Origin of the sequence: Aquimarina sp. AD1 (assembly GCF_003443695.1) — a bacterium.
GTDB classification, from domain to species: Bacteria; Bacteroidota; Bacteroidia; order Flavobacteriales; family Flavobacteriaceae; genus Aquimarina; species Aquimarina latercula.
The window spans coordinates 2,792,915-2,850,585 of record NZ_CP031966.1 but is presented as its reverse complement, the minus strand read 5'-3'; the positions used below and the strand labels follow the sequence as shown (position 1 = coordinate 2,850,585).

General features: G+C 30.3%; 17 protein-coding genes and 1 tRNA gene (2 of these 18 running past the window's edge). 13 read left to right on the top strand and 5 right to left on the bottom strand.

The genetic code is table 11. The features are described from left to right. Window positions 1–122: the final stretch of a folylpolyglutamate synthase/dihydrofolate synthase family protein gene (locus tag D1815_RS12515; RefSeq protein WP_118387327.1), read on the top strand. Its footprint begins 1,096 nt before the window's first position; 122 of the gene's 1,218 nt are visible here — the last part of the coding sequence; its start codon lies off the left edge, out of view; the stop codon is at window positions 120–122. 85 nt (window positions 123–207) lie between these two features. Next, a tRNA-Val gene (locus tag D1815_RS12510) sits at window positions 208–285 on the top strand. A gap of 119 nt (window positions 286–404) precedes the next feature. Here the strand turns inward: D1815_RS12510 and D1815_RS12505 are convergent. From D1815_RS12505 to D1815_RS12490, 5 genes are all read right to left on the bottom strand, one after another. Continuing rightward, a complete protein-coding gene (locus D1815_RS12505) occupies window positions 405–2,552 on the bottom strand; it encodes a prolyl oligopeptidase family serine peptidase (protein WP_118387325.1) in 2,148 nt (715 codons plus the stop codon). A gap of 68 nt (window positions 2,553–2,620) precedes the next feature. After that, on the bottom strand, window positions 2,621–2,770 hold the full coding sequence (locus D1815_RS23645) for a hypothetical protein (protein WP_155839642.1): 150 nt from the start codon (window positions 2,768–2,770) through the stop codon (window positions 2,621–2,623). Window positions 2,771–3,621: 851 nt separating this feature from the next. Next, window positions 3,622–5,385, bottom strand: coding sequence for an AraC family transcriptional regulator (locus D1815_RS12500; protein WP_118387323.1), 1,764 nt, complete (start codon window positions 5,383–5,385; stop codon window positions 3,622–3,624). A gap of 137 nt (window positions 5,386–5,522) precedes the next feature. After that, window positions 5,523–6,404: a thiopeptide-type bacteriocin biosynthesis protein gene (locus D1815_RS12495; RefSeq protein WP_118387321.1), complete on the bottom strand. Its 882-nt coding sequence runs from the start codon at window positions 6,402–6,404 to the stop codon at window positions 5,523–5,525. A 10-nt stretch (window positions 6,405–6,414) separates the two neighbouring features. After that, window positions 6,415–8,628: a lantibiotic dehydratase family protein gene (locus D1815_RS12490; protein WP_162897363.1), complete on the bottom strand. Its 2,214-nt coding sequence runs from the start codon at window positions 8,626–8,628 to the stop codon at window positions 6,415–6,417. A gap of 729 nt (window positions 8,629–9,357) precedes the next feature. On the opposite strand from D1815_RS12490, the gene D1815_RS12485 reads away from it, so the two are divergent. The 11 genes from D1815_RS12485 to D1815_RS12435 form a co-directional block, all read left to right on the top strand. Continuing rightward, on the top strand, window positions 9,358–9,885 hold the full coding sequence (locus D1815_RS12485; RefSeq protein ID WP_118387317.1) for a UpxY family transcription antiterminator: 528 nt from the start codon (window positions 9,358–9,360) through the stop codon (window positions 9,883–9,885). After that, window positions 9,885–22,322 (top strand): non-ribosomal peptide synthetase, encoded by a 12,438-nt coding sequence (locus D1815_RS12480; protein WP_118387315.1) that lies wholly within the window; start codon window positions 9,885–9,887, stop codon window positions 22,320–22,322. Before D1815_RS12485 ends, D1815_RS12480 begins: the two co-directional genes overlap by 1 nt. 182 nt (window positions 22,323–22,504) lie before the next feature. Then, window positions 22,505–27,148, top strand: a complete 4,644-nt coding sequence (locus D1815_RS12475; protein ID WP_118387313.1) for a non-ribosomal peptide synthetase — start codon at window positions 22,505–22,507, stop codon at window positions 27,146–27,148. Window positions 27,149–27,328: 180 nt separating this feature from the next. Next, the gene (locus D1815_RS12470) at window positions 27,329–31,801 is read left to right on the top strand and encodes a non-ribosomal peptide synthetase (protein WP_118387311.1); all 4,473 of its coding nucleotides are present in this window, start codon (window positions 27,329–27,331) and stop codon (window positions 31,799–31,801) included. Window positions 31,802–31,804: 3 nt separating this feature from the next. Then, window positions 31,805–32,551 (top strand): aspartate/glutamate racemase family protein, encoded by a 747-nt coding sequence (locus D1815_RS12465; RefSeq protein ID WP_027392681.1) that lies wholly within the window; start codon window positions 31,805–31,807, stop codon window positions 32,549–32,551. After that, window positions 32,544–37,622: a non-ribosomal peptide synthetase gene (locus D1815_RS12460; protein WP_118387309.1), complete on the top strand. Its 5,079-nt coding sequence runs from the start codon at window positions 32,544–32,546 to the stop codon at window positions 37,620–37,622. The genes D1815_RS12465 and D1815_RS12460 overlap by 8 nt, the downstream gene beginning before the upstream one ends. Continuing rightward, the gene (locus tag D1815_RS12455; protein WP_027392679.1) at window positions 37,619–42,346 is read left to right on the top strand and encodes a non-ribosomal peptide synthetase; all 4,728 of its coding nucleotides are present in this window, start codon (window positions 37,619–37,621) and stop codon (window positions 42,344–42,346) included. The genes D1815_RS12460 and D1815_RS12455 overlap by 4 nt, the downstream gene beginning before the upstream one ends. Before the next feature lie 23 nt (window positions 42,347–42,369). Continuing rightward, complete coding sequence (locus D1815_RS12450) at window positions 42,370–43,362, top strand: TauD/TfdA family dioxygenase (protein ID WP_027392678.1); 993 nt, start codon at window positions 42,370–42,372, stop codon at window positions 43,360–43,362. Between the two features lie 378 nt (window positions 43,363–43,740). Further along, window positions 43,741–49,983, top strand: coding sequence for a non-ribosomal peptide synthetase (locus D1815_RS12445; RefSeq protein WP_118387307.1), 6,243 nt, complete (start codon window positions 43,741–43,743; stop codon window positions 49,981–49,983). 33 nt (window positions 49,984–50,016) lie between these two features. Next, window positions 50,017–51,621: an MBL fold metallo-hydrolase gene (locus D1815_RS12440; RefSeq protein WP_027392676.1), complete on the top strand. Its 1,605-nt coding sequence runs from the start codon at window positions 50,017–50,019 to the stop codon at window positions 51,619–51,621. 34 nt (window positions 51,622–51,655) lie between these two features. Beyond that, on the top strand, window positions 51,656–57,671 hold the 5' portion of the coding sequence (locus D1815_RS12435) for a non-ribosomal peptide synthetase (RefSeq protein WP_118387305.1). Its footprint extends 3,161 nt past the window's final position; only the first 6,016 of its 9,177 coding nucleotides appear in the window; the start codon lies at window positions 51,656–51,658; the stop codon falls past the right edge of the window.

Genomic DNA, 57,671 nt, shown 5'->3' with positions numbered 1-57,671 from the left:
ATTTGAAAGGAAAAGCTTATAGTTCTGTGTTGTTGGCTTATAAGACTGCTTTACAGGAGGCTAGCAATAAGGATTTGATCTATGTTGGAGGTAGTACATTCGTAGTTGGAGAAATAATTTAATTTTTCTTTCAAATTCTTTTGGTAGACTGTAAAACTGTGTTATATTTGCATCCGCAATCACGAATAAGGGTTGTGAAACATAAAAGGGCAATTAGCTCAGTTGGTTCAGAGCACCTCGTTTACACCGAGGGGGTCGGGGGTTCGAATCCCTCATTGCCCACCAAAAAAATCCATTCAATTTTGAATGGATTTTTTTATGCTTATTTGTGATTTAAAAAAGATAGTTTTACCCATAATTATGTCGTATTACAGTTAATAAATAATGTAGGTAGTTATGTTGTTTTATTTTGGTTGATAATTTGGATGTCCAGTTTGCCAAAGAGCGAAAGAAATGATATTGGCAAATCTTTCAAATTCTTTAGTTTTAGTATCGTCTTTTCCATGCCCTGCTTTTTTATCTATAAGCAAAAGGTTATCGGTGTTACCTGCGTTAAAAGCTTGTATACGGGCAGCAAATTTAATAGAAAACCAAGCAGGTACTCTAGGATCATTTAGACCAGCAGTTAATAAAGTGGCAGGGTATTTTTCACCTTGTTTTAAATTGTGATATGCATCCATTTCTAATAAAGCTTTGAATTCTTCCGGATCTTTTATTGTACCATATTCTTTTATGTTTTTTGCCCCGTTTGCTCTATTTTCCGACCTAAGAGTATTTAACATTCCAAATTCTATAATTCCTGCTTTAAATAAATCAGGACGCTCTGTGATCGCTCTTCCAATCATTATTCCTCCTGCGCTACCACTCCATATTGCTAATTTGTTTTTAGTTGTAATATCATTATGAATTAAATATTCTGCGCAAGCTATAAAATCTTTCCAAGTATTAGGTTTTGTTAGTTTTTTACCTCCTTTATGCCAGGCATCTCCTTTTTCTCCTCCTCCTCTTACATGTGCTACAGCATAAACTCCGCCTTCCAGCACCCATAATAATCTTCTAATTTGAAAAGATGGTTTCATTGATCTTCCATAAGCTCCATAACCATCCATCAGGACTCTGTTTTTTCCTTTTTTATTTATATTTTTATTATAAAATAATGAAAGAGGAATCTTTTCTCCATCGTGAGCTGTTACTTCAATTTCTTCGACAATTATGTCTTTGAATCGCTGATCTTCTAATGCTGTATTTATGTCTTTATCTACCAGTCGTTCGTTAAAATATTCAAATCGTTTATTATCTGTGGTCCAACCACTAGCATTAATCCAAAGTTCAGGATAATCTAATCCTCTTGAATTCAGGCTTATATTGCCGTAAATCTTTGGTAAGGTTATCTCTTTTTGAGAATTATTTTCAAGCTTGAATAAACTAGCTTTTATACCATTTTTACTAGTTACGAAATATAGTCCTTCACTAGTAAAACTAAAATCTGTAATAACTAAATCTCTTTTTTCTTTTACTAATGTTTTAGGGTTTTCGAAATCGGGATTAAGTATAGAGGTACTACATATTTTGAAATTAGGAGCATTTTTAGAAGTTATGTAAATTAAAGAGTCTCCTTTAACTATATAGCTTTTAATCTTGTCAGATGTTTTAAAGAGAGTTTTCCAATTTTTGCCATCCAATTCGCTTATTTTTAAAGAATAAGCATCGTAGTAACTTTTATTTCCCCTTACTTTTCCAATAATGTATTTATTACTTTTATCATTGAATGATATAATTGGTGTTTCTTGTTCTTTAAGATTTAATTTTGGATTATGACTCTTGGAAAATAGTTCTTTTAATTGTTTTGGATCAGCTCCAAGTTTATAAATTACAGATTTTGTGTTTAATGAAAATTGTTTGGATTTTGGATCTGAGTTTATGTATTGTAAATACATAAATCCAGAGTTATCTGGCAACCAATGTATTCCTCCAGAGCTTGTAGGCCATACATTACTTATGATCTCAGGGCTGATAGTCTTGGAAAGTATGTCATAAATAATTAGGTCAGAAATTTCCTTACCCATTTTGGTTAGACTAATAACAATTTTAGTTCCATCCCAATTGGGTGCAATATAGTTTATAACAAATTCGGAGTCGACATTTGATTTGTAATCCTTAGGGTTATATAACATTATTTCTTGAGCTTCATACGACTCTCTATAGTATAGTTTGGGAATATTATCTTTTGATGACCTTTTTAAATAAAAATATTTGTTATTTTTTGTAACCTTAAGTTTAGAAATGGTGAATGATTTTTTATTATCGAATTGTATCTGTTTATTAACTAATTCTTGTCTTTTATTTATAGTTTGTAGAAAATTATTTGAGACATCGTTTTGTTGATCAATCCATTGTTTTACTTTGGGATCTTCCAAATTTTCTAAATATCGGTAAGGATCTTCAATAAGTTGTCCATGATATTTATCTACCACAATTTTTTCAGGTAGTATATCTTTTTTAGTTTGACAACTCATAAGTAAAACGCATATAATAAATAACTTAATTTTCATATAAAAAAAATTAGTATAAAGGGAAGTTCTGCTTCCCTTTATACGATAATAAATACTTTGTTTTCTTTTTAGCTTCCCCAAGTATCATCTTCAGAATCATTCTCGTCTAAATTTAATAATGCTCCTCCTTTAATACTAATTAAATTATCAAGCTTAGCGATTTTAAATTTGTCTAAAGTAAGCTTGTTTACGTTCTCTGAGTTCTGCATTTTTTTCATGTTGTAGAGTTTTAAATTTTATTGTTTTATGATTTAATGATGTAGCAAATGTATGAGATACGTTAGGCTATTGCATTATAAAAAAAGGAGTAGCAACTTGATTTCAGGAATTCGGTGTCCGGATTTCAAGAATTCGGAGTCTTCGTTGAAGAAAATTAAAGAGTTAAGTGGTTGTTTTTTAGCTTTTTATGTGTTTAATACCTAAATCGTTATTTTTTACTCTTTATTTTTATTTATTCTAGTTTTTATATGAAAAGTAACAGGAGAGTTTCTTTTTTTGTAAAATTAACTAAGAAAAAAATCGAAATATTGAAGTTTATATAATATTTGTAATCACTTTAATAAGACGTTTTTTGAGTTAAGTATCGAATTTTATTTTTAAAAATGAAAAAATAAAGTATTTATTAAAAATTCTTACTAGATTACGAAAAATGAGTATGGGTTTTATATGTATAGATTCTAGGATATTTAAATCGTTAATTGATGTGCGCTGATAACATAAAAAATAATCTAATATTTATAAATAGAAATGGATGAAAGTAAATGGAAGTAGAACTTTTCTTAAAATGGTGAAGATACGTTTATAATGAATCTATACATAATTATGCGCTTTGAGAGGATTCTCACTTAAAATTACTTCCATTTTAATAATTTTGGTTAGTTCAGAGAAAGTTTGTTTTATATCTTTAAATTTGTTGACCTTTTTAGTGTTGAAATTTTTTAAAATTAATTATTTAATGTTGACATATAAAGTAATCTTATTTATCTAATAAACTGAGATAATAATTTTTAGAATTCCAAGATTTTTTTTTGAGAAAAATCGCTTTTACTAACCTAATTCATTCTTTATATTAAGTAATTATTTTTTCTTCCTCATTTTGTTTTTTCTCTAGTTGTTTTAAGAAAAATGAGGGAAAAATTCCAGTTTTTTTATGAAATGACCTAGAAAAAGCATCAGTTGTATTAAAACCTATGTCATTAGCAATTGCTTTTATCGTATATTTTCTGAATTTAGAATCAGATTTTAACTTTTCAACGACAAAATCTATACGGAGTTCATTGATGTAATTACTAAAACTTTTTCCTTTATATGTATTGATTATTTTAGATAAGTATTTGGAGTTTGTCTTGAACTCTTTTGATAAGGCATTAATGGTAATGTTAGTTTTAATAAAATCTTTATTTTTTTCAAAAGTATTAAGATGTTTTAAAATATCATTAATTATAATTTCTGAAATACCTATATCTATTGTATCATTTTTGTTTAAAATAGCTGGCGTTTCACTTATTTGATTTGTAACTGGATCAGTTTTTTCTTGTTCAGAGTGACTATTTTGTTCATACAAATCAAGAAACCGTTGTTGAAATACTTTTCGTTTTTTAACATTTCTAACTAAAATTAGGATCAGAGATATGATCAACAGTAATAAGATACCTACTGTAATAATTGTGTTTTTATTGTTTTTTTGAAGAGAATTTATGATATGTTCTTTTTCTAGAATAAGATTCGGGGTAGTGTAATCATCATTTATCTTGACATATACTTGTTTGTAGTTAGTGTCTAAAATACTATCTACGTACAGGAGCTTATTAATATAGAGCAATTGTTTATTTATGTCCTCTTTCTCTTCATATGTTTTGATTAGCAGTTCATAGCCTGATCGAATAGTCGGGAAATAATAATTCTTTGCATAGGCTAGAGAATCCATTTTTTGTAAATGAATTAAGGAAGCCTTTTGATTTTTTTGTTTAGCATATATTTTACCAAGAAATAAGTCTGCACGTATCGAGGTACCAATGCTTTGAGGTTTGTTTTTAGAAATTTTTTTAAATTTAAGAATGCTGTCAAGACTGGATGTATATTCATCCTTATAATAATGGGTTCTACCTGAAGACAATAGTAAACGGCCATACAATGTACTGTCTTTAGATTTTAATGAGAGATTAATGGCTTTATTGTTAGTCGTATATGCAGAATCGTATATTTTATTTTTGTTAAAAGAACTTCCTAATGCGAATAAAGATTTAATATAGTCATATTCATAAGTGTGATCATCTTTAAACTGTTTTCCGTAATAATTAACAATGGATTTTAAGGATTCTAAAGATTCTAAAGATTTGCCTAGATCTTCTTTAAGCAAAGCTATAAAATATTTTGTCTTGTATTGTTGATCTATATTTTCATTTTCATTTGCATATTTATTAGATAAAACCAATTCATCCATTGCTTTTTTGAATTGACTTTTTCCTCCATAAATTCTAGCTTTAAGTAAATGTCCTTTTGCTGGATAGTTAAAATCTTTGATGTTTTTGGTTAACATAATAATGCTATCTCCATATGCTAGAGCTTTTGATTGCTCCGTGATTTCTGATAACATGTAATATCCATCAGCTTGTCTTATTATATCTCTTTCTTGTTTGGCTTTTTGCAAATACGTTAATGCGAAAACTTTTGAATGTATAGTATCACTTTTATAATACTCAAAACTCTCTAATAGTTCTTCATATTTTTTTTGTAGTAGTGTATCTTGATCAGCATCATCTTCTTGAGCGTTTGTTATTCCAAAAAAACAAAATGATGAAATCAAAAATGTAACAAGTAGCCTGTTTTTCATATACTGATAATTTTGTTTCTGCTAACCTGATTTTTTTCAGATAGTTTGATGTAGGGTTTGTTATCAAATTTCTCTCCTATTATTAAGGAATTAATATTTGGTTTTTTGGTTAAGATACATTTCATAATTTTTTAAAATTATGAATTTAAAGATAATGAGTTTTTTATATAATCAGATTTATAATATTTGCAAAAAAAATCATAAATAATAAGCTCATAAAACCTTTGTCTAGATCGAAAAGCTCTATTGACTAACATATGGATATGACTTCCTATTAAATAATCAAACGGTACTTTGAGACTACCTTCTTTATTATGATTTATAATCTCTTGTATTAGTTTTATAGTCACTTTTTCTTTTGTATTTATTATTTTATCCAAAACATTAAATTCATTCTGAGAATAAGTTGATTTTAAAAAGTTTGAAAGATCATTTTTAATCTTTCGGTATTTTTGATCTAATTGTTTATTAAGAGTTTTATCGGCATTAAACTCTATTTTAAATGCGTCTCTTTTATTAACTGCAAAATTTAATTTTTCTTGTTTTCCATAATTACAACTGTTAAGGAATTGATCAATTGTCTTCATAATAAATAAGAAATACAAATTTTCATCCTCAATTAGAGTTTTACTTTTTAATAACAAATTACTTTCATGGTAAAACAATTCTTCCGAAATATGAATAGTATTTGTGCCATAACGTTCTAACTCACGATGATAAGTGTCTAATTGAATTTTATAAATAATATCATCAGTAACATACGGTTGCATTGTACTACTAAATGACTGCATAATATCCGCAATTTTTCTAATATCAGTGACATGAAGTCTAAGTTTTATATGAGTGTTAGGATCATGATATCTAATAAAGAACCATAGATCAATCATTCTTTTTTTGATTAATAATTTCATTAATGGATATATTGTATTCATTAGAATATTATCCGAGGTTCTGGCACCACAATATATTTTGTAATACAACCATTCTTCTCCAGGTATAAAGGTTCTTTTGACTTGCACTTTAAGAGGGTTACGCCTTTATTGTTATCTTTGATAATTTACTAGAATCTAATACGATATTTTTTTTAAGTATTTGATTTACTTTTGTTTCATTGTAAAATGAGAATACACATTGATTAGAATATTTATTACTTCCCTGTTTTACAGGACTATCTTCTGTAAATAAAAACTCTTCTAATAAAAATTCTTCTCTGTTTTTTATAGTATTTAACCACATAAGGGTAGATTCTTTATTTTCAAAATTGATCAGTAACGTATTATCTTTATCGATAAGCTGTACATACTTTGGTATTAGTAGTTTTTTTCTCCATTTTGTTACCTTAATGTGGTAATTTTTTTTGATTTTTATATCATCCAAAAACGGAACAATGTCTTTTCTTGATATGCGCCAACGCGCTTTTGAGAAGATAAAATTTTTGTATTCTACTCTAGGTAAAAATTTGCTTTTTTCAAATATTTCGCCCCAATCAAAAGCAATGCCTCCTCGCATATTCTGTTTTTGCATGTCACATAAAAAATGGTAAATAGGTAAAGAATTTTGTCTACTATAATTGTGGGCATTGGTCAGTCTTGGAAGAACAGTTTTATTATGTTTCTTGGAACGTAAAACCAAAGTGTTATTTTTAATTGAGAGCATAAGATCTTGTATAGGAAGTTGTTGCTCAATAGGAAGGCTAGATTTTCCTAAATAAGGAATTTCATATTTTCGTATTACAGCCCTACGAATTACGTTTCCAGTACGAGATTCTGGTAAGTGAATTATTTCGGCAATAAGTTTGTCAGGATGCATTTGCTCCTCAATAGTTGAGATATGTTGAACATGTTCGAAAATTGTTTGATTTCCGATTGAGAAACGACCAAGAAGAGTCGCTGCAGATGCTCCCCCTATGCTAGATAATGCTATTTTTTCTTGATTGTCTAATGTGAAAACTTCTGTCATTGTAGACATGGAATCAGGAAGATCTTCCCAGTTGATATCTAAGTTTTTAAAATCCTTATCGAATAATTGTATTGTATATAGGTTCTCAGAACTAGCTTGTTGTAATTTGTTATTTAGAATATCTTTTACTGGATTCCACTGTAAATTTTGTTTTAAGTTGCGTTTATGAGGAACCTGTAAGTCATTTAAAAAAGGAGTAGAATCTACTGCTTGTGTATCTTGGCGATATCCAATACCAATTTCTGTATCCAATACTGTAGATAATGGAATTTCACGTGTCTCATATCTTTTCTTAAATGCATCTTTAAATTGTTGTAAAGTGCTGTTTTGGGCAGGTAAACTCATCTTGTTTAAAATTACCATTGCCCTTTTTATTTGATAGCCAAAACGAATATCTAGTTGATTTTTAATTGCTTCAGTGTATAAATCTGCTTGGAATAGGTACTTTAAATCGAAAGGTGTATTTGTTTTTTTTACATATTCACTTAGATTCAAATAAACTTGAGTTTTATTTCCTATTTTTTGATCTATTTGATTTAAATATTTTTGGTAATGATTAATTTGATCGATTATCGATTCGGTATTCTTAATTTTCTTTAATTTTTTTGATAACTGAATCAAAAAATCTTGTCCTGTTACGGAGGGTTCTATTTCACTTACTATAATTTGATTTTGAATTAAGAGTTCAATAAATTCTTCAGCATCTTGAATTGATATGTGATCATTTATTAATAAAGAAGTAAGTTCTTCGATTTTTTTTCCTGACTTAGCATGTTCAAGAATATTTTCCAAATATGGTGTGTGTGTTACTGCTTCTAAAGAATGTTCTCTTCTATTTTTATTATTATAAATGTATTCTACATATCTATATTGTTCTCCTATTCTATATATACTATTATTTGGAAACCAAAGAAGTTGTTTTTGGATATAATCAATCCTAGATAGCTTTTGCGAAAAAGCAACTAGAAAATTCATGTCAAAACGGGTTTGTCTATGATGTTTATGGTTAGGTTTCAGTTCAATAGCAGTTGATTGACTGAACTCCCCTATACTACATCCAGCAAATAATCCAAAAGGAGTGCACCTAGATGACATCCGAGATAGATATTTAAGTAAAGAAAATTTTAATCTGTCTACTTTTTTTGGATCGATTATCTCTCCTTCATACCATTTGTTAATAGTAATAAAAAGCTCAGGAGATCCTAAAAATATAGCCTCTTTAACAATGTCATTTGTCCAAACTTTTTTAAAGATTTCTATTGAAATCTCTTCGTTTTTTGTCAAATCAAAATAAAAATCTAAAGGTAAGAGGGGTACTCTTAAACAAAATTTATCGAAGAAAGTATACGGGTTTTTTGGTTTCAAGCTAAATATTGTATGATAAAATTATATTGTGTAATATAGTAACAAATATAATTTTTTCTTTTCATCCTCCTCTGGTATTACTGCTTTTCAGTTGTAAGATGGATAATCTTTAACATATGATTAAGAAAAGAAGTTTAAATTTCTATGTATCCCCAGTTTTTATAACTCAATTCTTGTAGCTTATTTCTATAAATATTGCGATTTACTAATGAATAATATTGGAATAATCGAGTAATTAAAGGAACAAATTCACTGTATTCTTAGAGAACAAGTATGTAAAGTGATTTTTAAGTGTGAAATTCACTTTGATTTACTGTAAATAATTGATAGTTAATGTTTTTTAAAAATAAAAATTATTCGTGATTCCGCGAATTAGGGCCAGTTATTCCTGAAAACGGACTCTAATGACTTGTTTTGAGGTTGTGTTTTACTTTATGTTTGTATCAAATATTAGCGAAAGCTTTTCATAATAATCTTAGGGATATTTAGGAAAGCAGAAACTAAACCTTCAATACATAAATTTTTACAGAATATACTGGATGTGAGTCAAGGAAGCGAAGCTATGGGCTTTTTTTAAAACCTTCTTTTTATTCTTATAAATAATAGATTACACACAAACATTTTTTCATCCTTATTAAAACATTAATCATGGGTAAGCTTCTTAAAACAGGTTGGTACGTACTTTATGTAAGATCACGTTACGAAAGAAAAGTTGATGAATTACTAAAAGAAAATGGATTAGAATCCTTTCTTCCTATAGTAACAACTATAAGAAAATGGAGTGATCGCCAAAAGAAATTGGAAATCCCATTATTTTCTTCATATGTATTTGTGAACATAAAAACATCTATGGATTTCCATAAAACATTATCTGTTGAAGGTGCTTGTTCTTTTATTCGTTTTGGATCCGAGTATGGAATAGTCAAAGATGAGGAGATAAACAAAATAAAGTTCTTAGTGGATGCTGATAGTGTTAAAGATATAAAAGTCGATAATGAGTCATATGAAGAAGGTGAAGTGATGCTTATTCAATATGGTTCTTTAGCGGGTATTGAATGCGAAGTAATTAACATCAATAATGAAAATAAGATTATAGTACGGTTAGATTCCATAAATCAGGGAATTACAGCTACGGTGCCTTCAAACTATTTATCAAAAATATCAAAAGCAGTCTGATGAAAAATACACTTTCTAATATACAGAAAAACGTTTGGTTAGACCAAATGATGACTCCTGAATCTCCTAAGTATAATATAGGAGGGTATGTAGTAATTCAAGGGGAGATTGATTTCGAGCTATTCAATAAAGCATTTAGCATATTAGTTAAAGAAAATGATGTGTTTTCTTTTATTTTTAAGGAAGATCAAGGAATACCGATGTACGATGTTCAGGCACATGATCATTCCGAGTTTTTAAAATGCTTTAAGGAGTCAAGTAAGGAGAAAGCAATAAAAAAGATAGAAAGGGATTTTTCTGAAGCATTTCTATTTGAAGAAGAAAAACCGCTTTATAAAATGTGGTTAATAAATGTTTCGTCAGATTGTACAATTTGGTATTCAAAATTGCACCATATCATCTCAGATGGATTTTCTTTTCAATTGTTATTTAATGAGGTCAATAGAATTTATGAGCAATTGTTACTCGAAGATGGTTATACATATGCAGATATAGAAAGTCATACCACGCTGTATGAGAATTATATTCTTTCTGAAAATGCATATAGAATGTCTGATAATTTTATTGAAGATAAGAAATTCTGGATGAATAGATATCGGGAACTTCCTTCATTGATTTATAAAGAAGGTAGCAGAGGAGAGGGTCATTATCACCTGGAAACTGAATTATCGGATATAGAAAATCAAAAATTATGGGAAATAACAAAACAAGAAAAGTTAAGTATTTTTCATGTACTTCTAGCAGTTTGTTCTTTAGTACTATCAAAATATTATCGAAAGAGTGAGGTTAGCTTAGGAATGCCGATTCTAAATAGAAAGAATGCTACACAAAAGAAAACTTTTGGTCCTTTTATAAGTGTTTTGCCATTGCAGTTAGCTTTAAATACGGAGAAGGATCTTTTAAGTTTTATTCAGAGTATCAAAAAGGAATTATTTTCATGTTACAGGCATCAAGGATTTCAACAGGCAGATATTATAAAAGAATTACCAAATGATATTAATCATTTATACGATGTAAGATTGTCATACGAAAGACTTCAGTATAATAGTGATTTTGCAGGAAATATATCTACAATTCATCCTATTGCTAATGATAGTGAAGATGACCCAATTTCGATACACATTTTCGAGCATGCAGGAGGAATATTGAAATTTAGATTTGATATTAACGAAAAATACGTACCTAGATCGGAAGCAAACGAATTGATACGTTCATTTAAGAATGTATTGGTGCATTTAGGAGAATATATAAATGAACCTGTTTCAGAAATTAAAATAGCGGATCCAATACAACTATCTGAGGTAAATGAGATCTCTAGAGGAAGTATAGTTGAACGTGCTGATGAGACATTCTTAGATCTTTGGGCTACTATTTTTAGGGAACAAGGAGAAGATATCGCGGTAACGTTTGGAGCAAAAAACCTAAACTATGCCACGCTAAATACTCAAGCAACTATAATAGCAGGATACCTCCAAAATAAGGGGTTGAAGAAAGGGGATAGGATAGGAGTTATGTTATCTAGGTCCGAGAAAAGTATTGCTTGCATTTTAGCAATATTAAAAATGGGAGCGGTATACGTTCCAATAGATAATAGCTATCCAGATGAACGGAAAGAATATATCATGAATGATAGTGAAATAGCATTCGTTTTAGTGGATTCCTTTTCTAATGGAACTTTTCATGAAAAAGAATACAATATCGATGAGGTTTTAGAAGAAAAACAACCATCTAACGATTTTAAATCGGTCAAAATATCAAAAGAAGACCTTGCATATATTATATATACTTCAGGATCTACTGGTGTTCCGAAAGGAGTAATGATAAGTCATGAATCTTTGTATGATTATATAGCAACATTTGTAGCGTATTTTGAACTTGATTGTGAAGATAATGTGTTACAGCAAGCGTCACTTTCTTTTGATACTTCTATAGAGGAAATATTTCCTATACTTTCGGTTGGAGGTAATTTAATAATTGCAAATGACACCAAGGATTTTAATAAACTGATTAAAGAGTGCGAAGAATTTAATATTACTTTATTAAGCACAAATCCTTTTGTATTGCAGTTTTTAAATGAAAATGATGCGAATTATGAATTAAGTATAAAAACGTTGATTAGTGGTGGAGATGTTCTAAAACCGCATCACGTTAATAATTTGATAGAAAAGTACAATGTATATAATACATATGGACCTACAGAAAGCACGGTTTGTGCTACCTATCATAAAATTGAGAATGCTAATTCTTTAATGTCTATAGGAAAGCCAATTACCAATAGAAATGTATACATTTTAGATAATAAAAACCTGTTACCTAAAGGAGCAGTGGGAGAAATAGGACTTTCAGGTTTAGGGTTAGCTATAGCTTATTTAAATCAAGAAGATTTAACGGAAAAAGCATTTGTTAATATTCAGGGAGAGCGAATTTATAAAACTGGGGATTTAGGAAAATGGGATGAGAACGATAATTTGATTTTTTATGGCAGAAAAGATAATCAATTAAGTTATCGAGGATATCGCATTGAAACCGAAGAAATTGAACAAGCCATTCAGGCGGTTAATGTTTACGTTTTGGATAGTTACGTTTGTATAGATGAGATTAAAGGAATGCCGATTATGATAGCATATCTTGTAGCAAACCAATCTTTTGTAAACATTTCATCACTGGCAGTTGGGTTAAGAGAATTTTTACCTGAATATATGATTCCAACTCACTTTGTGGTTATAGATGCTATTCCATTATTAACGAATGGTAAAATAGATGTCAAGAAATTACCGAGTCCAAAGATCTCTGATATTACAGAAACAGTTCAGTTGCCTAGTACGGATGAAGAGAAGGAAATCGCTGCAATTTGGAAAGAATTACTAAAACTGGACGAGGTAGATGTGAATGTTAGCTTTTTTGAGTTAGGAGGTCATTCATTATTGGCCAATCAATTCATTAGTAGTTTAAGAGATAAAAAGGGTATTGAATTATCATTAAAGGACTTTTATAAATCTCCTACGATTAAGGAAATAGGAAGTCTAGTACCTTCTTTAGATAAAAAAGAAATCGAAAAAATAATAACTCCGTATCAAGAGTTATACCCATTATCATATGCTCAAGACAGATTGTGGTTTCTAAATCAATTAGATAACGAAGATAATTCATATCATGTATCCAGAGCAATAAAGCTAAATGGAGTAATAGATATTCCGATATTGGAAAAAACATTCACGAAGCTTATTGAAAAACATGAAATATTAAGAACAGTTTTTATTGATGTAGATGGAGAACCATATCAGAAAATTTTATCTCCATATATTTTCAGTATTCCGGTAGTGAATTATAAAACAACTGGACAAAAAAAGAAAGAAGAAATAATTCTTGATAGTCTAGAAAGAATAGAAAGCACTTCTTTTGAAATAGAAAAAGGGCCACTTTTTAGAGTAGAATTAGTGAGATTTTCCGAAGAAGAAAGTGTTCTTATATTTTGTGAACATCACTTGATTCTAGATGGATGGACTCAAGGTATCTTATTTAGAGATTTTGTAGATATCTACAATGAATTAAAAAAGAATCCTGATTTTGATATTAAGCAACCTGAAATAGCATTTAAAGACTATGCTTATTGGGAAAAAGAAAGCCTTAATGAAGAGGTTATCAATGAGCAATTAGATTTTTGGGAACATAAATTTGATGGTTTTTCTAATGATCTGGTACTTCCTTTGGATAAGAATAGGTCGCTATCTTCAACAAATAAAGGGAGTACAATAGAGCATATATGTTCTTTAGAGTTTTCTGAACAATTAAGGCAATTTTCTGAAGAACAAAAAGTGTCTTTGTTTATAACAATGATCACAGCTTTTAAAATAGTATTGAGTAAGTTTAGTAATCATAATGATATTTGTGTTGGAACAGCAGTTTCTAATCGACATCATAAAGAATTTGAGGAAGTTTTAGGGATGATTGTTAATACCATTCCATTAAGAACTATTTTGGATACAAATCAGTCTTTAGTCGAGGTGCTTAATGAAGTAAAAGAAACCTGCCTAAACGCTTATTCCTATGAGAGTACACCTTTTTCGAAAATAGTAGAACGGCTAAATCCAAAGAGAAATTTAAGTCAGCATCCTTTATTTCAGCACATGTTTAGTTTTGTGAATGTGCCTATTAAAAACATGTCGTTATTAGACGCCGAAATTGAAATAGTAAAAGGACATAATGAGTTTTCTAAATTCGACATTAGTGTTGTTGTAAATACCGTTTATGAGCAAGCAGAATCTTTTAATACTAATTTGGATAGAAGAATTTCTATAGAATGGGAATATAATTCTGATATTTTTGAGGCTGTTACCATGGAAAGAATGTTGTCCATGTATCTAAATATTCTTGACAAGTTGGTAACAAAACCTAGCCAGTCGTTGCGCACTTTGGATTACATTTCTATCCCAGAAAAAGATCTTCTTTTGAATAGTTTTAATACTACAAAAACTGAATTCATAGAGGAGGAAAGTATAGTAAATTTATTTATAGCTCAGGTAGAGAAAACACCAGATGAGGTAGCGGTTGTTTTTAATGATAATGAGCTTACTTATAAAGAATTGGATACGAAGTCTAACCAGCTCGCTCATTATTTGTTAAGTCATTATGATTTGGAGGTGGAAGATTTAGTGGCAATAAAACTGCAACGAAGCGAATGGTTAGTAATATCGATATTAGCAGTTCTTAAAGCTGGAGCGGCTTATGTACCTATTGATCCTGAATATCCACAACAACGAATAACGTATATAGAACAAGATTCTAATTGTAAAATAACAATAGATGAACAGTTACTGCAGACTTTTGAAGAAAAAGTATCGTTTTCTAAATTATTACCGAAAGTAGATATTAAACCTAATAATCTAGCATATGTAATTTATACATCTGGCTCTACGGGTAAACCAAAAGGAGTGATGGTAGAACACGGTAGTTTGGGGAACTATATTCTTAATCAAACAAAGAAGTTTGGTTTTGATAGTACTGAACGTGTACTTCAGTTTTCTAATCCATCTTTTGATGCTTCAGTAGAGCAGTTATTTTTAACATTATTAAATGGAGCAGCGCTAGTAATCGTTTCTAAAGAGGATATCAGAGATCCTTTTTTATTAACTAAAGTATTGAAAAAGTATGCAATCACGCATCTACATGCTACACCAAGTTATTTGCATCAAATGCTAGATCTTAATTCCTGTACAGCATTAAGAAGAATTGTTTCAGGAGGAGAATTTTGTTCTAAAGATTTAGCAGAAAAGATGAATAACATCTCAGATTTTTACAATAAATATGGGCCTACAGAAGCAACAATTAGCGCTACATTATGTAAAGTCACCCAAAAGCATCTTGAGAATGGAGTTATACCAATTGGTACTCCTATAGATAATGCGCAAGTATATATTTTATCGGATAGTCTGGAGTTACAACCAATAGGAGTTATAGGAGAGATATGTATTTCAGGAAAAGGATTATCCAGAGGATATTTAAATCGTGCGGAATTGACTGCAGAGAGGTTTGTAAATCATCCTTTTATACCCAAAACGAAGTTATATAAAACAGGTGATTTGGGACGATGGTTAGCGGATGGAACACTAGAGTTTATTGGCAGAAAAGATAACCAAGTTAAAATAAGAGGGTATCGAATAGAACTAGGTGAGATAGAGAATACTATTTTATCAAGAATTGATGCAGAACATGTAGTTGTTCTAGCAAAAGAGGTAGCAGAGAGCATTGTTTTAGTGGCCTATATAATGGCAGATGAGGATAAAATGGATAGAAAATGGTTAAGGACAAGCCTCCATAAAGTACTTCCTGATTATATGATTCCTAGCTATTATGTTGTATTAGATGAATTTCCACTGACTTCTAATGGAAAGATCAATACAAAAGCATTACCCGAGGTAGCAGGAGAAGATATTATTAGAAATGAATATAAAGCACCCAGTAATGCGTTGGAGAGACAATTAGTTTTGATATGGCAAGAAATATTAGATGTAAAAACAATTGGAGTCACTGATAATTTCTTTGAGCTAGGGGGGCATAGTCTAAAAGCTACTATTCTTATAAACAAGATTAAAAAAACCTTAGGATTATCTCTATCCGTGCGAGATTTGTTCTTGAGCCCTACAATTGAGGGGATTACATCACAAATAAAAGAAAGTACATATATTAATATCCCAAAGGTACAAGAGCAAGAAAACTATGTGTTGACTCCATCCCAACGCAGGTTATGGGTGTTGAGTCAATATAAAGAAGGTAGTATTGCATATAATATTCCTAGTGTTTTAAAACTAGAAGGAGTCTTAGATTTAGCACAACTAAAAAAAGCTTTTCAGGCAGTTATTGAACGTCATGAAAGTTTACGTACAGTTTTTAAAGGAGATGATCTAGAAGAAGTACGTCAATATATTTTGCCAAAAGGAGCTATCAGTATAGATATTGATTTATATGATGTCAGCGAGGTTTCGGATGCATCTTCTGAGTTATCTACTATTATAGAGAATAATTATGAATATCATTTTAATTTAGAGACAGGCCCATTATTAAAACTAGGGTTGATCAAAGTGTCTACTAATGAACATCTACTATTGTTTAATATGCATCATATTATAAGTGATGGTTGGTCCATGGAGGTATTAAGTAAAGAATTGATGTTAATCTATGATAGCTTGATACATGATAGAGACATTAACTTACCGGAATTACCAATTCAATATAAAGATTATTCAGATTGGTTGTGCAGTGAAGAACAGGAGAAAGAATTAGAAGCTTCTAGAGATTATTGGTTAGAAAATTTTAAAGGAGAAGTACCAGTATTAGAGCTTCCAACGTATAAACCGCGTCCTAAGATAAAAACGTATAATGGAGATAGTTTTGATTATAGTTTTTCGGAAGGAACAAGTCAAGATTTACAAAATTTTTCAGAGGGTCAAGGCGTAAGTTTATTTATGACATTAATGTCGGGGATTAATGGTTTGTTTTCCAGATATACAGGGGGTGATGATTTTATAATTGGTACGCCAATAGCAGGTAGAGAACATTCCGAATTAGAGCATCAAATAGGATTGTATCTAAATACGTTGGCAATTAGAACAAGTTTTGATTCTACAATTAGTTTTAAGAATTTAATTGCTGTACAAAAACGCACCTTGTTAGATGCTTATTCTCACCAAAAATATTCCTTAGATCGCCTTGTAGATGAGTTGGATTTACATCGAGATACTAGTCGATCTTCACTATTTGATGTGGTGGTAGTATTACAAAATCAACAAGATATATTATCATCAAAATCTGTCGGTATAGAAGGGTTAGATGTAACTCCTTATAAAGATCAATACAGAAAATCTAGTCAGTTTGATCTAAGTTTTATTTTTTCTGAACAAGCGGGGCAAGTATCATTGCACTTAGAATATAATACGGACATTTATGAGTTAGATTTTATAGAAAATTTATGTATTCATTTAGAATCGCTTTTAGTCCAAAGTATACAGCATCCTGATCAAAATATATCAGAATTATCATTTCTTAGAGCATCAGAAAAACAACAGTTGTTAGAAGGGTTTAATGCTACAAAAACTGTTTATCCAAAAGCAGCAAGTATAGTTGATTTGTTTGTAATACAAGTGATTAAGACACCAAGAGCTACAGCATTAGTTCATAAGAATAAAAAATATACATATCAGGAATTAGATGAATTATCGAATCAATTAGCTCACTATATTTTAGATAATTATAATGTATCTGTAGAAGATTTAGTGGCTGTAAAGCTAGAAAGAACAGAATGGTTAGTAATTTCTTTACTAGCCGTATTGAAAACAGGATGCGCATATGTTCCAATTGATACTACGTATCCAGAACAACGTATTGATTATATAGAAAAAGATAGTGAGTGTATAGTTACTATAGATGAAAATCTACTACTAGAATTTAATCAACAAGAAGATATAGTAAAAACGCTTCCTAAGATAGATATAAAACCTTCGAATTTAGCATATGTAATTTATACCTCTGGATCAACAGGTAAGCCAAAAGGAGTGATGATTGAGCATAAAAGTTTATTGAATTTATGTTCTTGGCATATTTCTGAATATAATCTAGAAGCATCCAGTAGAGGTAGTTTATATGCAGGTATCGGATTTGATGCTTCTGTATGGGAAATATATCCTTATTTAATTTCGGGAGGTAGTTTATATCCTATTTCTGATCAAGAAGTTCGTTATGATGTTAACTTATTGATAGAGTTTCTAAGAAATCATAAAATAACACATACGTATTTACCAACGAAGATTTGTGAAGAGTTGGTTAATCGTAATATTGAATTGGGTAACACTAAAATACTAACAGGAGGAGAGGCTCTTAAGCTACCGGAAAATAGTAATAGTCTTAGGATTTACAATAACTATGGTCCTTCTGAAAACACGGTGGTTACTACTAGTTTTGACCTTAATGATCGAATAGGAGAAAATATACCTATTGGCCGTCCAATAGCTAATACTCAGGTTTATATTCTATCAGAAAATCTAGAGTTACAACCTATTTCGGTTGTTGGAGAAATTTGTATCTCAGGGGATGGGTTATCTCGAGGGTATTTAAACCGTCCAGAACTAACAGAAGAGATGTTTGTAACACATCCTTTTGATAAAGAAAGGCGCTTATATAGAACAGGGGATTTGGGTAGATGGTTGCCAGACGGTACGGTTGAGTTTTTAGGAAGAAAAGATGATCAGATAAAAATAAGAGGATATCGTATTGAATTAGGTGAAATAGAAAATGTTATTTTATCGCAAACTAAAATGAAACAAGTGGTTGTCTTAGCCAAAGAAATTGCAGGAGATACCATATTGGCCGCTTATTATGTTAATGAAGAAGAAGTTGATAAACAAGAATTAAGAACTGCAATAGGTAAAGAATTACCGGAATATATGATACCTAGTTATTTTGTTTCATTGAAGGAACTTCCATTAACTTCTAATGGTAAAATTGATAAAAAAGCATTACCAGAAGTAGCTGAAGAGTATATTGTTAGAAATGAATTTGTAGCGGCTAAAACAGAAGATGAAAAACAACTAGTTTCTATATGGCAAGAAGTCTTAGATATAGAAAAGATTGGAGTTACTGATAATTTCTTTGAACTAGGAGGGCATAGTCTAAAAGCAACTATTCTTATAAACAAGATAAAAAAAGGCTTGGGGTTAGAGGTGTCAATCAAGGACCTATTTCTTCATCCAACCATTGTAGGGATGTTATCCAATGCAATTGAAAACAAGTATGATGCTATCCCATTAGTTGAAAATAAAGACGATTATGCATTAACTTCTTCTCAACGGCGTTTATGGGTTTTGAGTCAGTTTAAGGAAGGAAATATTGCCTATAATATTTCTGGGGTTACAGAGATAAAGGGAATATTAGATGTAGATCAACTTACCAAAGCTTTTCTACATCTTATTTCCAGACATGAAAGTTTACGTACCGTTTTTAAGAGGAATGATAATGAAGAGGTTCGTCAAAATATTATGGATATTAATACGATTGATTTTAGTATTGATACGTTTGATCTTTGTACCTATAAAAACCAGGATTTGTCAATAAAAACTATTATTGATAAAAATCACCAACATCAGTTTGATTTAGAAAAAGGACTTTTGGTAAAACTAGAAGTAATTAAGATTTCTTTAGATAGACATTTATTATTATTCAATATGCATCATATTATAAGTGATGGTTGGTCTATGGAAATCTTACAAAAAGAATTGATGCTAACCTATAATAGTTTAGTTCATAATACGGATATTCAATTATCAGAATTATCTATTCAATATAAGGATTATGCGGCTTGGTTATCATCAGCAGAGCAACAAAATAAATTAAATACCTCTAAAGAATATTGGTTAGAGCAGTTTAAAGGAGAATTACCGGTAATGGAATTACCAACCAACAAAAAGAGGCCAAAAATAAAAACCTATAACGGAGATAGTATCATACACAATCTTTCTAAAGATATTAGTGAACAATTACAGTTGTTTTCAGAACAAAATGAAGTAAGTTTATTCATGGTGTTGATGGCAGGTATTAATGGATTGCTATCCCGATATACAAATAGTAATGATATCATTTTAGGAACACCAGTTGCCGGAAGAGATCATTTAGAGCTAGAAAATCAAATAGGGTTATATCTTAATACCCTACCAATCCGAACACAATTTGATAACACTATTTGTTTTAATGATTTGGTAAACCTTCAGAAAGGGGTTTTATTAGATGCTTATTCTCATCAGCAGTATCCGTTAGATGTTTTAGTAGATGATTTGGATGTACAACGGGATACAAGTCGTTCTGCATTATTCGATATCTTAGTAATATTGCAGAATCAGCAAGATTTATTTTCTTCGGAATCCTTAAAAGTTGATGGACTAGAAATAAGACCTTATTTAGAGCATCGTAGAAATGTGAGTCAGTTTGATATGAGTTTTATTTTTTCAGAAAAAGAAGGGCAATTGTCGTTACAACTGGAATATAACACAGATGTTTATGACGCTAATTTTGTAGAAAATTTGATTTTTCATTTAGATAATTTTATAACGAACTGTATTTATAATTCCAATAAACCAATTTCCAAAATCAATTATGTAAGTGATGCAGAACAGCAAAAGTTATTATATCATTTTAATGCAACTACAGTAGAGACCGTAAAGGATAGGACTATTGTTGATTTATTTACGGAACAGGCGCTAAAGACTCCGGACGATATTGCTATAGTTAGTGAAGATCAAGAGCTCACGTATGAGGATGTGGATGAATTGTCAAATCAACTAGCTAATTTCTTAATATCCAAATATGATATTAAAGAGGAGGATTTGATAGGTGTGAAACTACATAGAGACGAGTGGTTAGTAGTATCATTACTTGCTGTCTTAAAAACTGGCGGAGCATATGTTCCTATAGATCCGGAATATCCGCAACAAAGAATAGACTATATAGAGAACGATAGTAAATGTAGAGTAACTGTTGATAAGGAATTGATTGCATTATTTGGAGAAGAAGATATTATTTCCAAAAAACTTCCTAAGATAAATATAAAACCTGCAAATTTAGCGTATGTAATCTATACGTCTGGTTCTACAGGTGCTCCAAAAGGAGTTATGCTCACTCATAATAATGCGGTGACGATGTTGAATTGGTCAAAGAGAGAATTTGAAACTACTGGATTTGATATGATGTATGCAGTAACCTCTCATTGTTTTGATTTATCTGTTTATGAAATATTTTATCCGTTAAGTATTGGTAAAAAGATTCGAATTTTATCTAACGGCTTAGAAATTGAGAAACATTTAGATAAAGATAAAAATGTGTTGATTAATACCGTGCCTTCAGTTTTGCAAACTTTGTTGGATACCGAAGCTTCCTTCTCTAATGTTGTAGGTATTAATTTGGCAGGAGAACCATTCCCTGTATCATTTACCAATAAATTTTTATCCTCAGATATAGAAGTTCGCAATTTATACGGGCCATCAGAAGATACTACCTATAGTAGTTGTCAAAAAATTGAAAGGTACTATGAACGATCTACGCCGATTGGAGCTCCCATAGATAACACGCAGTTTTATATTTTATCTGATGATCTTACATTGCAACCGATAGGAGTAATTGGTGAATTGTGTATTTCTGGAGATGGATTGTCGAAAGGATATCTAAATAAACCTGAATTAACAAAAGAGAAGTTTATTGATCATCCTTTCATAAACGGGAAAAAATTATACAAAACAGGAGATTTAGGTAGATGGTTGTCGGATGGCACTATAGAATTTATAGGTCGTAAAGATGATCAAGTGAAAATTAGAGGATATCGAATTGAATTAGGTGAAATCGAAAATGTATTAGTACAACAAGAAGACATTCAGCAAGCACTAGTTGTCGTAAAAGAAATTCAGGGAGATAATGTTTTGGTATCTTATATAATTGGATCAACAGAGATAAATAAACAAGAACTAAAATCTAATTTGAGGACGTATTTGCCAGATTATATGATTCCTGATTATTTTCAAGTATTAGATGTGTTTCCATTAACCCCCAATGGTAAAATTGATAAGAAAGCCCTTCCAGAAGTACTAGGGAAAGATATATTTAGAAATGAATATGTTGCTCCTAGTACTGCAATAGAAAAGAAATTAGTAGTAATTTGGGAAGAGGTTTTAAAAGTGAATGGAGTTGGTGTTACCGATAACTTTTTTGAATTAGGAGGAAACAGTTTAAAAGCAACAGTTCTAATTAATAAGATTAATAAAAATTTCAACACATTATTTTCTATTCAGGACTTGTATGAGACTCAGGATATAGTTGGAGTGTCAACTAAATTAAAATTCATTGTTTTTCAGAATCAATTAGAATTAACTAATGCTGATAACCTTGAAGAGGTAACTATATAAATTTCCTTTTTTCTATAAAAATAGATAGAACCCTAGATTAGAATTTCAATCAAAGGATTTACCCTTATTCTATATTCATTCATAAAAATGCATAAAATCTATAGGTAATTGATCATCAAACGATGATGATACCTTGTTGGAATTTGTAATTACATTCCAGATTAACTTGAAAACCAAATATTGTGATAGATAATTTAATAAATACATTAGAGTCATTAAATGTTGGCCTTAAAGTAGACAACGGAAATATTAAAATTAATGCGCCCAAAGGTACATTGTCTGCGGAAATTATTGAGGATATTAAAGCTCATAAAGATCAGTTAATCAAACTGCTTTCTTCATCTGAAGCTATACCTGTATCAGAAAAGAAAGAGTTTTATGAATTAACTTCTTCTCAGAGACGTCTATGGGCTTTGAGTCAACTGGAAGATGGTAATATCGCCTATAATATTTTTGATGCTTTTAAATTTTCAGGAATAGTAGATATTGATAAATTATCTGTTGCATTTTTAAAGCTAATAGAACGTCATGAAAGCTTGCGAACGATTTTTAAAGAAGACGTGAATGGAGAATTAGGACAATATATAATTCCTGTAGAACAATATTTAGGTCGGTTAAAATTTTTAGATGTAAGCAATACTGGTTCCGAAGAGCTTCTAAAAAAACACTCAAAAACAGTTAAAGAACACGTTTTTAATCTAGAGAAAGGACCATTGTTTATCGGAGAGGTGGTTAAGATATCTGATCAAGAACATATCTTAATGCTCAATATGCATCACATTATTGGTGATGGATGGTCAATGGGAGTGTTAAGTAGAGAGTTTATATCGATTTATAACAGCTTAGTTTCAGGGAAAACAATAACGTTACAACCACTGTCTATTCAATATAAGGATTATGCAGAATGGGAAAATAGCACTTCTAAACAGTTAGAATTGGAAAGATCTAAATCTTTTTGGTTAGATAAGTTTAAAGGAGATTTACCCATTTTAGAACTTCCAACTAGCAAAATAAGACCTAAGATAAAAACCTATAATGGTTCTGATATTACCTATTCATTTTCTAAGGAAACCACATCTCGGTTAAACCAATATGCACAGCAAAATGAAGTAACCTTATTTATGGTGTTAATGGCTGGAGTTAATGGATTGTTTTCCAGATATACCAACACTGGAGATATCATTTTAGGGACACCAGTCGCAGGAAGGGAACATGCTGATTTGGAAAATCAGGTAGGGTTGTATTTAAATACGTTGGCAATTCGGACAGAGTTTGAACGTACATCTAGTTTTAAAGATTTAGTATCCATACAGAAAAATACTTTATTAGATGCGTATTCACATCAAGAGTATCCTTTTGATAATTTGCTTGACGATTTGACAATTACAAGGGATATTAGTCGTTCGGCTCTGTTTGATGTTATGGTGGTATTACAAAACCAACAAGAATTATTTGCATCAGATAATTTACATTTAAACGGTATTGAGATATCGCCTTATCGAAATACGCAGGCCTCATTTAGCAAATTTGATATCAGTTTTATTTTTTCGGAAAAAAAAGGTAGATTATCTGTAAACATAGAATATAACACAGATGTGTATGAGGTAGATTTTATACAGAGATTATGTGTTCATTTAGATAATTTCCTAACTGAGGGGATAAATAATCCGAATCAAGAAGTAGCCACACTCAATTACTTAGAAGCCTCAGAAGAAGCCCTATTGTTTTATGACTTTAATGATACCTCTTTTAATATTCCAGATACTTCTATTGTTGATTTATTTGTAACGCAGGCAGCAAAAACTCCAGAGTCTATTGCTGTTGTACATGAGAGTAAAGAATTTACGTATAGGGAGTTGGATGAGGTTTCTAATGAGTTGGCTCATTATTTACTAGATCAATATGATCTGAAAATCGAAGAGTTAGTGGGAGTTAAGTTGGATCGTAGTGAATGGTTAATAGTTTCATTATTAGCAGTATTAAAGGCAGGTGCAGCTTATGTGCCTATCGACCCTTCTTATCCTACACAGCGTATATCTTATATAGAAGAAGATAGTAAGTGTAAAGTTACTATTGATGAAAATTTATTAGAAGAGTTTAATAAGCAAGAAGAGATATTAAAAACGCTTCCGAATATAAGAATAAAACCATCAAATTTGGCCTATGTTATCTATACATCTGGGTCAACAGGTAAACCAAAAGGGGTGATGATTGAACATAGAAGTTTATCCAATTTGTGTTCTTGGCATATTTCCGAATATAATTTAGATGCATCAAGTAGAGGTAGTTTATACGCGGGTATCGGGTTTGATGCTTCTGTATGGGAGATTTACCCATATTTAGTGTCTGGCGGATCGTTATTTCCTATTTCTAATCAGGAGGTGCGATATGATATAAATTTATTAATAGAGTTTTTAAGAGATCATAAAATAACACATACATATTTACCAACTAAAATTTGTGAAGAAATTGTAATTCAGGGATTTGTATTAGAGGATATCAAGATTTTAACTGGAGGAGAAGCTCTTAAATTACCAGAAAATAGTTATGATCTCAAGATTTATAATAATTATGGACCTTCAGAAAACACAGTAGTCACTACTAGTTTTGATCTTACAGATCGAAGCGGAGAAAGTATCCCTATTGGCCGTCCTATAGCGAACACTAAGATTTACATTCTATCAGAAAATTTAGAATTACAACCTATTGGTGTTGCAGGGGAAATTTGTATTTCTGGAAAAGGATTATCTAGAGGGTATTTAAATCGACCAGAATTAACCGAAGAAAAATTTATTGATAACCCTTTTATTAAAGAGACTCGATTATATAAAACAGGTGATTTAGGAAGTTGGTCGCCAGATGGTACAATAGAATTTATTGGTAGAATAGATAACCAAGTAAAGATAAGAGGTTACAGAATTGAACTTGGAGAAATTGAACAGGTATTGTTAGGGATAAGATCAGTACATCAAGCAGTAATTGTTGATTGTGAAGTCGAAAAAGAAAAGGTTTTAGTAGCTTATGTTGTTGGAAACGAAGATATAGATAAGCAGGCATTGCGTGTAGGATTAAGTAATGAATTGCCAGAATATATGGTGCCAAACTATTATGTTGAAATAGACGAACTTCCATTAACTTCTAATGGAAAGGTTGATAAAAAAGCACTGCCAGAAATAACAAATCAAGATCTTGTTAAAGAGGAATATGTAGCACCTGTCTCAGAAGAAGAAAAGGAATTAGTCCGTATTTGGCAAGAAGTATTAGGTATAGAAAATATAGGGGTTACAGATAATTTTTTTGGATTAGGAGGGCACAGTCTTAAAATGATGATATTGATTAATAAAATTAATCAAAAATTCAATATAGAAATTACCGCAGGAGAATTATATAGTAATATGACAATACTTCGATTAAGTAAACTACTTAAATCGAAAAAACCGATTGATTTTAATGAAATAACTCCTATTCAATCCCAAAAGGATGGATATATGATGTCCAATGAACAATTAAGAATGTGGTTAGCATCACGAACAGGTTCAGGGTCTAAGGCATATAATATTGAAACTGTTTACAAAATTGAAGGAAAGTTTGATGTAGAGATATTCAAAAAATCGGTTCAATATCTGTTGGATAGACACGAAGCACTTAGAACTTCTTTTGCAACAAATAAAAAAGGAGATGTGGTACAATATATCAGTGATTATATGGATGTTAATTCTGTTATAACTTATATTTCTCAAGATCAATTAATAACAGGAAGTGATATAGATGAATTCCTAAAATCATTTAGTCATTTTGTATTTGATTTAGATAAGTCACCACTTTTTAGAGTACTGCTAATTCAGAAAAACAAAGAAGAATATATATTGTCGTATATGATGCATCATATAATTGGTGATTTTAGTTCGGATGCAATTTTAAATAAAGAGTTAGCATATGTGTACGATCAGATTCATAATGGAAAAGATATTGAACTTCCTAAACTCCAAGTTCAATACAAAGACTATGTGAAATGGATCAAAAACCGAATAAATAATAATGAATTTAAAGCCCAAAGTGAGTTTTGGAAAGCACATCTTCAGAACGTTAAACAAGAAAAAAAATGGCATAAAGAAGTAGCTATTGATGATTTTCGAGGAGCCCACTTCACAGAGACCTTTGATAAAAAAATAATAGATAATATTGAAGAGTATTGTAAAAGTAATGATAGAGGTTTAATGAGTTTGATAGCTTCTGCATTGGGAGTTCTAATTCATAAGACTAGTGGACAGAAGGATATATTAATTAGTGTCCCGATAAGTTTAAGAAATCACCCTGATTTAATGAACCAAGTTGGATTATATCTTAATTTGATGCCCTATAATGTACATATTAATCCTTTTGATAAAATTGAAGAGTTATTACAAAAATCATCTGATAATCAAATAAATATGATTGATTCATCATTTTATCCTTTTGATGCTATTTTAGATGATTTTCAATCACTTAATGGATTCAATTTGGTGGATAGAATAGATGTTTGCTTGAATGTTATTAATCAAAATCAAGAATCAAGTAACGGAGGAGGTTTTGAAAAATTTAAATTTAAAGTTCAATCTCAAGAACTGAAAAAAAGCAAATTTCCAATCTGTTTTTATATATATCAAGAAGAGAATAAGATATCATACACTATAGAATATCAAACTGCTGTATTTGACCATAAAGAAGTGTCAATATTAGCTAAACGTTTTTGCAAATGCGTTGAGTTTTTATTGAAAAATTCAGAAAAAGAGATCAATACAATAAATCTTATAGATAAGAAAACAATTCCTGTTTTCGGAATTTAGTATAGATTTTTTCCTAATAACATTCCATATTCAAAAAACAAGAACCAGTTTTTAATAAAGTAGGTCTTGATAAATGTTTTTATAATTTTTGATGTAAAAAGTCAAAAATAAATATGAGGATGTTGTTTTATAAATTTTTTACATATCAAGTTCACAAAAATAGCATTTAATCTAAAAAGAATGAAAAATCTAAGTTCATATCATCAACAAAGGTTGTGGTTTATTGACCACTTTGAGAAAAATGACCTATACGTAGGAGGACCAATTTATCATAATATTCCTTTGTTTTTCAAGGTGAGTAAAAAAATTGAAAAGAAGTCAATAGAGGCGGCAATTCTTCAATTGACTAAAAACCATACTATACTAAGAACAGGGTTTTTAAAAGAGGGAGATCATATTTTTCAAAAAGTTTCTGAAATTGAAGATTTCCATAGTGGAACGATCTGTATTGAAGAGCAAGAAATAAAAAATAGAGAGGAAGAACTACGTCAAAAACCGTTTGATTTTGATTCAGAATATTTATTTAAGGTCTATTTTGATAGTAAAGAGGATAGTACAGATTTTTTGTTCATATTTCATCACGCAATTATAGATCGTAAAAGTTTAAAACTTGTAAAGAAAGAATTTTTAACAGCTATTGATGATACAGCTATTGGTCTTGATAAAAGTTTGCAATATTTAGATTTTTCTAATTGGCAAAATGGGTTAACTAATGACGATTTAGAATCACTTACTTTTTACTGGAAATCAAAATTAAAAGATTTACAGGTATTATACTTTCCTACAGATAAAGAACGAGAACAAGTTCATGTATATAGAGCTAACAAGAAAAAATTTACATTACGACGGGATCAAATAGATTCATTTTGTAGAAAATCAAATATTAGTCCACGTAGCTTATTTCTGGCAGCTTATAAAATGGCTCTTGTTAGATTAACGGGATTGTCAGATATTGTTATAGGAACATTGATGGATTTGCGTTCCGAAAGCACCAAAAATATAATAGGTCCTATAGAAAATTTGGTAGTGTTGCGAACTTTCTTACAGACTGATAAAGAGCTTAGAGAACTATGCAAGACTGTTGATCAGACGTTTATAGAATCAGAAGAATACAAGACTATGCCGTTTGATAGGTTGGTTCGTGAGATCAACCCTAAAAAGGATATGAGTCGTACGGCATTATTTGATATTTTATATGTCTATGATGATAATGATCTAAATAATAACGCTAACTCATATGATGTAAATGATACTAATCAAGGATGGGGTAAATATGATTTTAATTTATTAGTAAGTAAAAATAGAAAAGATTATGATTTCGTTTTGACATACAATGAGTTGTATTTTAATTCAGGTACCGTCGAGTCACTTTTGAATTTAATACAAAGGCTATTGTTTTCTTTAGTCAAAGAAGATGAAGTGAAACTAAAAGATATTCCATTACTATCTAAAGATGAAGAATTAAATCTTATACATAAAACCATCTCAGGTTTTGAAAAAGAAGATAGTACAATTGTAAATGGTTTTTCGCAAAAGGTTGAAAGGTGTAAAGATAAAACAGCATTGAGTTGGTCAGGAGGAAGCATGAGTTATTTGGATTTACATGTTCGTTCTAATCAAATGGCTAATATGCTTATAGATCACTTTGATGTGAAGGTACAAGATGCTATAGCCGTTGTTTTACCAAAATCAGAAGAACTTATAGTTGTATTACTTGCCGTTCTTAAATGTGGAGCTACATATGTTCCTATAAACCCAGATTATCCAGAAGAAAGAAAATCATTTATTCTTTCAGATACTTCTAGTAAATTAGTAATAGATGGAGATTTTTTAAACAAATTTTCTTCGACTATTAGAGATACAGATACCAATGCTCCTGAAGTAGATGTTACGCCTAGTGATTTAGCATATATTATATATACTTCAGGTACGACGGGACAGCCTAAAGGAGTTATGATAGAACATCGTAATGCAATGAGTTTATTTAAATCTTGTAATGAGAAATTTAATTTTTCTGCTGATGATTCTTGGACATTTTTCCATTCCTATTGTTTTGATTTTTCTGTTTGGGAGATCTTTGGATGTCTTCTAAGTGGAGGTAATCTTGTTGTAATTAATGATCAAGAAGCAAGAGACCCAGAATCTCTTGTTAGATTAATGAATGATAATAAGGTTACAATATTTAGTCAGACACCATCCGCATTTTATAATTTTATGGAGCATAAACTAGAGATTCCTTCTTTACGATATGTCATATTTGGAGGAGAATCATTGAATCCTTTAAAATTAAAAGAATGGAGTGAAAAGCATCCCGAAGTTAACTTAATAAACATGTATGGGATTACTGAAACTACTGTGCATGTTACCTTTAAGGAATTAACACAAGAATCATTGATGTTGCCAGTCAGTACTATTGGAAAACCTTTATCGTTTGCACAATGTTATATTTTAGATAAAGAACAGTATTTACTTCCATACGGTAGACCAGGAGAGTTATACGTTGCAGGAGAAGGAGTAGCACGTGGATACTTAAATAGAGAAGAATTAGATGCAGAAAAATTTATAAGAAATCCATTTGAAAAAAATGGAAAAATGTATCGTACTGGTGATTTAGTCCGTTTTCTTGATAATGGCGAAATGGAGTATTTAGGAAGGATAGATGATCAGGTAAAAATTAGAGGATATCGTATAGAATTAGATGAAATAAAAAAACAGCTCGATACACTAACGGAGATTACTCAAAGTGTTATAAAGTTAATTGAAATGCCCGATGGTGATAAAAGTATAGTGGCATATGTTTCAGTTTCCAGTAATCTATTGGTAAGCGATATAAAATCACATATTGCGAGTAAAGTACCTGAATATATGGTGCCAACTTTTATCGTAATTATGGAACAAATTCCTATGAATTCTAATGGTAAAATTGATAAATCAGGCTTACCATCTCCATTAGAGAATTTGTCAGAAAATCTCATAGAAAATATTGCACCTTCAAATCAAATAGAAAGTACATTGTTTGATATTTGGGTAGAATTACTGAACACTGATAATTTTGGAGTCCACCACAACTTTTTTGAACTTGGAGGACACAGTTTAAAAGCTACACGACTTATAGGAAACATTCATAAAACCTTTCAGGTAAAACTAGAACTAAAGCAATTATTTTCAAATCCAACTCTTAGGGAGCAAGCTAGACTTATAGAATCGTGTGATAAAAAAACTTTTTCTAGTATCAAAAAAGCAGCAATAGCAGATAGTTATCCTTTGTCCGATGCGCAAAGAAGATTGTTGATTTTGAGCCAAGTGGAGGAGAACTCTGTAGCTTATAATATGCCATCTTATATGGTTTTGAACGATGATCATGATATTGAAAACTTTAAAAAAGCTATAAAGGCAGTAATAAGTAGACATGAAATTCTCAGAACTGTCTTTAAAGAGGATGATTTAGGGGATTTTAGACAATATATTTTGTCTAAAGAAGAGTTAGATTTTCAAATAGATATTGTTGATTTTAGCCAAGAAATAAATAAAGATGAATGTGTAAAAATGTATACAAGAGAAGATTCATATAAACCATTTGATTTAGTGAATGGACCTCTTATCCGAGTAAGTGTACTAAAACTCTCGAATGATCAATATGTCTTTTATTATAACATGCATCATATTATTAGTGATGGTTGGTCAATAGAAGTCCTAGCAAAGGATGTCCTTGCATATTATGAATATTATAGAAACGGTAAAAAGCTTGAGTTACCAAAACTAAATATTCAATATAAAGATTATGCTATTTGGCAACAAAATCAGGTTAAAGGAGATAGTTTTCAGAATCATAGAAAATATTGGTTAAAGCAATTTAGTGGAGAGATTCCAAAATTAAATTTGAACATTGCTAAGAAACGTCCTCTTGTTAAAACAAATAATGGAGGAGTAATAAGCCACCAATTATCCATTGAAACTTCTGCTGGTTTATTAGAATTAGCTCAAAATACAGGTACTACGTTATATATGAATGTATTGAGTGTAGTTTATATGTTATTATATCGATATTCATATCAAAAGGATATCATAGTTGGTAGCCCATTAGCCGGAAGAGAAAATCCTGAATTGAAGGATCAAATAGGTTTCTATTTAAATACAATCGCATTAAGACAAGATCTAAATCATAAGGGCACTTATACTGATTTACTCGAAAATGTGAAAAATATAGTGTTAGAAGGGTTTGAACATCAAGAGTATCCATTTGATACTTTAATAGAAGATGTAGGACAAGCTAAGGATTTATCTAGAAGTCCTTTGTTTGACGTACTACTGGTTCTTAATGAAGAAGTAATAGAGCAAAAACAATTTACAACGGAAAAGAAAGAGTTAAAATCAAGTGAAGAATTAAACGTTCGTAGCAAGTTTGATATTACTTTTTATTTTACAGTTTCTGATTCAGAGATACGTTATGACCTAATATATAATAAAGATCTATTTGATGATTCAACAATCAATAAATTATCAATTGATTTTGTTTCTCTTTTTGAACAGATAGTGCAGGATTCTTCAAATCACATAGAAGATTATTGTAAAGGTATTTTAGACGACGTTGAAAATGACGAACAAGAAAGCTTTACTGAAGAATTGATTATGTCTATTGACGAAAATTTTTAGGTCATGAGTCATAAAAAATTAGGGATAATATCTGGTATGGGTACTAAAGCAGGATTGCTTTTTATCAATAAACTTACCCAAAATATACAAGCGTTAAAAGATCAAGATTTTCCAGAATTTATAGTTCATAACAATAGCCAAGTGCCAGATAGAACTTTAGCAATTGTTTATGGTCAAGAGTCGCCTAATAATCAACTTTTAAGGTCTTTGGATATAATGAGAAAGTGTAATGTTGATTATATCGTCTCCACCTGTATCACTTCATATTTTTTTTTAAATCAATTAGAAAATGAATTGAGACAGAATATTTTAAATCCAATCGATTTGGTAGCTGATACTATAATGAATGATTATATAGGTGTTCAAAGAGTTGGCTTGTTGGCAACCACGGGGACTATAAAATCAAGACTATTTCATAATAGGTTTGAGAATTTGCCTTTTGAGCTGATCACTTTGGACGATATTGATCAGGAAGAAAAATTTATGAAATCAGTCTATATGCAAGGAGGATTGAAATCTGCACAAATATCTCAAGAAGCTTATGCTCTTTTTCAAGAAGCTGTTAATAGATTAAAACATAAAAATATTGATTTAATAATAGGTGGTTGTACGGAGGTTCAGATTGGTTATAGTAAAACAGAGGAAACGATTCCTTACCTGGATGCAGTAGATGTTTTAGTGGATACAGTAATAAATAAATTGAATTTAAAAAGTAGAGTACTACGTAAAAAAATGGTTTACCATGGATAAAAAAGTAATACATAACGTTTTTGAGAAAGTTGTTTCAGAAAAAGGTAATGCTACTGCAATAGAATACGATAATAAAACAATTAGCTATGACGGTTTAAACTCCTATGCAAATAGAGTTGCAAATCTATTGAATTTGCGTCTGGTTCAAAAGGAAGATGTTGTAGCAACTCTTTTTAATAATGATCTAATACAAATTTTTTCCTTGTTAGGTATTTTTAAATCTGGAGGTATTTATATTCCATTAGATAAAAATTACAAAATAAACCATTGGTCAGTATTATACAATAAAATTAAACCAAAAACAGCTATAGTTTCTCCCTCAGAGTTATCTGTTATCGAACACTATAATACGTTATATGACTATACAATTCCAGAAGTTATCGTACTAGATATAAATTCTAATGGCGAATTAAATTATGTTGTTTATCGATATTATAATGATGCATATATAGAAGAATTTTTCGAAGCAGATCTTTTAGAAACGAATGTAAATGTAACAGTATCAGGTGATGACTCAAGTTATATATATTTTACTTCAGGTTCAAGTGGGAAACCCAAAGCTGTTTTAGGAAACCATAAAAGCTTAAGCCATTTTATTCATTGGGAATCTAAGGAGTTAGGTGTTACTGATAAAGAAAAAGTTAGTCAGTTAATATCATTAGCTTTTGATGCCTCTCTAAGAGATATTTTCTTGCCATTGATAAATGGAGCTATACTTTGTTTAGTTCCTAAAGACATAAAGCAAGAACCAACAAAATTATCCGATTGGATAAAGTCAAAAGAGATTACTTTATTACATACGGTACCTACAATGTTTAGGCTATTATCTTCATCAAGTTGTATTGAAAGAGGCGTACGATGTAATAAGTATCCTAAACTTAGAAATTTATTGTTAGCAGGAGAAAAATTATATAATAGAGATATTATAAATTGGAGAGAAGTGTATGGAAACAATACAACGATCATTAACTTGTATGGAACTACAGAAGCAACGTTGGTTAAATCATTTTACAGGGTAGAGAAAGATCTTAAAGGTGCTTCTTCGGATGTGTTATGTGTGGGAAAACCAATATCAAACACTGTTTTACTGATTTTAAATTCTGATAACGAGTTATGCCGAATTAATGAAGTTGGAGAAATTTATATAAAAACACCTTTTTTATCAAAAGGTTATTTAGGAGACGAAGAGCAAACAAAGGAGAAATTTATTCAAAACCCATTAAATAATGACACAGATATTATTTATAAAACTGGTGATTACGGAAAATATGATTCAGATCGTAATATAATTGTACAGGGAAGAAAAGATGGTATTGTAAAATTAAACGGTGTACGCAGTGATCTTAATTCGATAGAAAGTACGATTTTGAATTTGCCGCAAATTAATATGGTAAAATGCATGCTTGATGAAGAAACTAATTCAGATTCACGCCTTGCTTGTTTTTATACGGCTAAATTAGATATTGATTGCAAGGAAGAAATTAGAACACATTGTTTAAAATATTTATCTCTTTACGAAATACCATCAATCTTTATTCATCTAGAATCTTTTCCTATTAACGCTAATGGGAAAATAGATTCAATAGCATTAAAAGAAAACTTAAAAAATATAACGATAAATGAGAATTATCAGAGCGCGACTAACGAAAAAGAAAAAGAGCTAATTAGAATCTGGGAAGAGGTTCTTGCTATAAAAAAGATTGGTAAGAAAGATAATTTTTTGTTTTTAGGAGGTAATAGTATAAAGTTAATACGTTTGAAATCAAGGATTAATAAGGTTTTTGATGTGTCCTTAAGTATACAGGATCTCTTTACACATTGCGTGTTAGAATCTCAGGCAGAATTGATAATCTCATCAACCAAAGCTACGTACAAAGAAATAAAAAAAGTAACTGAATCAGAAAGCTACCCGATATCAGACTCTCAAAGGAGATTATGGATATTAAGCCAATTTGAAGATACTTCTAAAGCTTATAACATGCCATATTCGTTATCGTTAAAAGGAAACTATAATGTTGATCATTTTAAGAAGGCTGTAAGTGCTACTATAGAAAGGCATGAGATACTTAGAACAATATTTAAGGAAGATACCTCGGGAGAAGTAAAACAATGGATATTAGATTCGAAAGAGTTAGATTTTCAAATAGATTATAAAGATCTAAGGGAAGAAGAAGATGCCTTGTTAACTGCAAAAAAATATATTAGTAAAGATTCTTATCAGGCATTTGATTTGTCTGAAGGACCTTTACTAAGAGCAAGTTTACTTAGGGTTTCTAATGAGCTTTATATATTTTATTTTAATATGCATCATATCATCAGTGATGGTTGGTCTATTGGACAATTGATTAAAGATGTAATGCACTGTTATAAGGCTTATGAAAAAGATATTCAACCAAATCTAGATGAATTAAAAATTCAGTATAAAGATTATGCAAACTGGCAACAATTACAACTAAATACAGATCAATTAAAAAAGCATAAAGAATATTGGATAGAGAATTTATCGGGAGATTTACCACAACTAAACTTGCCTGGACAAAAATTAAGACCTAGGATTAAAACGCATAATGGTCGAAGATTATCAACTTTTTTATCTACTAATATTACCACAGAGTTAAAAGAATATTGTCTTCAGCAGGAAGGTAGCTTGTTTATTGGGCTATTAGCTGTCTGGAATGTACTCTGCTACAAGTATACTTCACAAAAAGAAACTATAGTTGGCGTACCTATTGCTGGGAGAGATCATAAAGATTTAGAGAATCAGATTGGTTTCTATGTTAATTCCTTGGCATTGCGTAATAAGATGGATGCTCAAGAAAGTTTTACTGCATTTTTTAAAAAAGTAAAAGAAAATACACTTGCCGCATATGATCATCAACTATATCCTTTTGATAGACTTATTGAAGATCTTAATATAAAAAGAGATACCAGTCGTAGCCCAATTTTTGATTCCATGTTGGTATTGCATAATGTAGAAGATAATTATGAAATACCCTTAGATAAGGAATACTCTCGTAATGATATTACTGATGAGGGAGCCGTAGCGTCAAAACTGGATATTAATATTCATTTTCAGGAAATTGGAAATGCATTAAGTTTTACTATAAATTATAATACAGATTTGTATGATAAGAAATCCATAGAAAACTTAATAAATCATTACAAAGAACTATTAAATAGTATTCTAAGCGATCCTGAGCTAACAATAGAAGAATTAGGTTACCTGAAACAAGAAGAAATTAATGAAATATTAAATAATTTTAATTCGACCAAAGTAGCATATCCAAATGAAAAGACTATTATAGATGTTTTTGAAGAACAGGTAAAAATAGCTCCAAATAAAACAGCTTGTGTTTATGGAAAAGAAAAGCTTTCATATACAGAACTTAACGAGTTGTCGAACAAAATAGCTTCTTATTTATCTCTTGAGAAAAAGATTAAACCAGAAGATGTTGTTGCAATAGAATTAGATAGGGGAGACTTTACATTAGCTATAATGTTAGGAGTGTTAAAATGTGGTGGGACGTATTTATTATTAGATCCTGAATTACCTAAAGATAGAATTCAATTTATTATAGAGGATAGTTCTTGTAAGACCTTCTTACAGGTGGATGAGGTAGTAAAATCAATTAATCAATCGAATGTATATAATCATAATGCTCCACAAATAAATTATTCATCGTCTAATTTGGCATATTTGATTTATACCTCTGGCACTACAGGTAAGCCAAAAGGTGTTAAGATCCAACATAAGTCTATTGTTAATTACATCAATTGGTTCAAGAATGCGAATCAAATAACTTCTAACGATAGTAGTATTGTTACATCAAGTATGGCTTTTGATTTAATCTATACAAGTGTTTTTGGATGTATTTTAAATGGAGGCGCTATTCATTTTTTGGATAAATTAGTTATTAAAAATCCTGTTGAAGTTTCTAGATATATTGAAGAAAATAAGATTACATTCTTAAAAATCACACCTACTTATTTAAACGTTTTATTAAATCAGGTTGATACTTCAAATCTTATTAATAGTAAAGATTTGAGGTTGATTCTGACTGGGGGGGAGAGTCAAAATCTAACTGATGTTCAGAAAATTATATCCGAGACTAATATAAAATTGATAAATCATTATGGACCATCAGAAGGGACAATCGGCGTATGTACTTTTGAAATAACAAAAGATAATCTTCAACGCTTTATGAAGAATCCGGTAATTGGGCACCCTATTTTTAATAATAAAATATTCATATTAGGAAAGAATCTTCAATTACAACCTGTAGGCGTTATAGGAGAGATTTGTATTGGTGGTGAAGGCTTAGCGAAAGGATATTTGAACAGGACAGAGTTAACCAAAGAAAAGTTTATTCAAAACCCGTTTCAGAAAGAAGAATACATATATAAAACAGGAGATTTAGGTCGATGGTTATCTAACGGAACTATTGAATTTTTAGGAAGAAAAGATGACCAAGTAAAGATTAGAGGATATAGAGTAGAACTTAATGAAATCGAATCTCAATTACAATCTAAGGAAGATGTAGTTGAGGCAGTTACTAAAATTACGACAGACGTATTCGGACAAAAGGAAGTAACTGCATATGTGGTCTCACAGAAGAAACTAAGCACTAAATATTTACGAAATTATCTGTTAGATAAACTACCAGAATATATGATGCCTAGTCATTTTGTACAATTAGATAGTATACCTCAGACTAAAAATGGGAAAGTAGATAAAGAATCTTTGCCAGACCCCAAACATATAGAAATTTTACATCAAGAAGAATATATAAAACCCACCAATAAAATAGAAGAAAGAGTACATCTGTTTTGGCAAGAAGTATTAGCTACGGAGAGAATAAGTATAAAAGATAACTTTTTTGACCTAGGAGGAAATAGCATCAAAGCCATTAAAATATTATATAAAATTAATAAAGAATTTAAGGTAAATATCAATGTCATTAGTTTATTCAATTATCCAACTATAGAATATTTAGCTTCTCAAATAAAAATCACTACAAAGCAAAAAGCAATTCAAAATACTAATAAGCAGTTAAAAGAGATAGAATTATGATCAAGTTTTTGGAAAAAATTTCGGAAGAAAACATTTTACTAGATGTAGTTGACGGACGATTAAAACTCTTTTCAGATAATGAAGAAATAGACCTAAAACTGTTGGAAGAAATTAAAGATAGAAAAGAAGAAATTTTATCTTATTTACAAGAATATGGGAGTTTTCAATCTCAAAATAAGGAATACAAAAAGATTCCTAATATTGAGGCAAGTGAAGATTATGTAATGTCTGATGCTCAAAAACGATTATGGACATTGAGCCAGATAGAAGATAGTTCTATAGCCTATAATATGCCTTCTTGCGTAAAATTGACTAAGGATTATAATATTGAAAATTTCAAGAAAGCTATTTCGACAGTTATAAAAAGACATGAAATCTTACGAACCGTTTTCAAAGAAAATCAACCTGGAGAAATAAGACAATGGGTATTGCCATATGAAAAACTTGATTTTGATGTAGATTATCAGGATTTCAGAAAAGAATCTAACAAAGAAGTTTTAGTTAAAAATTATGTTGATAAAGATTCATACACGTCTTTTGATTTAGAAACAGGTCCTCTGTTAAGAGCAGCAATTCTGCATACTGCTGATAAAGAATATATCTTTTACTATAATATGCATCACATTATAAGTGACGGTTGGTCTAGAGAAATATTAATTAAAGATGCTTTAGAGTATTATCAGGCTTTTGAGAAAGGAATAGTACCTGAATTATCAGAATTAAAAATTCAATATAAAGATTATGCAGCTTGGCAATTAGGAGAATCAGAGAATCAAAACTATAAAGATGATGAATCATATTGGCTGAATAAATTGTCAGGAGAGTTACCTTCGTTAGAGTTGCCAAGTCAGAAAAAACGCCCTAAATTCAAAACATACAAGGGACATAGATTAGAAACCAGTTTATCATCAGAAGTTACTAGTAAACTAAAGGATTTTTCGCAAAAAAATGGAGGCACCTTATTTATTAATTTACTCGCTACTTGGAATTTGCTACTTTATAAATACACATCGTTACAAGACATTGTAATAGGTACTCCTGTTGCAGGAAGAGAGCATGCGGATCTTGAAAATCAAATAGGGTTTTATGTAAACACTTTAGCATTGAGAAACAATATTGATGCGAACGATAACTTTATAGAGTTCTATGAAAAAATAAAAGAATCTACCCTGCAATCTTTTAGTCATCAGACGTATCCCTTTGACAAATTAGTTGATAAACTAGATCTCACTATTGATCCAAGCAGAAATCCCTTATTTGATGTGATGTTAATATTACAGAATACCGGTAAGGTAATGGATATAATTGATAATGAAAATCAGATTATAGATTCATATAAAGATCTTGGACCCGGAATATCAAAATTTGATATCGAGATTAACTTTAAGGAAGTTGGAGACTATCTGTCGTTTTATGTTAATTACAATACTGATATATATGAGTATTCGATGATAAAAAACTTAATACAACATTACAAAAATCTAATAGGTAGTATTTTAGAAGGTCCAGAACAGAAAATAGGTGATATTGATTACCTTTTAGAGCAAGACAGATATAAACTCTTAGAGGAATTTAATGACACAAAAAAATCATACCCGGACTATAGTACTATAATTGATTTATATAAAGTTGAAGTAGAAAAACAACCTAATAAAATTGCCCTCATTTTTGAAGAAAAAGAGTTCACATATAAACAATTAGATGAGTTATCGAATCAATTTGCAAATTATCTATTAAAAAATCATTCTATAGAAATTGAAGATTTAATAGGCGTTAAATTAGATCGAAGTGAGTGGTTGATAATTTCACTATTAGCAATTTTAAAGACAGGAGGAGCATATGTTCCAATAGATCCAAAATATCCCCAACAAAGAATAGATCATATAGAAAAGGATAGCAACTGTAAGTTTACAATAGATGAAAATACAGTAAAATCCTTTAAGAAAGAAGCACGTCACTCTGATACAAGTTGCCCAAAAGTAAAAGTTACATCAAAAAATTTAGCGTATGTAATGTATACATCGGGATCAACAGGAAACCCAAAAGGAGTAATGATAGAACAAAAAAATGTAATTAGATTGGTGAAATCATCTAATTATTATCGTTTCTCTAGTAAAGATACATTGTTAGCAACAGGTTCATTTTCATTCGATGCTACTACTTTCGAATATTGGGGTACACTATTAAATGGATCTCGATTAATATTATGTTCGAACGATACCCTACTAGATAATGAACTTTTGGCATATGAGATAGAGAAAAGAGATGTAAATGTAATGTGGTTCACAGCAGGTTGGTTAAATCAACTAGTAGAGTCTAACCTTGACATATTTAGAAATTTAAAAACTATAATATCTGGTGGTGATAAATTATCTTCTATACATATACATAAGTTACGAGAAACTTATAAAAATCTTGAAATAATCAATGGTTATGGTCCCACAGAAAATACAACTTTTTCTATAACATATAATATAGGGAAAGTGTCAGAAAATATTCCTATCGGACAACCAATTAGTAATAGTAAAGTTTATATACTGGATACTAATAATTCTTTAATTCCTGTTGGAGTTAAAGGAGAGATTTGTTTAGGAGGTGATGGTTTGGCAAGAGGATACTTGAATTCACCACAATTAACAGAAGAAAAATTTATATCGAATCCATTTATTAAAGGAGATATAATATACAAAACAGGAGATCTAGGACGATGGTTACCTGATGGAACTGTAGAGTTTATTGGAAGAAAAGATGATCAGGTCAAGATTAGAGGTTATAGAATAGAATTAGGAGAGATAGCATATCAATTATTAACCAAAGAAGATGTCAAAGAATCAATCGTTTTGGCAAAAGAAACAAATTCAGGAAGTAAAGAGCTGGTGGCTTATTTAGTTTCAGAAGAAATATTAGATATTTCTAGCTTAAGGGAGTATTTGTCAAAAAGGCTTCCTACCTATATGATTCCTGCTCATTTTATTCAATTAGAAAAACTTCCGTTGACTACTAATGGTAAAGTAGCTAAAAAATTACTTCCCAATCCAGATGAAGTAGAATTTTTAGGTGGAGTTGAATATGTACCTCCATCAAATGAAAGAGAAAAAGAGTTAATCAAGATATGGAAAGATGTATTGAATAATGAGAATATCGGAATGAATGATGACTTCTTTGAGTTAGGGGGGCATAGTTTAAAGGCAACTAGATTAATTAATGAATATCATAAATCCTTTGGGATAAAACTTGGTTTAAAAGATTTGTATAATAGTTCTACAGTTCATTCTCATACTATATTATTAGAAACATCTAATGAGAATGATAGTTATAAAGATATAGGAATAGTAGAAACTTTAAAATCATACCCTTTATCTGATGCTCAAAAACGCCTATGGATATTAAGTCAATTTCCAGAAGGTTCATCAGCATATAACATTTCTTTTCAAACAGAATTACGAGGAGATTACAATGTAGAAAGTTTAGAAAAGGCGTTAAATGATACTATAGATAGACACGAAATATTGAGAACAATATTTCAAGAAGATGAATCTGGAGAAATAAGACAATGGATTTTAACAAAAGAAACACTTGGTTTTAAAATTAAGTATATGGATGTTAGAAGTCGAGAAGATAAACAACAAAGTGTTAATAATTATATTTCAGAAGAATCTTACAGACCATATGATTTAGAAAAAGGACCTCTTTTAAGGGCTAGTTTAATTAGAATGGCTGATGAGAGTTTTATTTTTCATTTTAATATGCATCATATTATTAGTGATGGATGGTCGATGAATATATTAGCTAATGATGTACTTAAATACTATGAAGCTAATAAAAATGGAGTTGAGGTGGATTTAGCAAAACTAAGAATCCAATATAAGGATTATGCTTTTTGGCAAATAGACCAAACGAATAATGAAAAATTTAAGAACGATAAAAATTATTGGTTAGAGATATTATCCGGTCAATTACCTATACTAGATTTACCAGGCCAAAACGCTCGTCCTAAATCCAAAAAATATCTTGGATATAAACTTGCAACTTATATTTCTTCAGAAAGCACCGCACAGTTAAAAGACTTTTGTAATGAAAATTCTGGAAGTTTATTTATGGGGGTCCTAACCGTTTGGAATATTTTGTTTCATAAATATACACAAGGTCAGGATTTTATAATTGGAACACCTGTTGCGGGTAGAGATCATCTCGATTTAAAAAATCAAATTGGATGTTATATAAATACTTTAGTGGTAAGAAATCAAATAGATCCAGACGAAAGTTTTATAGATACTTTTAAAAGAGTCAAAAAGTTAATGCTCAAAAATTACGATCATCAGTCATATCCTTTTGATAGATTAATAAATGACATGAAATTGGTGAGAGATCCGCTTAGAAATCCATTATTTGATGTGATGTTATCTTTTCATAATATTATTGAAGACAACAAGGATGTAGCAATAGAATACAATGAGGGTGAAATTATAGATCAAGGAGAAGCGAAATCAAAATTAGATATGATCATGAATTTTATGGAAAGAGGGGAACATATTTACTTTAATATAAATTATGATAGTGATTTATATGAAAAACCATTAATTAAAAAAATGATGCGAGACTATAAAATTCTTCTAAAACAATTAATAAACAAGCCAAGTAAAAAAATTAAGGATGTTGATTATCAAATGGAATCAATTCGAAATTCTAGGAAAAAAAATCTTCAAAAATTAAAGAGTTATTAAAATATCACTAAAACATCACTAAAATGAAAAACACATTAGAAAAATTCAGAAATATAAAAGTAAAGAAAATAAGCGATGGCGAAGAGGTTAGAAATTCATTTTTGAACAATATAGACCAATTTCCTCTTGTTGTAGAACCAGTTAATTCGGGTTTTAATTTAGAAAATTGGATAATTGACAATAAAAACTTATTTACTTCTAATTTAAAAAAATACGGAGCAATTTTATTAAGAGGGTTTAACGTTAATAGTGTAGAGAAATTTCAAAATTTGATGAGTAAATTTCCAAATGAACTTTTAGAATATAAAATGAGATCATCTCCTCGTTTTGAGATCGATAATAATGTTTATGTATCTACAACCTACCCAAATGATCAAATAATAAACATGCATAGTGAAAGCTCATACGCTCCTAATCACCCTAAAAGAATTGTGTTTTGTTGTGTGCAACCAGCGATAAAAAAAGGAGAAACACCAATAGCAGATAATAGAAAGATAGTAACTTTTCTAAGCGAGAGTTTAAAAAATAAATTTTTAGAAAAAGGAGTGCTTTATAGAAGAAATCTTAACGGATTATTGGGTTTATCTTGGCAAGAAGTTTTTCAAACTAAGGATAGAAAAGTAGTTGAGGACGAATGTAAGAAATCAGGAATGCTATTTGATTGGCAAGATGAGGACACGCTAATTCTTAAATGGACTAAAAAAGCAATATGGGAACACCCAGAAACAAAAGAAATGGTGTGGTTTAATCATAGTTTGTTTTTTAATAAACACATGCTGAATGATGATATCCTTAAATCTGTTGAATCTGATAATGATTTACCAAATAATACATTTTTCGGAGACGGTACTGAAATATCAAAAGAAGAAATTTCTGAAATAAAACATGCTTATGAAAAATCCACAATACAATTTCCTTGGCAAAAAGGAGATGTTTTATTTTTGGATAACATGCTAATGTCACACGGAAGAAACTCTTACGAAGGAGATCGAAAAATTATTGTATCAATATCATAAACAAGTCTTTATATTTTCTTTTTTAATAGTATTTTATACAGTTTTTATAAAGAAATACAAATAAAACAGTTTGATCAAAGAAAATCGTTTCATAGCAAGTAACAGGATCAATTATTTTAATGATCAAGTATTACAGGTAAAACTCATTAGTTTGAAAATACAATTTGCTAGAGTTTCTTATGGTTCCAATTTCGGTAGCATTCCAAAAAAATAATTTGCATCACCAATTTCATAAACTTACTTAAAATATCTTCTGGTAAGTATTACGTCTATCGAAATTCTATAGTCAATTTATTGCTTTTTTTCAATATACATACAACTAACTGTATGTATGAATACTCACGCTTTAAATAATAATTCAAGTTTCAAAAATACGTTATGAATTCAAATACTTTAACAAATATTGATGGTTATGAATTTTCCATTAATCAGAAAAATTTATGGAAAATTCAAGAGGATAACTCTAATGTTTTGTACAATCAGATAGAATTGCGAATGTATAAGGATGTTCCATTAGATCAATTGTTGCCCGCGATTGAATCAGTAGTGCAAAGACATCAAGTACTTTCATCAAAAATTTACTCTAATAAGAATTACAATTACCCTGTTCAATTTTCTTCTGAAGAATCAGAAATTGATTACAAAAAAATTGATAGTTGTTCAGAAAATCTTGAAGATGATATTAATAGTCAACTTAGTAAACCTTATAGTCCATACTTAAACTCACCAATTAGATTCTGTTTTGTTACAGAGAATGAGAATATAAAGTCTGTTTATATTAGATTATATGCATTGTGGGGAGATGTATATAGCATTTCGTTTTTCTGTCAAGAGCTTTCTTTGGCACTTTTGGATCGTGAAAAATATAAAGAAGAAATAGAGAAAATTGATTATGTGAATTATGCTGCTTGGCAAAATGAATTAATTAATAACCCAGAGCCTGACGCAACAATTTTTTGGGACACTTATGATCCTCAAATAGAAAATCGATTGGAACCTTTTTCAGGTGAACGAAAATCTCTATTTAATCCTATAAAGAAGAACATTCATGTTATAGAAAAAGAAAAGTATGTAGAACTTTTTCAGTTAAGTAAAGATGAAAATTGTGATGTTAGTGATATTCTATTTTCTCAATTAGTTGAATACCTATCCTTATTTGAAAAAAATGAGTTAACTATTGGTTACATTCCTTTTAAGAGAAACTATGAAGAGTTAAATCATACACTAGGGGTTATAAATAAAGCAATACCCGTTAAAATAGATACTTCACAAAAGATAAATGATTTTACAAGAATAGAGCAGGTTCGATCACAGGTTGAAAACGTACAAAACTGGTCAGATTATTTTTCTTTAGATAGAGAAAATAGTTCTAATCGATCCAAAGACAAGAACTTTAACTACTGTTTTCAATTTATAGAGGATTTCAGTTCTCAGGAGACAGAAGGTGTATTTAAGGTGAGTGATATATATTCTGTGAATGATCTGTTTAAACTTAAAGTATGTTGTGTTGATTATGGAGATAAAATTGCTGTAGAATTATACTATGATCAAGAACAGTTTGGAGAGAAAGAAATAAATCTTATTGAGAAACAGTTACTATCCTTTTTTAAATTAGAACCGAATAATAAAAGTTTAGAGTTATGCCAATTTGAGAAAGCAATTATTGAAGAATCAAATAACACTAAAAAAGAGTTTGAAACAAACAAATCAATTATCAAGCTTTTTGAAGATCAGGTAATAGAGAACCCTGATAGCATTGCTTTAATCGATGAAGGTAATGAGATTTCTTATTTAGAACTTAGTAGAAGAGCCAATCAACTTTCAAATTATTTAATTAATCAATGTAATATTAAAAAAGGAGATTCTGTTGCTATTTTACAAGGGCGTTCAAGTTGGTTTGTAGTTAGTATACTTGGGGTTTTAAAAGCTGGAGCATATTATGTGCCTATTGATCAAGAATATCCAGAAGAAAGAATACAATTTATTTTAAGAGATAGTAAAGCAAAAACTTTAATTAGTGATTCCGACTTGCTTAACATCTATGATTTTTCTAACGTAGAGATAGTAGTACCATCAGATAAGAAGATTTATGAATCATCGACAGATGATTGTAAGGTAAGAATTGCACCAGACGATATCGCCTACTGTATTTATACTTCAGGATCAACAGGTAACCCAAAAGGATGTTTGATTAGTCAAAATAACCTTATGAATTACATTCAATGGGCAAATGATTACTACTTCCATAATCTAAATATTGGAAATTGGGGATTAATAACCTCGGTCTCTTTTGACCTTACAGTAACTTCATTATTCACAAGCTTGACAAGAGGAAAAAAGATATGGATTGGAAGTGAAAAATTAGATATATCCGAATTATTAAAAGAGAGTTTTATTAATCCAGATATTGATATTCTGAAGTTAACTCCTGCTCATATTTCTTTAGTGGGGCAATTAAATATAGAAGAGACAAATATTAAAATAGTAATCTGTGGTGGAGAACAGCTATCTAAGGAACAAATAGCCACCTTAATATCCTTGAATAAGGATATAAAAATATATAACGAATATGGACCTACTGAGGCTACAGTAGGATGTATAACTAAAGAAATCCATAATGAAGAGGGAAAAATTCTAATAGGAAAACCTATCTCGAATGTAAAAATCAATTTAATTGATTATGAAAATAGACCCTGTAAAATAGGTGTTATAGGAGAAATCGTAATAGAAGGAGATAGTGTTGCTGTAGGTTATCTTAATCGACCAGAATTAACAAAAGAGAAGTTTGTTAAAAACCTTCTCGGAAAGACAGGAAACTTATATAAAACTGGTGATTTGGCTAGATGGTTACCTGATGGGAACATAGAGTATATTGGCAGGAAAGATGATCAGGTAAAAATCAGAGGGCATAGAATAGAATTAGGAGAAATAGAAAAACAATTACTTACTAAAAATGACATTAATCAAGCACTGGTTTTAGTCACTTTAAATGAAAACTCTGAAAAAGAGCTTGTGGCGTATGTTCTGGGAGATAATGATTTTAAGGCAGTAGAATTAAGAAGTTATCTGGTTGGAAAATTACCAGAATATATGTTGCCTACATATTTTATTCAGATGGATACATTGCCGTTAACAGTTAATGGAAAGGTAGATAAGGAATATTTGATCGGTCTTAAAAATAAAGAAATTGCTACCGGTATCGAATATGTAGAACCAAGAAATCAAGTAGAGCAAAATTTAGCTTTAATTTGGGAAGAAGTTTTACAAAAGAACAAAATTGGAGCAAAAGATGATTTTTTCCTCTTAGGTGGGCATAGTCTAAAAGCAACACAGTTGATTAACGAATATCATAAGACATTTGATGTTAAATTGACTCTTAAGGAATTGTTCGATAATTTAACTTTAGAATCTCATGCAAATTTAATTTCCAATTCAAATAAATCTAACTTTATAAGTATTGAGAAAGTAGAAGTTTCGGAAAGCTATCCAGTATCTGATGCGCAAAGAAGACTATGGGTTCTAAGTCAATCACGAGAAGGTTCAATAGCTTACAATATGCCATCTTATATAGAACTTAAAGGAAGATATGATATAGAAAATTTCAGAAAAGCTATTAATGCTACTATAGATAGACATGAGATTCTCAGAACAATTTTTAGAGAAGAGACATCCGGTGAAGTTAGACAATGGGTAGTTGCTAAAGAAGATATCTGTTTTACAATGGGATATCAGGATCTAAGAGATTCTAAAAACAAAGAAGAAACTGCGCAGGCTTATATTGATAATGACTCTTTTGTGCCATTTTCATTAGATAATGGTCCGTTACTAAGAGCGACTTTGATTCATCTTTCTGAAGATCATTATGTGTTTTACTTTAATATGCATCATATTATTAGTGACGCTTGGTCAAATAAGGTGTTGTTTAATGATGTTCTTTATTATTATGAGTGCTATGAGGAAATGAGTGTTCCTAGCTTACCAGAACTTAGTATTCAATATAAAGATTATTCATTTTGGCAGTTAAATCAAATTGAAAATAGCGAATATCAGTTTCATAAAGAATATTGGTTAGATAATTTGTCAGGAGAGCTACCGGTTTTAAATCTTCCAACAGAGAAAAAACGTCCAAAAGTTAAAACATTCAATGGTGATAAGCTTCAAACGACCATCTCAGAAAAGGAAACACAGCGATTGAAAAACTTTTGTCAAGAACAAGGAGGTAGTCTTTTTATAGGTTTATTGTCATGCTGGAATACTATGTTTTATCATTATACTTCCGATAAGGATATAATTTTAGGAACTCCAATAGCTGGCAGAAATCATAAAAGCCTTGAAGATCAAATAGGTTTTTATATTAATACACTTGCATTACGAAACAAAATAAATCCAGATAATAGTTTTCGAGAACTATTTAATGATGTTAAAGAAAATACATTATCAGCGTATAGACATCAATCTTATCCTTTTGATCGTTTGGTAGATGATTTAGAATTGAAGAGAGATATAAGTAGAAGTCCCTTATTTGATGTGATGCTAATTCTTCAAAATGCGGGAGAAAAAAAGGAGCATATCCAAGCTGACAAAAATTATATTGAAGATATTGTTCATACTAAATCAACGCTATCAAAATTTGATCTGGAAATTAATTTTCAGGAGGTTGGAGATTCTCTTTCTTTTGGAATAAAGTATAATACGGATATCTATGATCAGCAATTCATAAAAAACCTGATAAATCATTTCAGAAAACTAGTATCAATAATATTAGATAATGTTGATCAAAAGATAGGGTTGATTGATTATTTATCGGAGAAAGATAAATATCAATTGCTCCATGATTTTAACAATTCTATAGAAGAGTATCCAAAGGATAAGACAATAACAGAACTTTTTGCAGAGCAAGTTGATGAGAGTCCTAATAAAATAGCTCTTGTATTTGAAAAAAAGGAGTACACATATAGAGAATTAGATGATCTATCAAATCAATTGGCAAATCACCTTCTAAAAGATTATGCTATTCAACATGGAGAATTTGTTGGAATTAAATTAGAAAGAAGTGAATGGTGGATTATTGCAGAGTTAGCAGTGCTAAAATCTGGAGGATGTTATGTTCCTTTGGATCCTAGCTATCCAGAGGATAGGATAAGTTATATGGAAGAAGATTGCTCATGTAAACTTACAATTGATGATTACTTATTAGAATCATTTAAAAGTGAGATAATAAACTATTCTAAAGATTTGCCGAAAAATAAGACACTATCTACAGATTTAGCGTATGTGATGTATACTTCAGGTTCTACGGGTAAGCCAAAAGGAGTTATGATAGAGCAACGTAGCATAATTCGTTTAGTTAAGTCTACTAACTACTACAATATTACTGAAAAAGATACTTTGTTAGCAACTGGGGCTTGTTCATTTGATGCTACTACTTTTGAATTCTGGGGTCCTTTATTAAATGGAGCCAAATTAATTTTATGCTCTAATGCAGTATTACTAGATACAAATAAACTATCGGGAGAGATACAAAGAAATGATGTGAATGTAATGTGGTTCACATCTGGGTGGTTTAATCAACTAGTTGAATTAGAGATTAAAATATTTGAAACTTTGACAACAATATTAGTTGGAGGAGATAAATTATCTCCAACTCATATTCAAAAATTAAAAAGCGAGTATGATAATGTAGAAATTATAAATGCTTATGGACCTACAGAAAATACTACTTTTTCATTAACCCATAGTATTAAAGAAATATCTCAGGATATTTCTATTGGTAGACCAATAAATAATAGCCAAGCGTATATTTTAAGTGAATATAATTTGTTGAAGCCTATTGGAGTTGTTGGTGAGATTTGTCTTAGTGGTGATGGTTTAGCCAGAGGGTATCTTAATAATGAAAAAGCTACATCTGAAAAATTTATAAAAAATAAATTTAATGAAAATCAACGATTATACCAGACCGGAGATCTAGGTAAGTGGTTGCCAAATGGTGAAATTCAGTTTGTAGGCAGAAAAGATGACCAAATCAAGATTCGTGGTTATCGTATAGAATTGGGAGAAATAGAATACCATCTATTAGCTAACAAACGTATTAATGATGCGATTGTATTATTGAAAACAGATGGTTCTGGAAATAAAGAATTAGTCGCTTATGTAACTACAAAGGAAGAAATCAAACCTGTTGATTTGAAAAAATATCTTCTAAAGAAAATTCCAGATCACATGGTTCCATCAATGTATATGATTTTAGAAGATTTTCCTTTAACTGCAAATGGAAAAGTAAATAAAAACTTGCTTCCAGATCCAATTGATGGAGTTTTTGCCATTGATTCTAATTATATGGCACCAAGAAATGAAAAGGAAAAACAATTAGTAGCAATCTGGGAAGAAGTACTGGAAAGAAAAAATATAGGGATCGAAGATGATTTCTTCGCATTAGGAGGTCACAGTTTAAAAGCAGCACGAGTAATCACAAAAGTTAGAGAAGAATTTGATGTTCGCGTCGATATGACAACCCTATTTCACGATTCAACAATTATAGCCTTATCAGATGAAATAGAAAATCAATCATGGCAAAAAACAAGTATTAACACAAGTAGAATTGTATCTAAAGCAGTCATTTAATTCTAATACTTTTTATTTAAAAATATATCAAAAATGAGTAAAACAGAAAACCTACAATATTTAAAATTCAATGTCGCAATAGAAGGACTTATAGATAAATGGTATGCTTGGTCCCATTTGGTATCACCTGCTACGGCAGCAATGAATATTAAAGACAGGCACTTAAAGATTATGGAGTCTTATATCAAAAATCCAAAAATTCACGCTGCTGCAGTTAAAAAACCTGAAATGCTAGGAGGTCCTTTTATTGATTATCAAGGAGGACGAGTAGAAGAGATCAAAGATTTAATGAATAAAACAGTCGATCAAAGAGCTAATATGTTAGAATTGAGAGACGCAATACATGAATTAAATGAGTTACTTCAGAAAGAAGCGGTGGGATATTCTATGGAACCATTGTATGCAAAAATACCAGAACCATTAAAAGGATTTGTTGAGTTGTACTATGACCTAAATGATCAGCCAAATTATAGATTTTTTGAATCATTATTATACCAAAGCAAATACTACGATGAAACTTCTCAGTCAATTTCATTGCAATTGGTAGAAGCTGATGATGATCGTCCCTTTGTTTTAAGTACTCCAAGGTTAGAGGATGAAAACCTTATACATCTAGATGTCGCTTTTAAAAATCAGGTAATTGATCAATTGTTTAGAATGAAACGTGAGCCTGGAGATTATAATGAGATAAAAAACCTACTTCAGATTAAGCCTGAACAGGAAGAACTATTCAAAAGCTTTTTTACTAAAGAACCACCTAAAAAATATGAAGAATATGAAGGGGCGGGGATACGAACGAGGTATTTTGGACATGCTTGTGTATTAGTAGAAACTAGTGAGATGTCAATTTTAGTTGATCCTGTAATTAGCTATGATGGGTACGAAACAGAAATTAATCGATTTACGGTAAATGACTTACCTAAAGAAATAGATTATGTTTTGATTACTCATAATCATCAGGATCACGTACTGTTAGAGACACTTTTACAGCTTAGGCATATGATCAAGAATATTGTTGTTCCTGGTTGTAGTAGAGGGAATCTTCAGGATCCGAGTTTAAAATTAATGCTAAATAATATTGGCTTCGAGAATGTTATCGAGTTAGGAGATATGGAATCTATCAAAATGGATAAATGTATTATAACAGGGCTTCCGTTTATAGGAGAACATTCGGATTTAGATGTTAGAAGCAAACTTTGTTTTCATGTTTCTCTTCATAATAAACTTAAACTATTATTTGCTGCAGATTCTTGTAATGTTCAACCAGAAGTTTATCAGAGAGTACAGTCAGTCATTGGAGACATCGACGTGCTTTTTTTGGGAATGGAATGTGACGGTGCTCCATTATCGTGGCTTTACGGCCCTCTGTTATCAAAAAAAATGGACAGGGACAAAGATCAATCTCGCCGTCTTGCGGGATGTAATTATGATCAAGGTAGGAGCTTAATGAAAATCTTTAATCCTAGAAATGTATTTGTTTATGCAATGGGGTTAGAACCTTGGTTAGAGTTTATTAGTTCTATAAAGTATACTGATGAATCAAGACCAATTGTTGAATCTAATAAACTGGTAGAGGAATGTCTTGGAAGAAATATTGATGCTGAGCGGTTATTTGGAGAAAAAACAATAGAATATTAACAAAAATCTAAATTAAAAAGAAAATTATTTAATAATGGAAAATACAGCTAAAGAGTTAACCACTAGATTAAGGGAAGAGAATATTAGACTTGTATTGAATGACAATAATATAGAGGTAGTATCGTACGAGAAAGAATTGTCTAATGATTTAATTCAAGAAATTAAATTAAATAAACAAGATCTAATAAAATACCTACAGTCTATAGAGCACAGTGAAGGAACTTCACCGATAATACCTGTAATTAATCTTTCGACAAATTATTCACTATCGGATGCTCAAAAAAGGTTATGGGTTTTAAGTCAATATGAAGGAACTTCTTTAGCGTATAACATGCCTTCATCAGTAAGGTTAAAAGGAGGGTATGATATAGAAAAATTAAAAAGGGCTATATTCTCTACTGTTAATCGGCACGAAATCTTGAGAACTATTTTTAAAGAAGATAGTAATGGAGAGATAAGGCAATGGATTTTACCATTAGAAGAATTAAATCTTAAAATAGATTTTAAGGATTATCGAGAACAGGATACTAATACAAACATTGTAGATACCTATATAAAAGAAGATTCACAACGTCCTTTTGATTTAGAAAAGGGTCCCTTGTTAAGAGTTGCTATTCTTCAAATATCAGATACAGAATATGTTTTTTATTATAATATGCACCATATCATAAGTGATGGATGGTCAATGGACGTATTATCCAAAGATGTACTAACATATTATGAAGCATTTGTTAAAGGAATTACACCTAATTTACCTGAATTAAGAATTCAATATAAAGACTATAGTTCTTGGCAATTATCCCAATTAGACACAAAAATGTTTAATGAAGATAAAAAATACTGGCTAGAAAATTTATCTGGAGAGTTATCCTTGTTAAATCTACCGACCGATAAACAACGCCCAAGAATCAAAACATATAACGGTAGATCTTTAAGAACATTTATTTCTTCTACAATAACCGATAAACTAAAATCTTTTACACAGGATAGAGGAGGAAGTTTGTTTATGGGAGCATTATCTGCATTAAACATACTTTTGAATAAATATACTTCGGAAGAAGATGTTATTATAGGTACTCCAATTGCAGGAAGAGATCAATTAGATTTAGAAAATCAAATAGGTTTTTATCTTAATGTTTTGGCATTAAGAAATCAAGTATCTGGAGAAGATACTTTTGAGGAGTTTTTTGATAAAGTAAAGAAATCAACACTTTCGGCTTATGAACATCAAATGTATTCCTTCGATAGACTTGTAGAAGATCTTGACTTGAAATATGATATGACTAGAAGCCCCATTTTCGATATTTCTGTATCCTTTCATAATATAACGGATAATACCCAATTAGGAACTTTGGACAAAGAAGACGTTAGTGTTGTTAAAGATTTAGGAATTACCAAATGTAAGAATGATATAGAAGTTCATTTTCAGGAAGTTGAAGGAAAACTATCATTTGTCTTAAAATATAATGAGGATGTTTATGAAAAGTCAATGATAGAATGTTTCATGAATCATTATAAACAGTTGCTTATTTCGCTTTTAAATAATACTCAGGATAAAATAGGGTCTATTAATTATTTGAGTAACAATGAAATAAGTGAACAAATAAGTGAATTTAATCAAACTGAATTACCTTATCCAAAGAAAAACACATTAGTAAGTCTTTTTAAAAAACAAGTAAACTTAAATCCAAATAAGACGGCAGTCTCTTTTAATGGAAAAACACTAAGCTATTCAGAATTAGATAAAATTTCTAATCAGCTGTCTAAATGTTTAATCACTGATTACGGAATAGAAAAAGGAGATTTTATTGGTGTTCAGTTAGATAGGAGTGAATCTTATATTATCTCTATTCTGGGTATCTTAAAATCGGGAGCAGCTTTTATTCCTATTGATCCGGCCTTACCAGAACTTAGAAAAACTCATATAGTCGATGATACTAATCTAAAGTTGTTGATAACAGAAACATCTTTTATGTTTGATATGGACTATTATGAAGGAGAATTATTTGCGATAGATGTAGAATTTGAACCTTCAAATTACGATGAAACCAAACTTGAAAATGTAGTTATTCCTACAGATCTTGCATATGTAATTTATACCTCTGGATCTACAGGGAAACCAAAAGGGGTAATGATTGAGCATAAGGGAATTGTGAATACGATGCTTTCTCAAATTGATCAATTTGAGTTAGATTCAAGTTATAACGGCCTTCAATTTGCATCATTTTCTTTTGATGCTTCCATCTGGGAAATTTTCTTAATACTTCTATCAGGAGGGAATTTATTTATGATAGATCAAGAAAAAAGAAAGGATCCAAAATCTTTAGAAGAATATATAAACAATAACAATATCAATATCGCTACAATTCCTCCTTCATATTTCAAAATGATGAATATGAAATCTTTGTCAGGAATAAAAACACTTATTACCGCTGGCGAGTCACCAGTATTTGATAAAGTAATGGAGTATGCAGAATTAGGAACATATTACAATGCGTATGGCCCAACAGAGACTAGTATTTGTGGTTCTGTGTTTAAGATGGAAACAAAAGACGTATTGGTAGGAGAGAATATTCCAATAGGAAAACCAATCACAAATGCTAAGATTTATGTATTGGATAAAAGTAATAGATTACAACCTAAAGGGGTTCTTGGAGAAATATGTATTGGAGGAGAAGGTGTAGCTAGAGGTTATTTAAACCTTCCGGAATTAACAAAAGAAAAATTTATAAAAAACCCTTTCGTTAAAGGAGAACGACTTTATAAAACTGGAGATTTAGGAGCATGGCTTCCAAATGGTGACTTGATATTTCATGGACGAAAAGATGATCAAATAAAGATTAATGGTTTTAGGATAGAATTAGGTGAAATAGAACATTTGTTGTTGGCAAAAGAAAACATCAGAGAAGCTATTGTTCTAGTTAATGAAGATGCTAATAGAAATAAAGAATTAGTAGCTTATATAGTTTCTGATCAAGCGGAGAATACAATTGATTTACGAGGTTTCTTATCGCAAAACCTTCCAGATTATATGCTGCCTAATCATTTTGTTCAACTTGATAATATGCCATTAACGTCTAATGGAAAAGTAGATAAAAAAAGATTGCCAGTAATTGAAGTAGAAAATGTATCAACAGGTACAGAGTATGTCGCTGCTGAAACTAAAGAAGAAAAAGTCTTGGTGTCAGTTTGGGAAGATGTTTTAAAAAGAGAATCAATTAGTGTTAAAGATAGTTTTTACAATTTAGGCGGAGACTCAATAAAATCAATCCAGGTCGTGTCACGTCTAAAACAAAAGGGATATACTATTAAGGTAGAGCAGTTATTGCGTAAACCAGTTTTGGAAGATGTGGCAAAACTGATGGAGATTAATGATAATATTATTGATCAATCAGAGGTGAAAGGAGATGTAGAATTAACCCCAATTCAGCATTACTTTTTTGAAGCTTCAACTATTAAAATACCACATCATTATAATCAATCCGTAGCGTTAAAAATAAACGAGCAAATTGATCCAGATATTTTAGAAAAGTGTTTGGGTAAATTAGTTGAACATCATGACGTTTTACGAATGACGTATAGTAATGATAATGGTATTCAAAAACAATGTAATAAGGGGATTGATAGTAAGCATTATTCTGTTGATTTTTATGACCTTCAGGATAAAGAGGACGCTTTAGAAATTATGGCTCAAGTATCAGAGACAATTCAATCTAGTATTGATCTAGAAAAAGGACCTCTGTTAAAAATAGGTCATTTTAGATTGTGTGATGGTGACCGATTGGCTCTAATTCTTCATCATTTGGTAGTAGACGGAGTGTCTTGGCGAATACTTTTAGAAGATTTATCGACAACGTACAATCAGTGTTTAAAAAATGAAAAGTTGTGCTTGCCATTAAAAACAGATTCTTTTCAGAAATGGGCTCATTTACAAAAAGAATATGCTCATGAGCTATACAATACATCAGAGAAGACGTACTGGGAAGAAATTTGTAAAAAATCAATTCCAAATTTGCCAACAGACAGAGAAAGAACAGTCAATTTTATAGAACATAATGGACGTGCATCGTTTATTTTAGATGAGGCAACCACAGAGCTTTTACAAACTAAAGTCCATGGAGTTTACAATACAGAGATTAATGATGTACTACTTACGTCATTAGGACTTGCAATTAAAGAGGTTTTTCAGTTAGATAAGAGTGTAATAAAAATGGAAGGTCATGGCCGGGAGGAAATTATTAATAATATAGATATAAGTAGAACCGTAGGATGGTTTACCTCAGTTTATCCTTTTGTGTTGGACTTATCTAATGTTGATTCTAATAAAAACGGACTTATAAAAGTAAAAGAAGACCTAAGAAGAATTCCTAATAAAGGAATAGGATATGGGATGTTAAAATATCTAACTAGTGGCTTAAAATCAGGTATTACACCTTCTATTATATTTAATTATTTAGGCGATTTTGGGAGTAAGGCAGGAAACTCTAATGACTCATTGTTTGATTATGCAAATGAAGATATAGGTAGAAGTGTAGATGCTAAAAACGGAACAGATGTCTTATTAGATGTTTCAGGAATGATGGTTACTAATCAGCTTACCATGTCGATAAGGTTTCCTAAAGCTATTTACCATCAAGAAACGATTGATTTATTAATCGAAGCATATAAAAAACAACTGGTAAGTTTAATTGAAGGTTTGTCAATTGATGATTCTAAGAATATCACACCTTCAGATTTAACTGTTAAAGGTTTAGGTTTTAACGAATTGAAAACCATTCAATTAAAAGGTGATGTAGAAGATGTTTACGAATTATCACCATTACAACAAGGGATGTATTACCATTGGTTGACTGAAAAATCTACTAGCATGTACTTTGAGCAAGTTTCATATGGAATTAAGTACAATGCATTAGATGTGACATCTATTAGACAAGCCTATGATGGATTAGTAAATAGGCATGGAATTCTGAGAACAAGTTTTACGAATGATTTTGCTGGGAAGCCTTTACAAATAGTTTGGAAAAATATAGAGAGTACTTTTAGCTATGAGAAAGTTGCACGTCAATTTACAGATGAAAATGAAAGAACGGAATACATAGATTCTATAAAATCTGAGGATAGGTTAGAAGGTTTTGATCTTGAACAACCTTGCCAAATGAGGCTAAAAGTATTGGATTTTGGTAATGGGTCTTATGAGTTTATTTGGAGTCATCATCATATTTTGATGGATGGATGGTGTATAAGTATATTAATCAATGATTTTTATAAAATACAGTCGAGTTTAGCAAAAGATGAATCCTTTACTCTTGGATCACCAGTTAATTACTCAAAGTATATTGAATGGTTAAATAAAATAAACAAAAAAGAATCATTAGACTATTGGAATACATATTTATCAGGTTATTCAAACTCAACAATAATACCATTCCGAAAAGAGATTAAAAATTTATATTCTTACAAGCAGACAAAAACCAGTTTTAAAGTAGAAGATGAGTTGTATCAAAAATTGAATGTAGTTTGTCAGAACTCATCCATAACAGAAAATACTTTTGTACAAGGAGTATGGGGATACTTACTTTCTAGATATAATAATGTAAAAGATGTAGTTTTTGGATCTGTAGTTTCGGGTAGACCAGCAGAATTAACTGGTGTAGAAGATATGATTGGACTTTTCATTAATACAATTCCAGTGCGAGTCGAGTATAGCAATACTCAAACACCTATTGACTTGTTAAGTGATTTACAACAAAAAGCTACATCAAGTAATTCACATCATTATTTAAATCTATCAGAAGTTCAATCGCAAAGTGAATTAGGAATGGATTTGATGGATCATATTGTAGTGTTCGAAAACTACCCTGTTCAAGAAACTATTCAAGATGATTTTGAGGATCTTCAAGATTACGAAAGTGATACTTTAAAATTAGAATCATTAGATGTATATGAACAAACAAATTATGATTTTCGAATCGTCATAGCTCCTTCTCAAACTGCACTTTCTATAGAATTTAGATTTAATGAAAATGTATACTCTATTGAGGATATGAACA

Coding starts and splice junctions, on each gene's coding strand:
- D1815_RS12440 (WP_027392676.1), top strand. CDS start 50,017: ATGAGTAAAACAGAAAACCTACAATATTTAAAATTCAATGTCGCAATA.
- D1815_RS23645 (WP_155839642.1), bottom strand. CDS start 2,770: ATGAAAAAAATGCAGAACTCAGAGAACGTAAACAAGCTTACTTTAGAC.
- D1815_RS12460 (WP_118387309.1), top strand. CDS start 32,544: ATGGATAAAAAAGTAATACATAACGTTTTTGAGAAAGTTGTTTCAGAA.
- D1815_RS12485 (WP_118387317.1), top strand. CDS start 9,358: ATGGGTAAGCTTCTTAAAACAGGTTGGTACGTACTTTATGTAAGATCA.
- D1815_RS12480 (WP_118387315.1), top strand. CDS start 9,885: ATGAAAAATACACTTTCTAATATACAGAAAAACGTTTGGTTAGACCAA.
- D1815_RS12470 (WP_118387311.1), top strand. CDS start 27,329: ATGAAAAATCTAAGTTCATATCATCAACAAAGGTTGTGGTTTATTGAC.
- D1815_RS12455 (WP_027392679.1), top strand. CDS start 37,619: ATGATCAAGTTTTTGGAAAAAATTTCGGAAGAAAACATTTTACTAGAT.
- D1815_RS12445 (WP_118387307.1), top strand. CDS start 43,741: ATGAATTCAAATACTTTAACAAATATTGATGGTTATGAATTTTCCATT.
- D1815_RS12450 (WP_027392678.1), top strand. CDS start 42,370: ATGAAAAACACATTAGAAAAATTCAGAAATATAAAAGTAAAGAAAATA.
- D1815_RS12465 (WP_027392681.1), top strand. CDS start 31,805: ATGAGTCATAAAAAATTAGGGATAATATCTGGTATGGGTACTAAAGCA.
- D1815_RS12505 (WP_118387325.1), bottom strand. CDS start 2,552: ATGAAAATTAAGTTATTTATTATATGCGTTTTACTTATGAGTTGTCAA.
- D1815_RS12500 (WP_118387323.1), bottom strand. CDS start 5,385: ATGAAAAACAGGCTACTTGTTACATTTTTGATTTCATCATTTTGTTTT.